Annotated in this window: 54 protein-coding genes, 1 pseudogene and 1 riboswitch (1 of these 56 running past the window's edge); of the genes and pseudogenes, 34 read left to right on the forward strand and 21 right to left on the reverse strand. The window is 67.5% G+C overall.

Annotated features, from left to right (window positions below; genetic code table 11):
* The first annotated feature begins 87 nt into the window (after positions 1-87).
* The gene (locus BJQ90_RS04785) at positions 88-732 is read left to right on the forward strand and encodes a DNA alkylation repair protein (RefSeq protein WP_226759164.1); all 645 of its coding nucleotides are present in this window, start codon (positions 88-90) and stop codon (positions 730-732) included.
* A gap of 49 nt (positions 733-781) precedes the next feature.
* On the opposite strand, the gene BJQ90_RS04790 is transcribed toward BJQ90_RS04785, so the two are convergent.
* The gene (locus BJQ90_RS04790) at positions 782-1,066 is read right to left on the reverse strand and encodes a hypothetical protein (RefSeq protein WP_226759165.1); all 285 of its coding nucleotides are present in this window, start codon (positions 1,064-1,066) and stop codon (positions 782-784) included.
* A 183-nt stretch (positions 1,067-1,249) separates the two neighbouring features.
* Positions 1,250-1,451, forward strand: a riboswitch (cyclic di-AMP (ydaO/yuaA leader).
* Positions 1,452-1,455: 4 nt separating this feature from the next.
* On the opposite strand from BJQ90_RS04790, the gene BJQ90_RS04795 reads away from it, so the two are divergent.
* Positions 1,456-2,184 carry an NlpC/P60 family protein gene (locus BJQ90_RS04795; RefSeq protein ID WP_413463639.1) on the forward strand — a complete coding sequence of 243 codons (729 nt, stop codon included), beginning with the start codon at positions 1,456-1,458 and terminating at the stop codon, positions 2,182-2,184.
* 57 nt (positions 2,185-2,241) lie between these two features.
* Here the strand turns inward: BJQ90_RS04795 and BJQ90_RS04800 are convergent, their stop codons facing one another.
* Entirely contained in the window at positions 2,242-2,829 is a 588-nt protein-coding gene (locus tag BJQ90_RS04800; RefSeq protein WP_226759166.1) for a dihydrofolate reductase family protein, read from the reverse strand.
* A 265-nt stretch (positions 2,830-3,094) separates the two neighbouring features.
* Here BJQ90_RS04800 and BJQ90_RS04805 point away from each other — a divergent pair, with 265 nt between their 5' ends.
* The 4 genes from BJQ90_RS04805 to BJQ90_RS04820 all read left to right on the forward strand — a co-directional run bounded on the left by BJQ90_RS04805 (position 3,095) and on the right by BJQ90_RS04820 (position 5,954).
* The gene (locus tag BJQ90_RS04805; protein ID WP_226759167.1) at positions 3,095-3,292 is read left to right on the forward strand and encodes a helix-turn-helix transcriptional regulator; all 198 of its coding nucleotides are present in this window, start codon (positions 3,095-3,097) and stop codon (positions 3,290-3,292) included.
* Positions 3,292-4,485, forward strand: coding sequence for a type II toxin-antitoxin system HipA family toxin (locus BJQ90_RS04810; protein ID WP_226759168.1), 1,194 nt, complete (start codon positions 3,292-3,294; stop codon positions 4,483-4,485). Before BJQ90_RS04805 ends, BJQ90_RS04810 begins: the two co-directional genes overlap by 1 nt.
* A gap of 261 nt (positions 4,486-4,746) precedes the next feature.
* On the forward strand, positions 4,747-5,703 hold the full coding sequence (locus BJQ90_RS04815) for a serine hydrolase (protein ID WP_226759169.1): 957 nt from the start codon (positions 4,747-4,749) through the stop codon (positions 5,701-5,703).
* 59 nt (positions 5,704-5,762) lie between these two features.
* Entirely contained in the window at positions 5,763-5,954 is a 192-nt protein-coding gene (locus tag BJQ90_RS04820; RefSeq protein WP_226759170.1) for a DUF1918 domain-containing protein, read from the forward strand.
* Between the two features lie 5 nt (positions 5,955-5,959).
* Here the strand turns inward: BJQ90_RS04820 and BJQ90_RS04825 are convergent, their stop codons facing one another.
* Complete coding sequence (locus tag BJQ90_RS04825) at positions 5,960-7,417, reverse strand: DUF5129 domain-containing protein (RefSeq protein WP_226759171.1); 1,458 nt, start codon at positions 7,415-7,417, stop codon at positions 5,960-5,962.
* Positions 7,418-7,580: 163 nt separating this feature from the next.
* On the opposite strand from BJQ90_RS04825, the pseudogene BJQ90_RS04830 reads away from it, so the two are divergent.
* The 3 genes and pseudogenes from BJQ90_RS04830 to BJQ90_RS04840 all read left to right on the forward strand — a co-directional run bounded on the left by BJQ90_RS04830 (position 7,581) and on the right by BJQ90_RS04840 (position 10,332).
* A pseudogene (locus BJQ90_RS04830) lies at positions 7,581-8,002 on the forward strand (DedA family protein).
* A gap of 42 nt (positions 8,003-8,044) precedes the next feature.
* Complete coding sequence (locus BJQ90_RS04835) at positions 8,045-8,587, forward strand: hypothetical protein (protein ID WP_226759172.1); 543 nt, start codon at positions 8,045-8,047, stop codon at positions 8,585-8,587.
* Positions 8,587-10,332 carry a DUF5671 domain-containing protein gene (locus BJQ90_RS04840; protein ID WP_226759173.1) on the forward strand — a complete coding sequence of 582 codons (1,746 nt, stop codon included), beginning with the start codon at positions 8,587-8,589 and terminating at the stop codon, positions 10,330-10,332. Before BJQ90_RS04835 ends, BJQ90_RS04840 begins: the two co-directional genes overlap by 1 nt.
* Before the next feature lie 18 nt (positions 10,333-10,350).
* On the opposite strand, the gene BJQ90_RS04845 is transcribed toward BJQ90_RS04840, so the two are convergent.
* Together BJQ90_RS04845 and BJQ90_RS04850 are read right to left on the reverse strand one after the other, a co-directional pair.
* Positions 10,351-12,003 (reverse strand): SulP family inorganic anion transporter, encoded by a 1,653-nt coding sequence (locus BJQ90_RS04845; RefSeq protein ID WP_226759174.1) that lies wholly within the window; start codon positions 12,001-12,003, stop codon positions 10,351-10,353.
* A 53-nt stretch (positions 12,004-12,056) separates the two neighbouring features.
* Positions 12,057-12,767 carry an endonuclease/exonuclease/phosphatase family protein gene (locus BJQ90_RS04850; RefSeq protein WP_226759212.1) on the reverse strand — a complete coding sequence of 237 codons (711 nt, stop codon included), beginning with the start codon at positions 12,765-12,767 and terminating at the stop codon, positions 12,057-12,059.
* A 201-nt stretch (positions 12,768-12,968) separates the two neighbouring features.
* Here BJQ90_RS04850 and BJQ90_RS04855 point away from each other — a divergent pair, with 201 nt between their 5' ends.
* Both BJQ90_RS04855 and BJQ90_RS04860 read left to right on the forward strand, forming a co-directional pair.
* Complete coding sequence (locus tag BJQ90_RS04855) at positions 12,969-13,253, forward strand: DUF427 domain-containing protein (RefSeq protein ID WP_226759175.1); 285 nt, start codon at positions 12,969-12,971, stop codon at positions 13,251-13,253.
* A 72-nt stretch (positions 13,254-13,325) separates the two neighbouring features.
* Positions 13,326-14,129 (forward strand): thioesterase family protein, encoded by an 804-nt coding sequence (locus tag BJQ90_RS04860; protein ID WP_226759176.1) that lies wholly within the window; start codon positions 13,326-13,328, stop codon positions 14,127-14,129.
* Between the two features lie 69 nt (positions 14,130-14,198).
* On the opposite strand, the gene BJQ90_RS04865 is transcribed toward BJQ90_RS04860, so the two are convergent.
* The gene (locus BJQ90_RS04865; RefSeq protein ID WP_226759177.1) at positions 14,199-14,582 is read right to left on the reverse strand and encodes a DUF2177 family protein; all 384 of its coding nucleotides are present in this window, start codon (positions 14,580-14,582) and stop codon (positions 14,199-14,201) included.
* Positions 14,583-14,598: 16 nt separating this feature from the next.
* Between BJQ90_RS04865 and BJQ90_RS04870 the strand changes: the two genes are divergently transcribed.
* Positions 14,599-15,348 (forward strand): biotin/lipoate A/B protein ligase family protein, encoded by a 750-nt coding sequence (locus tag BJQ90_RS04870; protein WP_226759213.1) that lies wholly within the window; start codon positions 14,599-14,601, stop codon positions 15,346-15,348.
* Between the two features lie 77 nt (positions 15,349-15,425).
* Here BJQ90_RS04870 and BJQ90_RS04875 read toward each other — a convergent pair whose 3' ends face one another.
* The 4 genes from BJQ90_RS04875 to BJQ90_RS04890 all read right to left on the reverse strand — a co-directional run bounded on the left by BJQ90_RS04875 (position 15,426) and on the right by BJQ90_RS04890 (position 18,161).
* Complete coding sequence (locus BJQ90_RS04875; protein ID WP_226759178.1) at positions 15,426-16,070, reverse strand: MBL fold metallo-hydrolase; 645 nt, start codon at positions 16,068-16,070, stop codon at positions 15,426-15,428.
* Positions 16,067-17,152 (reverse strand): S-(hydroxymethyl)mycothiol dehydrogenase, encoded by a 1,086-nt coding sequence (locus BJQ90_RS04880; RefSeq protein ID WP_226759179.1) that lies wholly within the window; start codon positions 17,150-17,152, stop codon positions 16,067-16,069. The genes BJQ90_RS04875 and BJQ90_RS04880 overlap by 4 nt, the downstream gene beginning before the upstream one ends.
* Positions 17,153-17,297: 145 nt before the next feature.
* The gene (locus BJQ90_RS04885) at positions 17,298-17,555 is read right to left on the reverse strand and encodes a mycoredoxin (RefSeq protein WP_024367105.1); all 258 of its coding nucleotides are present in this window, start codon (positions 17,553-17,555) and stop codon (positions 17,298-17,300) included.
* 120 nt (positions 17,556-17,675) lie between these two features.
* The gene (locus BJQ90_RS04890) at positions 17,676-18,161 is read right to left on the reverse strand and encodes an AAA family ATPase (protein ID WP_226759180.1); all 486 of its coding nucleotides are present in this window, start codon (positions 18,159-18,161) and stop codon (positions 17,676-17,678) included.
* Between the two features lie 272 nt (positions 18,162-18,433).
* On the opposite strand from BJQ90_RS04890, the gene BJQ90_RS04895 reads away from it, so the two are divergent.
* The gene (locus tag BJQ90_RS04895) at positions 18,434-19,117 is read left to right on the forward strand and encodes a DedA family protein (RefSeq protein ID WP_226759181.1); all 684 of its coding nucleotides are present in this window, start codon (positions 18,434-18,436) and stop codon (positions 19,115-19,117) included.
* Between the two features lie 45 nt (positions 19,118-19,162).
* A complete protein-coding gene (locus BJQ90_RS04900) occupies positions 19,163-19,909 on the forward strand; it encodes an SOS response-associated peptidase (protein WP_226759182.1) in 747 nt (248 codons plus the stop codon).
* 525 nt (positions 19,910-20,434) lie between these two features.
* On the opposite strand, the gene BJQ90_RS04905 is transcribed toward BJQ90_RS04900, so the two are convergent.
* Positions 20,435-20,857, reverse strand: coding sequence for a VOC family protein (locus tag BJQ90_RS04905; protein ID WP_226759183.1), 423 nt, complete (start codon positions 20,855-20,857; stop codon positions 20,435-20,437).
* Positions 20,858-20,871: 14 nt separating this feature from the next.
* Here BJQ90_RS04905 and BJQ90_RS04910 point away from each other — a divergent pair, with 14 nt between their 5' ends.
* Positions 20,872-21,198 carry a chorismate mutase gene (locus BJQ90_RS04910; RefSeq protein ID WP_226759214.1) on the forward strand — a complete coding sequence of 109 codons (327 nt, stop codon included), beginning with the start codon at positions 20,872-20,874 and terminating at the stop codon, positions 21,196-21,198.
* Between the two features lie 10 nt (positions 21,199-21,208).
* Here the strand turns inward: BJQ90_RS04910 and BJQ90_RS04915 are convergent, their stop codons facing one another.
* On the reverse strand, positions 21,209-21,595 hold the full coding sequence (locus BJQ90_RS04915) for a hypothetical protein (RefSeq protein ID WP_226759184.1): 387 nt from the start codon (positions 21,593-21,595) through the stop codon (positions 21,209-21,211).
* Positions 21,596-21,752: 157 nt separating this feature from the next.
* On the opposite strand from BJQ90_RS04915, the gene BJQ90_RS04920 reads away from it, so the two are divergent.
* The 6 genes from BJQ90_RS04920 (at position 21,753) to pdxS (ending at position 30,068) form a co-directional block, all read left to right on the forward strand.
* Complete coding sequence (locus BJQ90_RS04920) at positions 21,753-22,088, forward strand: DUF6504 family protein (RefSeq protein WP_226759185.1); 336 nt, start codon at positions 21,753-21,755, stop codon at positions 22,086-22,088.
* On the forward strand, positions 22,085-25,585 hold the full coding sequence (locus BJQ90_RS04925; RefSeq protein WP_226759186.1) for a DNA polymerase III subunit alpha: 3,501 nt from the start codon (positions 22,085-22,087) through the stop codon (positions 25,583-25,585). The genes BJQ90_RS04920 and BJQ90_RS04925 overlap by 4 nt, the downstream gene beginning before the upstream one ends.
* A gap of 106 nt (positions 25,586-25,691) precedes the next feature.
* The gene (gene thrS, locus BJQ90_RS04930) at positions 25,692-27,698 is read left to right on the forward strand and encodes a threonine--tRNA ligase (RefSeq protein ID WP_226759187.1); all 2,007 of its coding nucleotides are present in this window, start codon (positions 25,692-25,694) and stop codon (positions 27,696-27,698) included.
* Between the two features lie 20 nt (positions 27,699-27,718).
* Complete coding sequence (locus BJQ90_RS04935) at positions 27,719-28,342, forward strand: HIT family protein (RefSeq protein WP_226759188.1); 624 nt, start codon at positions 27,719-27,721, stop codon at positions 28,340-28,342.
* Positions 28,332-28,970, forward strand: a complete 639-nt coding sequence (gene pgsA, locus BJQ90_RS04940) for a phosphatidylinositol phosphate synthase (protein WP_226759189.1) — start codon at positions 28,332-28,334, stop codon at positions 28,968-28,970. Before BJQ90_RS04935 ends, pgsA begins: the two co-directional genes overlap by 11 nt.
* Positions 28,971-29,141: 171 nt before the next feature.
* Positions 29,142-30,068 carry a pyridoxal 5'-phosphate synthase lyase subunit PdxS gene (pdxS, locus tag BJQ90_RS04945; protein WP_226759190.1) on the forward strand — a complete coding sequence of 309 codons (927 nt, stop codon included), beginning with the start codon at positions 29,142-29,144 and terminating at the stop codon, positions 30,066-30,068.
* A gap of 205 nt (positions 30,069-30,273) precedes the next feature.
* Here the strand turns inward: pdxS and BJQ90_RS04950 are convergent, their stop codons facing one another.
* Positions 30,274-32,286 (reverse strand): M3 family metallopeptidase, encoded by a 2,013-nt coding sequence (locus tag BJQ90_RS04950; RefSeq protein ID WP_226759191.1) that lies wholly within the window; start codon positions 32,284-32,286, stop codon positions 30,274-30,276.
* Positions 32,287-32,368: 82 nt separating this feature from the next.
* Here BJQ90_RS04950 and BJQ90_RS04955 point away from each other — a divergent pair, with 82 nt between their 5' ends.
* Positions 32,369-33,661, forward strand: a complete 1,293-nt coding sequence (locus tag BJQ90_RS04955; protein ID WP_226759192.1) for a CapA family protein — start codon at positions 32,369-32,371, stop codon at positions 33,659-33,661.
* Positions 33,662-33,804: 143 nt separating this feature from the next.
* Positions 33,805-34,641 carry an alpha/beta fold hydrolase gene (locus BJQ90_RS04960; protein WP_226759193.1) on the forward strand — a complete coding sequence of 279 codons (837 nt, stop codon included), beginning with the start codon at positions 33,805-33,807 and terminating at the stop codon, positions 34,639-34,641.
* Between the two features lie 12 nt (positions 34,642-34,653).
* Here the strand turns inward: BJQ90_RS04960 and BJQ90_RS04965 are convergent, their stop codons facing one another.
* The 4 genes from BJQ90_RS04965 to BJQ90_RS04980 form a co-directional block, all read right to left on the reverse strand.
* On the reverse strand, positions 34,654-35,490 hold the full coding sequence (locus BJQ90_RS04965) for a class I SAM-dependent methyltransferase (RefSeq protein WP_226759194.1): 837 nt from the start codon (positions 35,488-35,490) through the stop codon (positions 34,654-34,656).
* On the reverse strand, positions 35,487-36,587 hold the full coding sequence (locus tag BJQ90_RS04970) for a glycosyltransferase family 4 protein (RefSeq protein WP_226759195.1): 1,101 nt from the start codon (positions 36,585-36,587) through the stop codon (positions 35,487-35,489). The genes BJQ90_RS04965 and BJQ90_RS04970 overlap by 4 nt, the downstream gene beginning before the upstream one ends.
* Positions 36,588-36,683: 96 nt before the next feature.
* Positions 36,684-37,508, reverse strand: coding sequence for a type 1 glutamine amidotransferase (locus BJQ90_RS04975; protein WP_226759196.1), 825 nt, complete (start codon positions 37,506-37,508; stop codon positions 36,684-36,686).
* Entirely contained in the window at positions 37,505-38,809 is a 1,305-nt protein-coding gene (locus BJQ90_RS04980; RefSeq protein WP_226759197.1) for a Mur ligase family protein, read from the reverse strand. The genes BJQ90_RS04975 and BJQ90_RS04980 overlap by 4 nt, the downstream gene beginning before the upstream one ends.
* A 92-nt stretch (positions 38,810-38,901) precedes the next feature.
* On the opposite strand from BJQ90_RS04980, the gene pdxT reads away from it, so the two are divergent.
* From pdxT to BJQ90_RS05025, 9 genes are all read left to right on the forward strand, one after another.
* Positions 38,902-39,603 carry a pyridoxal 5'-phosphate synthase glutaminase subunit PdxT gene (pdxT, locus tag BJQ90_RS04985; RefSeq protein WP_226759198.1) on the forward strand — a complete coding sequence of 234 codons (702 nt, stop codon included), beginning with the start codon at positions 38,902-38,904 and terminating at the stop codon, positions 39,601-39,603.
* A gap of 3 nt (positions 39,604-39,606) precedes the next feature.
* Positions 39,607-40,362 (forward strand): YebC/PmpR family DNA-binding transcriptional regulator, encoded by a 756-nt coding sequence (locus BJQ90_RS04990; RefSeq protein WP_226759199.1) that lies wholly within the window; start codon positions 39,607-39,609, stop codon positions 40,360-40,362.
* Complete coding sequence (gene ruvC / locus BJQ90_RS04995) at positions 40,359-40,937, forward strand: crossover junction endodeoxyribonuclease RuvC (RefSeq protein WP_226759200.1); 579 nt, start codon at positions 40,359-40,361, stop codon at positions 40,935-40,937. The genes BJQ90_RS04990 and ruvC overlap by 4 nt, the downstream gene beginning before the upstream one ends.
* 107 nt (positions 40,938-41,044) lie before the next feature.
* Positions 41,045-41,692: a Holliday junction branch migration protein RuvA gene (gene ruvA, locus BJQ90_RS05000; protein WP_226759201.1), complete on the forward strand. Its 648-nt coding sequence runs from the start codon at positions 41,045-41,047 to the stop codon at positions 41,690-41,692.
* Complete coding sequence (ruvB, locus tag BJQ90_RS05005) at positions 41,685-42,797, forward strand: Holliday junction branch migration DNA helicase RuvB (protein WP_226759202.1); 1,113 nt, start codon at positions 41,685-41,687, stop codon at positions 42,795-42,797. Before ruvA ends, ruvB begins: the two co-directional genes overlap by 8 nt.
* A 239-nt stretch (positions 42,798-43,036) precedes the next feature.
* On the forward strand, positions 43,037-43,444 hold the full coding sequence (yajC, locus tag BJQ90_RS05010; RefSeq protein ID WP_226759215.1) for a preprotein translocase subunit YajC: 408 nt from the start codon (positions 43,037-43,039) through the stop codon (positions 43,442-43,444).
* A 106-nt stretch (positions 43,445-43,550) separates the two neighbouring features.
* A complete protein-coding gene (secD, locus tag BJQ90_RS05015; protein WP_226759203.1) occupies positions 43,551-45,317 on the forward strand; it encodes a protein translocase subunit SecD in 1,767 nt (588 codons plus the stop codon).
* On the forward strand, positions 45,318-46,340 hold the full coding sequence (secF, locus tag BJQ90_RS05020; protein WP_226759204.1) for a protein translocase subunit SecF: 1,023 nt from the start codon (positions 45,318-45,320) through the stop codon (positions 46,338-46,340).
* 173 nt (positions 46,341-46,513) lie between these two features.
* Positions 46,514-48,907 carry a RelA/SpoT family protein gene (locus BJQ90_RS05025; protein WP_413463640.1) on the forward strand — a complete coding sequence of 798 codons (2,394 nt, stop codon included), beginning with the start codon at positions 46,514-46,516 and terminating at the stop codon, positions 48,905-48,907.
* 36 nt (positions 48,908-48,943) lie between these two features.
* Here BJQ90_RS05025 and BJQ90_RS05030 read toward each other — a convergent pair whose 3' ends face one another.
* From BJQ90_RS05030 to BJQ90_RS05040, 3 genes are all read right to left on the reverse strand, one after another.
* Positions 48,944-49,549: a hypothetical protein gene (locus BJQ90_RS05030; protein ID WP_226759205.1), complete on the reverse strand. Its 606-nt coding sequence runs from the start codon at positions 49,547-49,549 to the stop codon at positions 48,944-48,946.
* A gap of 107 nt (positions 49,550-49,656) precedes the next feature.
* Positions 49,657-51,300, reverse strand: coding sequence for a DUF349 domain-containing protein (locus tag BJQ90_RS05035; RefSeq protein WP_226759206.1), 1,644 nt, complete (start codon positions 51,298-51,300; stop codon positions 49,657-49,659).
* A gap of 61 nt (positions 51,301-51,361) precedes the next feature.
* Positions 51,362-52,174 carry a peptidylprolyl isomerase gene (locus tag BJQ90_RS05040; protein WP_226759207.1) on the reverse strand — a complete coding sequence of 271 codons (813 nt, stop codon included), beginning with the start codon at positions 52,172-52,174 and terminating at the stop codon, positions 51,362-51,364.
* 257 nt (positions 52,175-52,431) lie between these two features.
* On the opposite strand from BJQ90_RS05040, the gene hisS reads away from it, so the two are divergent.
* The gene (gene hisS / locus BJQ90_RS05045; RefSeq protein ID WP_226759208.1) at positions 52,432-53,802 is read left to right on the forward strand and encodes a histidine--tRNA ligase; all 1,371 of its coding nucleotides are present in this window, start codon (positions 52,432-52,434) and stop codon (positions 53,800-53,802) included.
* Here the strand turns inward: hisS and BJQ90_RS05050 are convergent.
* Complete coding sequence (locus BJQ90_RS05050; RefSeq protein WP_226759209.1) at positions 53,799-55,091, reverse strand: APC family permease; 1,293 nt, start codon at positions 55,089-55,091, stop codon at positions 53,799-53,801. The genes hisS and BJQ90_RS05050 overlap by 4 nt on opposite strands.
* A gap of 107 nt (positions 55,092-55,198) precedes the next feature.
* On the opposite strand from BJQ90_RS05050, the gene aspS reads away from it, so the two are divergent.
* Positions 55,199-55,313 carry the beginning of an aspartate--tRNA ligase gene (aspS, locus tag BJQ90_RS05055; RefSeq protein ID WP_226759210.1) on the forward strand. The gene runs 1,703 nt beyond the window's last position, so only the first 115 of its 1,818 coding nucleotides appear in the window; its start codon is at positions 55,199-55,201; the stop codon falls past the right edge of the window.

Raw genomic sequence — 55,313 nt, forward strand, 5'->3', positions numbered from 1 at the left:
CGGGCCCCTGCTTGCCGTCCATGGAATCAGACTATCGGGCACCTGCGACATTAAAAGCGGCCGCGGAACATGCGAAAGAATAGCCCAATGAGCGAAGCCGGTGAATTCATAGACGTGGCACTCCAACGTGAGTCGTCTTGGAGCCGCGCCGAGGAAGCCGAGGCGAGGCACGGGAGCGATCAGCGTTTCTACGGGGCATCCGTCGGCGCCGTGCGCGGAACGGTCCGCGATGCCCTCCGCCGCCATCCTGGACTGACGCACGATGAGATCGCTGCCCTTAGCTCCGAGTTGTGGGAGGTGCCCGTCTTCGAACGCCGCCTCGCCGCGGTCGTCCTCCTCCAATCCAGGGTCGGTCTGCTGACCAACACGGACCTGACCCGGATCGAAGGCTTCGTGCGGAGCGCGCGGATGGGCGCGCTGGTCGATCCGCTCGCCATCGACGTCGTCGGCCCCCTGATCGCAGGACTCGACGTCGTCGGCAGGGTCCGCGCTGACAGCGTCCTGGACCGTTGGGTTCGGGATCCCGATGGCTGGCTGCGCCGCGCAGCCCTGCTGTCGCCGCTGTGCGGGCTTCGCGCCGGCGCGGGGGATTGGTCCCGGTTCGTGCGCCACGCCCGCTCGGTGCTGGCTGAGCCGAACCTGACGGAGGACGGCGGTGCCGCGGTTGCCGCCGACGCGGTCACGCTCGTGCTTGCCGAGATGGCCAGGCGCCGGCCGGAGCTGGAATTCTGACCGGGCGGCCCTGATCAGCGGGCATTCTCCTGGTGCGGCAGCCCCCTGATCAGCGGGTATTCTCCTGGTGCGGCACCCGCCGCTCCACGACGGCGTAGGCCTTTTCGTCGAAGAACTCCCAATCGGTGATCACCATAAAGCCGAGGGCGTCCACCCGGTCGTTCAGGACGTGCACGTCGAAGCCACCGTCGCGGGGCTCGGCGTCCCACGTGGACACGTGAACCTCCCCGGTTTCCAGCACCAGCAGTTCGGTGTTGACGTTGAAGTCCTCCTGCGGCTGATTGCTCAGCTGACAAATTGCGACACAGTGCCTGGTGCCTTCGGGGCTGTTCATGGTCGGGCCTCCGCTTCGGGGGAACGGTGATGGCATCATCCTATGCCCGGGGCCGATAAATCAGCCCCCGTCCGGCAGGGGCGCTGTGCCCCGCGAAACCCACCCGGCGTTATCCCAATGTGACTTGTCGTAATCATTCCGTTACCGTTGTTAGGTGCCTGTTGTTTCCGAGACAGGCTCTCCCCTGCCGATTGCCTAACTCTGCCGCGGCGTGGGGATAACTCGCAGCAACGTCCGGCAGAGACGGGGAAACCACTTTTGACCCGCTGTTCTCCAGGGGTCTTGGGGTGAAGCCGCACGGCCCCGTCATGATCGGGCCAGCGTGCGGCCGGGTGCCTCCCATCCGAATCCGACAGCTCACCTCGCAGGCATTGGGAGAGGCTCCTTTAATGACTTTCAGTAATACCCGTGCGCCCAAACGCGCCGACCTTCGCAGCAAACGCCGTACCGCTGGCACCATCGGCCGCCAGGCCGCAGTCCTCGTCGCCGCATCCGGAATGGTGCTCAGCGGCGCCATGGCCGCCAATGCAGCCGACGCACCGGCCGAACGTGACTCCGCGCCGGCGTCGTCCGTTGACGTCCAGGGCCTGGTCTCCGCGCCGGTCATGGCAGATTCCGCCGTCCAGATCACTTTCGAGCGCCCGGCCGTTGAGACTGCCCCGGCTCCCGTGGTCGAGGCGCCCAAGCCCGTAGCCGCTCCGACGGTCCCCGCCGCACCGGCCCCGGCAGCCCCTGCCGCCGCCAAGGCGACCGTGAAGGTCCAGGCCGCGCCCGCCCCCGCCGCTGCCCCGGCAGCCGGCGGAGTCAACGCCACCCTGCTGTCCATGGCGTACGGCCAGATCGGCATCACGCAGGACTGCACCGCCATGGTGGAGAAAGCCCTGAATGCTGCCGGCATCCCGGTCGGGGACATCGGACCGCAGGCCTTCCTGAAGTACGGCAAGGTAGTCGCTGACCCCCAGCCCGGCGACATCATCGTTCAGTCCGGCCACGTCGCCATCTACGCCGGCAACGGCCAGGCCATCAGCGGCGGCATGAACGGGGTCAACGCCACCATGGCGCACCCGCTGTCCTGGCTCACCGCCACCGGACCCGTGACGTTCGTCCGCGCCGGCTAGCAGCACCGCCAACAGCGCACAGCAGGCCGGTCGATCGGTTGCCTTGGGGGCATCGGATCACCGGCCTTCTGCGCGCCCGGTGTCCGGCTCCACCGCGTACCGCAGCAGCACCACGCCGTTGCCGAAGGCCCGGCTCTCCAACAGCCGGAGCGGCGTCAGCGCCTCCGCCTCCTGGAACAGGGGCTTGCCCCGGCCCACAAGGACCGGATGCACATAGATCCGGTACTCATCAATCAGCCCGAGCCGCCGGAAAGCCGCCGCGAGATCGGCCCCGCCCAGCGCAAGGTCACCGCCGGGCTGCTCCTTGAGCCTGGCAACGTCCTCGGCAACGACGTCGCGCACCACCTCGGTGTTCCAGCCCGCCTTCGCCAGGGTCCTGGAGTAGACGATCTTCGGCATGTCCCGCCAGATCCCCGCGAACTCGGCTATCGGCGCGGGGGCCGACGAGTCCCGGTCCGCCGTCGGCCAGTATCCGGCCATCAGCTCATAGGTGACACGGCCGTCCAGGAAGCCGCCCATGGCGCGGAGCTCGTCGTTGAAGTGCCTGTGCAGTTCCTCGTCGACCCGGTGCCAGCCCAAGTCCCGCCCGGGGCCCTCCATATATCCGTCCAGGGACACCTGCATCATCACGATGATCTTGCGCACGCGGGGCTCCTTCGCTGGGCTGCCGGGGTTCCAGCGTACGCCGCGCACCACGGCTGTGGCAGGGGAAGGAAGGCCCGACCTCGGGCGGCAGCATCTTGCCGGAACGCACCTCCCAGCGGCGCCAAAGTAGCGCACTAAGCGAGACCGGCAGCATCTTGCCGAAACTGTGGAATCGCGGCACGATGGGAGTACTGGATGCCTCAACCGGCAGCATCCTGCCGACTGGAGCCGATCACTATGGAGCCGACCATTATGGAGGCGATAGATGGGTGATATGGGGTCCATTGGGGCCAGCATCCGGAGCGCCCGCAAGGATGCCGGGATCACGCAGGAGGACCTTGCCCACCTCGCCGGGGTTTCGGTGCGCACCGTGCGGGCGATCGAGACCGGGACCGGCAACCCCTCGCTTCAGGCCGTGGCGGCCGTAAGCGGCGTCCTGGGCCTGCGGCTGACAGCGCGCTGATGCCGGCTGAACTGCAGGACCTGAAGTTCGTTCGTGCTGCGGACGTCTGCAAAGGCGGCACTCTGGCCGGGCACCTCAGCAGGACCGGCTTCGGCGGGGTCCGGTTCAGCTACACCATGGACTACCTTGCCGGCGGCGGCCCGGCCGTGGCGGTGTCCCTCCCACTGTCCGGGGCTGCCGTGGAGACTCCAGGGGGTGCGCTTCCGGCGTTCTTCGCCGGGCTGCTTCCGGAGGGTCACCGGCTCACGGTTCTGAAGAATGCGACCAAGACCAGTTTTGACGATGAACTGACCCTGCTGCTGGCCGTGGGCGCCGATGTCCCCGGCGACGTCCAGGTGGTCCCGGCCGGCGAGCTCCCGGTGGAACCGCCCACCCTTGCCGATACCTCGAGGCCCGAGACGCTGGACTTCTCCGTCCTGGTCAACACCGTGGATCTCCACGGGCTCCCGGGAGTCCAGCGCAAGGCCAGTGCCTCGATGCTGACCACCCCACTGGCAGTGAGGGGCCACCGCTACCTGCTCAAACTGGACCCGCCGGAGCATCCCCACCTCGTGGAGAACGAGGCGGTTCACCTGCACGCTGCAAAGGCGCTGAAGATTCCGGTGGCCAAGTGTTCTGTCATCCAAGACCGGAACGGCCTGCGTGGGCTGCTGGTGGAACGGTTCGACCGGGTCAAAGGCCCTGCCGGGACATGGGTCCGGCTGCCGCTGGAGGACGGGACCCAGGTTCTGGGCCTGCCTCCCGCTTCCAAGTACGGTGTGAGCTCCGAGGACGTGGCCGCGGCGCTGGCGGCCACGTGCACTGCCCCCTTGCTTGCCGGCCGCAACCTGTACCTGCAGTTCGTCTTTGCCTGGCTGACCGGCAACGGAGACCTGCACGCCAAGAACCTTGCGGTGCTGGGCAGCCCGCGGGGGTTCGTGATGGCCCCCGTGTTCGATGTCCCGTGCACCCTGCTGTACGGGGACGAAACCCTGGCGCTGCCGGTCTCCGGCAAGACGCGTCACCTTAAGGCCAGGCACTGGGCGGAGTTTGCCGGTTCACTGGGTCTTCCGCAGCGGGCCGCCGCCGCGGCAAACCGGACGGCGCTCGCCGCGGCCGCCGCGGTCCGGCTTGAGGACCTGCCCTTCTCGGGTTCCCCGCTGCACGGGGCGCAGCAGGAACTCCGCTTCCGGCGGCGGGAGTTGGCGGGCTGAGCCACGCTCCAGCGGGCGCGGCCCCTTGCGCTGGGACCGTGTCCGGGGCAGAATGGCCGGATTTGAAGCCGCACCGCGGTTCCTCAGCTGAGAAGGACAAGCATGCCTGCGAACCTGACTGCGACATCAACCGATACTGCGCCTCCGTCGATGCCCGGGCGATGAGACCTGATGGATTCCTGGGGGCCCGGCCGGCATTACAGCAGCGGCCGACATACTCGTAAGTCAACCCGGGGCGCTGGTTGGCGCCTGCTGGGACTCATGGGCGGGATCCGCCCGCAGTTCCTGATCGTGCTGGTCGCCGTCCTGGGCCTGGTCTCGACGGCGACCGTCTACGCCGCCATCCAGGCCCGGGTTCCGGTCGATGCTGCTGCTCCGCCGGCAACGCCGGCGTCCGCGTCGGCGTCCCCCTATGCATCAGCGGACGCAGGAGCAGCCGGCCCGCTGGCAGCCGCCGCAGCAACGCCGTCGGCACTACCCAGCGCCCCGGCGCCCACCCCGGCACCCGTCCTGGCTCCTCCGGCGCCGGCTATCGGACCCGCACTCGACGCCGAAATCAATGCGGTCCTCACCGCCAACAGCGGGTACCGGGTGGGTGTCGCCCTGATCGACGTGCGTGACGGGGCGGTGCATGAGTACGGGGTGAAGACCAAGTTTGTGGCGGCCAGTACCGGAAAGATCCTCGCCGCTGCCGCCTACTACCATCTTGTGGAAACCGGCAAGGCCTCGCTGGCAGCCAGGATGGGGGCATCCACTGCAGGCCAACAGATCCGGCAGATGGTCCAGCAAAGCAACAACGAGTCGTGGGCGTTGATTTTGAACGCCGTTGGTTACAACGGCCTGACCGACTATGCCGCCTCGCTCGGCATCCCCTATGACCGGACAGTGAACAGCCTGACTCCCGCTGAGATGGCGAAGATACTGGCTGAGCTGTACAGCGGCCGGCTGCTCAACCCCGCGAACACCGCCCAGCTGCTGTCCTACATGCAGAAAACCAACTACGAAAGGCTCATCCCGGCCGCGGTACCAGCGGGGGTCAGCGTCTTCCACAAGTACGGGCTGCTCAACGGCTACCTCCACGATGCCAGCATCCTGGTCCAGGGCGAGCGGGCCTTCGTTTTTGTGGTCTACACCCTGGGCTGGGACGGCCCGGAGGGGGCCGCCCGGAGGAACGTCTTCCACGAGCTCACCGGCAAGGTCACCGCCGGGCTCTTCTGACAGGCATCTGTTCCCCAAACGGACACGGAACCGTACGCTGAGGCATGGAGGTGAATGCCATGAAAGCAGCCCAGGGAGACCGCATCATCATCCGTGGCACCACGGTCGAGTCATCTGACCGACACGGGGAAATCCTGGAGGTCAAGGGGGCAGACGGCGCCCCGCCGTATCACGTCAGGTTCGACGACGGCCACGAGACCATACTGTTCCCCGGCGGCGATTTCGTCGTCGAACACAGCAAGACCGCCTGATCCCGCTAGAAGCTCGATGAACTGCCCGAGCCGGAGAAGCTGCCGCCGCTGGCGCCGTAGCCGGTGCTGCTGCCGCCTCCGCCGCGGGCACTGCTGACACTGCTGACGCCGGTGTTGAAGCCGGAATTGAAGGTGGGCACGGAGAAGAAGTAGTAGGCGGGGTAGACCGTGCCCAGAATGCTGGGCTCGTAGGTGCGCCCGTACTTGGACTTGCTTCCGGCCTGCGCGCTCTCCATTTCCTGGCGCATCAGCGAGGCTTCCTTCTCGTTCTTGGCGTATCCGTCGATGACCGTATCGGCGTGGTTCTTGAGCAGCTCGGACAGGTGGGTGCGGGCGTCGCGCAGCCGGTCAAGGGCGGTCTCCGGCGTGATCGTGCCGTCCGAGAGTTCCGCGGTCCACCGTTCGAGGTCCCGATGGCTCTGGTCACGGAAAGAGCGCAGTGCCGCCGCGGTCGCCGAATCGCCCTGGGCGTTGCGCTTGCTGAGCATCTGCTCGATCGCGGCCAGGTCGGCGCGGAACGGGGCCAGCTGCCGGTCCCAGGCAGGCGCCCACGCGGAGCCCCGGTTGAGCAGGGCGTTGGTGTCCGCGATGACGTCGTCGAGGGCATCAAGCTCGGCGGCGGCGTCCGCGTAGCTCCTGACCAGCTTCAGGTTCGGGCGCCTGCTGAGGTTCCGGGCGGAAAGTGCATGGACCTGGTTGGAGAGGCCGGTCGCGGTGTTGTACTTCGCCAGGAAGCTCCGGTGCTTCTCCAGCACAGTGCTTCCGTAGCGGGAGGCATCCGGGATGGTGCTGGCATTGAGCTCAGTGACCTGGAGGTCCAGGCTGACGTTGGAGTAGCTGGCGTCGCCGCGGGCGAGTTCCTTGCGGCTGCTGACCCGGGTCCGCCAGCGCACGATCAGCCACGCCCCGGCGCCTGCGACGGCGGCCGCCACCGTGGTCCATGCCGTGACGAGGAAGGCAGTGGACCGGTACCACGGCTGGTTAATCAGTTCGGCGCCGCGCTGGATTCCGGCGATGGTGCCATCCGTCCACTGCGCATCGCGAAGGAGGTCCTTGGATGCGTTCTGGATTTCCTCGCGTTGTTGCAGCGAGACTTTCCGGTCTTCACCCATATACGTCCCGACATGTCGGCCCACGGGGTCCAGGGCGAAGATGAAGAGCCCGTTCGCCCACTTTTGCCCGTCCTCGCTGATCCACTCCGGATGTTCGGCCCGGGCGAAGCGCAGGACCTCCTCGTTGAGGTTGTCCGAGGCCGAGCCGTTGTAGGTGTAAACGGCCACCTTGGTGGGCTGGTAGAAGTCCATCGCCCGCACGGCCGGCAGGAGCTTGTTCTGGTCCAGCACCCCGGCCCGGTCCGCCACGACGACGTCGACCGGCGTGACGGCAACTGCCGCCGGCCCCGAGCCCACCAGCCCGATGGCCACCAGCAGGAGGAGGCCTAGGATTTTCCGCACGAATCTCATTTCCCGAGCGTAATGCCTGCCGGGGGCAGCGTCGACGGACCCGCGCCGCCCGGGCAGGCTGTTTTCGGCTAGGCTGGCCACCACCGGCGGGGAAGGGAGCAACAGTGTCCGAGGATCCTGTACGGCTCCGGCAGCCGTGACATCCGCCACCCCGCTCGACGGTATGGGCGGCCTGGTCGGTTTCGCCGCGCGGGGCGTCGACGCGCTCGGCGAGTGGGGTGTGGGGCTGTTCACCCTGGCGGAGACGCTCTTCCCGCCTCTTCCCAGCGAGGTCATCCTTCCCCTGGCCGGATTCCTCACACAGCAGGGGACCATGACGATGGCCCTTGTGCTGCTCACCAGCACCTTGGGTGCCTATCTGGGCGAGCTGCTGCTCTATTGGCTCGGAGCCCGGCTGGGGCTGGAGCGAACGGCCTGCTGATCGGATTGGGGGCCCTGCTCGGGGCGCAGTACCGGCTCATCGACGAATACTCCCGGGTTCTGAACTTTGCCGTCTATGCCACCCTGGCCCTCGTCGTCGGATCGCTCATTGTCCGGGGCGTCCGGCGGCGGAGAAACCGCAGGTCAGCGGGGAATGGGGCCTAAAGACACCATGACGGCGCGCCCTGCCTGCCACATACTGACCTCATGAGTCCAGTGTCGCAGGAACCCGAGCCGAACGAACCAAAGCCGGCAACAGGACCGGCCGGACCGCGGGCCGCAGAACCGGCCGCGGCTCAGCACCGGCCGGACCGGACGCTGCTCGCCATCCTCGCAGCCATCGCCGCCCTGGTGATCGTCGCCCTGATTGTCGTGTTCACCCGGGGCGAGCCGGCCCCCTTGGACGCGGCGACCCCGGCCGGTGTCGTCCAGCGCTATTCCGCCGCCGTGATTGCCGGAGACGAGAGTGCCGCGGCCGCCTACCTGACGGATGCAGCCAAGACCCGCTGCAGCTCCGGCATGCCACAGGCGGGAGCGGACAGCCTCCGCGTCACGCTCGTCTCAACGACCGAGCGACCGGAGTCCGCGGACGTCAGGGTGCTGATGACCGTCTCCGAGGGCGGCGGCCCGTTTGGCAGCGCCGAGTATCAGATGGATGACTCCTTTGACCTGGTCAAGACGGGGGACAAGTGGCTGATCGACAGAGCCCCGTGGCAGCTCACGGTGTGCCAGAACACGGCGGTGAAGTGATGAGCACGGCATCCGCCGCGGGCTCGGCCCAGCGGACCGTCCGCCGCCTGATCACCTACCTGCTGCTGTTCGCCCTCGTGGTGATCGCAGCCATCGGTCTCAGCGGACTCCTGGAACGGCTTCTGGTGGCGGGCACCACGCTGGCAACGGGGGATATTGCCGGGCTGGCGCGCTCGCTGGCCTTCACGCTGATTGGCGGACCCCTCGCGGCGGTCCTCTGGTGGGTTGTCTGGCGGCGCCTGGGTGATGAAACGGAACGGGCGTCGGTCGGCTGGGGCCTGTATATGACCGGGGTTTACGTGCTCTCCCTGATCCTGGCGACAACCAACCTGCTGAGTACCCTGACCACCCTGATCGGCGGTCGGTCGCTGCAGTGGCGCCCCTCCCTGGCCACGGGCCTGGTGTGGGCGGCCGTCTGGGTCTGGCACCGCTGGATGTGGCGCCATCCCCGGAAGCGGCCCCTGGATCTGACGGACGTCCCCACGGTTCTCGGCAGTTACATCGGGCTCGTGATGGGGGTCAGCGGCACCGTCACAGCCTTGTCCATCCTGCTGGATGCCGCCATCCGGGGGGCTATGGCCGCCGGTATCGTGGGGAAGCCCTGGTGGATTTCCGCGCTGCAGTCCCTCGTCTGGGCCGTAGGTGGCGCCCTGGTCTGGTGGTGGCACTGGAAGCACGACGGCGGCCGGCTGCTGCGCACCGATCTCGCCAGCGTTGGCCTGATGCTCGTCGGCGTCCTCGGCGCCGGGGTGCTGACACTCGGCGGAGCCGGAGTGACGGTGTTCACGCTGCTGCGGCTCGCTTTCGACCGCACCGAACCGACGGAGCAGCTGCTTGAGCCGCTGGCGACGGCGGTTGCCGCCGCCGCCATCGGTTCACTCGTCTGGGCTTACCACCGCGGGCTGGCCCGCGGAAGTTCCGAAGGCGTCCGGCAGGGAAGCCGGCTGATCACCTCCGGTGTCGCACTGGTCGCCGCTGCGTCTGGAATCGGCGTGATCGTCAATGCCGTCCTCGCCATGGCGGCCACCCCGTTCGTGGGATCCGGGATTCGCACGCTCCTGCTCGGCGGCATCAGCTCGCTCCTGGTCGGAGGTCCTGTCTGGTGGGTTGCGTGGAAGCCGCTCCGACGGACGCCCGCGGCGAAGCCTGGCGCTGCCGGCGATTCCGGGCGCTGGCAGAACGCCCGGCGGGTTTACCTGGTGGTGGTGTTCGGCCTCAGCGCCGTGGTTGCCGTCATCACCCTCCTGGTCATCGGCTACCGGGTGTTCGAGTTCTTCCTGGGCGACCTCTCGGGCGGCAGCGTGGTGGAGAGGATCCGGGCCCCGCTCGGATTGCTCGTTGCCACCGGGCTCGTGGCCGGCTACCACTTTGCGGTGTGGCGCGACGAGCGTGCCGCCGGCGCGGCGGGACCAGCCCGGAAGCGGACCATCGGGCACGTCGTGCTGGTGACCGGCTCCGATCCGGCGCCGCTGCACCGGGTCATCGAGGACGTCACCGGGGCCGGTGTGACCGTCTGGCGGCGGGCCGACGTCGGGGCTCTTCCTGTTCCTGTCACCGTCCCGGGCCCCGGGCCAGCGCCAGCGCCCGGGGCAGCGCCCGGGCCGGGGCTGGCCCCTGGCCCCGGTGACGACACCGGACAGCTGGCCGGCCGGCTGGCGGCGGAGCTCGAGGGTGTGACCGGAGCGCGGGTGCTCGTGACGGTCAGCCCGGACGGCAGGATCGATGTGATTCCGCTGCTGGGCTAAGGAGCCCGGCGTCCGCCCCTACTCGAGGTCGAAGGTGCCCTTGTAGTTCCGTACCGCGTTGGTGACCGTGGGGAAGAAATGATCCGGGCCAAAGCGGCTGCTGACCCCAAACCGGATCAGGCGGTCCTTGATGGGGCCTTTCATTTCGGCGAAGACGAGGCTGATTCCGCGTTTCGCCAACTCGTCGTCGAGCGCCACGAGATCGTCCAGCGCGGTGGTGTCCAGGCCGGTGATGGCCTCCGATGCCACGATCACCCACCGCACCGGTTCAGGGGCGCTGGCCACGAGGTTCCTGATGTGTTCGGTGAAGACGGCGCCGTTGGCGAAGAACAGCGGCGCGTCGAAACGGGCGATCACGAGTCCCGGGACGCGCTGGCCCTCGGGGTGCCGGCTCAGGTCGTGGTAGCCGGGGACGTCCCCCACACTGCCCAGTTCGGTGCGGTAGGGGTCCAGGGCGCGGCTCACGAAGGCGATCAGGGACAGGCCGATGGCGACCACAATGCCTTCAAGCACGCCGACAAACGCGACGCCCAGGAAGGTGGCCACCAGCAAAGCGGCCTCGATCCGGCTCATCCTGAGCAGCCGGAGAAGCGTCTTCAGGTCAAGGATCGACGTCGCGGCAACAATCACGACACCGGCCAGCACACTGGACGGCAGGAAGGTCGTCACCCCGGGCGCGATCAGCATAAAGGCCACCACGAGGACGGCGGCAACGACTCCGCCCAGCGGGCTCTTGGCGCCGGCCTCGAGGGCGATAGGCGTGCGCGAGGTACTGCCGGAAATCGGAAATCCGCTGAAGAGTCCGCTGGCCACGTTCGCAACCCCAAGGGCCCCCATTTCCTGGTTCCCGTCCACCTGCCCACCTCTCCGGGCGGCGAGGCTCTTGGAGAGCACGGAGGTATCCGCGAAGGCAATCAGGGCGATGCCGGCCGCCGGGCCGAGCAGGGCGAGGACATCGTCGAGGCTGACTCCGCCGAGGGCGGGCACCGGCAGGCCGCGGGGCAAGGCGCCCACGGTGGGAAGCGCCGTCGTCAGGTCCAGGGCGGCGGTCAGCGCCGTGGCTGCCACGACGGCGATCAGCACGCCGGGAAGTTTCCACGGCAGGAAACGGCAGATGACGATGACGGCGATGGTGCCCGCGCCGAACAGCAAGGCGAGGGGATTGGTGGCCCCCTGGGCCACAGCCCGTGCGGTGGCGGTCGCGCTGTCGACGAGTGAGCCGCCGGCTGCCGGAATGCCGAGCAGTTTGGGCAGCTGGCTGAGCATGATGGCGACGGCGATGCCGTTGAGGTAGCCGACACGGATGGGTTTGGACAGCAGCCCGGTGACGAAACCCAGTTTGAAGACCCTGCCGGCCAGGAGCAGTCCGCCGATCAGCAGCGCCAGGACGCCGGCGAGGGCCACCGCATGGTCCGGATCCTTGCCGGCAAGGGGCAGGATGGCGGCGGCAATCATCGGTGCCAGGCTGGAGTCCGGGCCGATGATCAGGACCCGGGAGGGCCCGAAGACGGCGTAGGCGAGCAGGGGGATGACCGAGGCGTAGAGGCCCGTAACGGCCGGCAGCCCTGCGGCTTCGGCGTAGGCCATGCCGGCCGGAATGAGGAACGCGCTGAGGGCCGCGCCGGCGGTCAGATCAGATTTAAGCCAGGGACGTTGGTAGTCCCGCACCATGCGCAGACCCGGCGGGACTTTTAGTCCCCACGTTCCGCGCACGGTGGCCCTCGCTACGCAGCAGGGGACGCGGAACCGCCGGCCGCCGGAGCGTCCTGACCGTACTCCGCCGAAATGAGGATGGGGAGGTGGTCGGAGGCGCCACGCGGGAGGGTTTCGACACTCTCGATGTTGAGGCCCTGAGAGGTGGCGAAGTCGAAGTGGCCTTTGAAGACCTTGTACCGCGTATAGGTCCGGCGGTCGCTGAGCGTCAGGTCGTAGCCTGCGCCCTTCATCTCTTCGGTGAGGTACTTGGTGAAGAACGGATAGTTGAAGTCACCGACCATCAGTGACATGAGGCCGCCGCCCATGCTCAGCAGTTCCGCGTGCGCGGCGTGGATCTGGTTCCGGCGCAATGAATTTGACGCCGTGAGGGGGGCCGCGTGGAAGGAGGCGATGACCAGGTCGTGGTCCGTCTCATTGTCGATCACCCGGGTGCCAATGAGCCGCTCGTGGGCGGGGGACAGGACGCGGTCATGCAGGGATTTCTTCAGCGCAAAGGTCTTCGTTTCGTACGCCGTGAAGCGGTCCTTGCGGTAGTAGATCGCCAGGCCCAGCCGGTTGCCCTTGGTGGAATTGGCCAGGTGCAGATCGCCAATGGTGTCCGGGATGTCGTTGGTGTCGCACTCCTGGAGGCACAAGGCATCAATGTCAAAATCGCGGACCAGATCAACCAGCTCACCGCTGGCATGGTGCTTACGCAGGTTGTAGCTGATGACTCGAATCAGGGGAGCACCTCTTCGGTGGGTAGTCGCGGAAAGTCTCATTCCGAGTCTACCCAGTCTGGCGAAGCCGGTGGGAACTGAGACCGCGCGCCCGCCCCGGAAGAGCGGAATCATTGGGCTGGCCCGGACGTTGATCCAGTAACGCGCGGCTGCGGCCGCCCTTTTGTATGCACTTCCCGGCAACGAGCAGGAGACACCACCATGGCAAAGGCAATGTGGAACGGCGCGGTCATCGCGGAGAGCGACAACACGGTCATGGTGGAGGGAAACCATTACTTCCCCCGCTCCTCGGTCAACGCCGAGTACCTGGAGGACAGCAGCCACAGCAGTGTCTGCCCCTGGAAAGGCCGGGCCGGCTATTACAGTCTCGTGGTCGACGGCCAGCGGAACCAGGATGCGGCCTGGTTCTACGCCGAGCCGAAGTCCGACGCCGGGCACATCACGGACCACCTGGCCTTCTGGCGCGGAGTCCGCGTGGAAGCCTGAACGCAGGCACCTTAGGGCTCCGGGGAAGCGATAGTGTGTTCTGGAATCACCAGCCACGCGAAAGGGCAAACCTTGACTGCTGTACTACCGGTGCTTGCCGAAGGCGATTACTACTACGAGGTGCTGGGCAACGGGCGTTTCCGCTCCACCATCCACGCCCAGGGAGCCTGGAATGTGCACGAGCAGCATATGGCCCCCGCCTCCGGCATCATGGCCGACTGCCTGGCCCGGCACGAGCCGCGCGACGACATGCGGATGGCGCGCCTGAGCTATGAGATCCTTGGCCTGATTCCCGGCGGAGAGTTCGAGGTCGTCACCACCACCCTGCGCGCCGGCCGGACGATCGAACTGGTGCAGGCCGAGCTGACCGCCGGCGGCCGCACCGCGCTCCGCGCCACGGCGTGGCGGATGATCACCTCCGATACCTCGGCCATCGCGGCCTTTGAGGATCCGGTGATTCCCGCGCCGGAGCAGTGCGAACCGTACGACGCCGCGAGTGTGTGGCCGGGCGGTTACATCGCGTCACTGACAATGAAGATTGCCGACGGGCACCGGGCCGGTTCGGGCACGGTCTGGCTGCACACCGAACACCCGCTGACGGACCGGGACGACAGTAGCGACCTGGCCAGGCTGGTCGGTCTGGTGGACACCGCCAACGGGATCGCCGCCCGCGTCCCGCCGGGCAAAGGCAGCTACTCCTTCCCCAACCTGGACCTCCAGATCCACATGTACCGGAAGCCCGCGGGGGAGTGGCTTGGGCTGGACAACGAGGTCTCCTTCGGCACGGACGGGATCGGCCTGACCTCGACCGTGCTGCACGACCTCAACGGCCCGTTCGGCCGGGCCGAACAGATCCTGACGCTCCGGAAGTCCTAGGGGCCGGCAGGTCCGGCGGCGGAACCGCCGGCGGGGCCGGTGGAAGTCGGGCCGCTGGTGGGCGAGGGGCTAATGGAAGACAAGCCAGCCCACCACGGTGGCCAGGCCGGTCAGCACCGCGCCCCAGGCGATGTCCGCCACCACGATGACGAGCGGCCAGTTCTTCAGCGTGGCGGCGTTGGTGAGGTCGTAGGTGGCGTAGGCGAAGGTGCCCAGCGCGGCGCCGTAACCGAGCGCCGTGAGCCAACTGCCCCCGTGGAGCGCGGGCTGGAGGGCGAAGAAAACGATCCCGGCGATGTACAGGACGTAGAAGGCGACGGCGTACCCTAGATTGGGTTTGTCCGCCATGAGGTGCCCCAGATGGCTCCGGTAAAACTTGCTCATCGACTTGAGCCAGACGGAATCGATAACGGCGAACGCGGCGGCTACGACGAGGAACTGCAAGATGACCATAAGGGAGCATAACAAGATGCCGGAGGCCGCGGGCGCACCCCGGACGCTGACGATATTCCAGCAGGAGGCATCCCTTGGCGCCGCCGCGGACCTGGACCTCGCCCTCGAGCTGCTGCGGAAGGTCAAAACCGGCGGGGTGGGCCCCATGCTCCGGCTCTACCGTCCGGCGCCCACCGTGGCCTTCGGGCAGCGCGACACGCACCTGCCGGGCTTCGACGCCGCAGCGCAGGCCTGCCGCGGGCTCGGCTTCGAACCGCTGATCCGCAAGGCCGGGGGACGCGCCGCGGCCTACCACGAGGGGACCCTCGTGATCGATCACCTGGAACCGGACCCGGATGCGATCGCCGGGGCCAAGCGGCGCTTCTCCTTCTTCGGCGAACTGCTGGCCCACGCGCTGCGGAGCGCCGGCGTTGACGCCGCGGTGGGGGAGATCCCGGGAGAGTACTGCCCCGGCGAATTCAGCGTCCACGGCCAGGATCCTGAGTTTCCGCAGCACCGGCTCAAACTCATCGGCACCGCCCAGCGGGTGGTGGCCGGCGGCTGGCTGTTCAGCTCGGTCATCGTGGTGGAGAACTCGGCCCCGATCCGCGCGGTGCTGGAGGCCAGCTATGCCGCCCTGGGCCTGGACTGGGACCCGGCCACGGCAGGCGCCGTCAACGACCTGGTCCCGCACCTGGACGTGGACGCCATCGAGGCGGCAGTAATCGGCAGCTACGCCCGCTACGCCGCCCTGAACTTCGGGGACTTCGGCAGCCTGCTCTGCTGAGACCGGAGCAGGCGTGAAGAAGGCCGGGAACCAGCGGTTCCCGGCCTTCTTCACGGATTGGCTGTGCAGCCTGCTGCCTAGTGGCCCCGGACGATCCATTCCTGAAGCTGCGGCGCCTCGGCGCCGACCGTCGTCGGATCCCCGTGACCGGTGCGCACCACGGTGTCCCCCGGGAGCGTCAGCAGCCGGGTTTTGATGGACTCGATGATGGTGGGGAAGTCACTGTAGGACCGTCCGGTGGCGCCCGGACCGCCCTGGAACAGGGTGTCGCCGCTGAAGACGGTGCCCTCGCCCGCCAGCGAGAAGCACATGGAGCCGGGCGAATGCCCCGGCGTGTGCAGCGCCACGAGCCGTGCGCCGGCGACGTCGAACGTGTCCCCGTCCTCGATCGCGTGGTCCGGCTCGGTGCCCGGGAACACGCGCTCCCAGAGCATCCAGTCCTCGCGGTTCAGGTACACCGGGGCATTGACGCGGCTGCGGAACTCGCCGACGGCCGCGATGTGGTCGTCGTGGCCGTGGGTCAGCAGGATCGCCTTCACTGTCCGGCCGGCGACAGCGGCCTCGACCGCGGCGGCGTCGTGCGCCGGATCAATCACGATGCATTCCGCGTCGTTGCCCACGATCCAGACATTGTTCTCGACGTCCCAGGTGCCGCCGTCGAGCGAGAACGTGCCCGAGGTGACCAGCCGGTCGATCCGCAGACCGTTCACGGGGCCGCTCACAGTTCCACAACCGAGCGCAGCAAGGCGCCGGAGTGCATCTTGTCGAAGGCTTCCTCGATCTGGTCGATCGTGATCCGCTCCGTGACGAAGGCGTCCAGGTCCAGTTTGCCCTGCCGGTAGAGGTCGATCAGCATCGGGAAGTCGCGCGAGGGCAGGCAGTCGCCGTACCACGAGGACTTGAGCGAGCCGCCGCGGCCGAACACGTCCAGCAGCGGCAGTTCCAGGGTCATCTCGGGGCTGGGAACGCCGACCAGGACCACGGTGCCGGCGAGGTCGCGGGCGTAGAACGCCTGCTTGTACGTTTCCGGGCGCCCGACGGCGTCGATCACGACGTCGGCGCCGAAGCCGCCGGTCAGCTCGCGGATGGTCTCGACGGGGTCGACGGCGGAGGAGTCGACGGTGTGGGTGGCGCCGAGGTCCTTGGCGCGTTCGAGCTTTTTCGGGTCAATGTCGACGGCGATCACGGTGGTGGCACCGGCGAGCGCGGCACCGGCCACGGCAGCCACCCCCACGCCGCCGCAGCCGATGACGGCGACGGAATCGCCGCGCTTGACGTTTCCGGTGTTGATGGCCGCGCCGATGCCGGCCATCACACCGCAGCCAAGCAGGCCGACGGCGGCGGGATCGGCGTCGGGGTCCACCTTGGTGCACTGTCCGGCGGCGACGAGGGTCTTCTCGGCGAACGCGCCGATGCCCAGGGCGGCCGTGAGTTCGGTGCCGTCCTCCAGCGTCATCTTCTGGGCGGCGTTGTGGGTGTTGAAGCAGTACTGCGGCTGGCCCTTGGCGCAGGCACGGCACTCGCCGCAGACAGCGCGCCAGTTCAGCACCACACGGTCGCCGGGGGCCACCTGCGTGACGTCCGGACCCACTGCGCTGACGACGCCGGTGGCCTCGTGTCCGAGCAGGAACGGGAAGTCGTCGTTGATGGCGCCCTGTTTGTAGTGCAGGTCGGTGTGGCAGACGCCGCAGGTGAGGATGTCCACCAGGGCCTCGCCGGGCCCGGGATCCGGGACCAGAATGGTCTCCAGGGTGACGGGTGCTCCCTTGGAGCGGACTACTGCGCCTTTGACTTTATGGACCATGGAAATAGCTCCTCTGCTCTTGTCGCGGCTTCAGCCGCAAAACTCGTTGTCACAAACTTCTCAGGCAAACTTCTCTCGCACAACGCAACACGGCGCGGCCACCGGGGTGGCCGCGCCGTCGTCGTCATCGGGAAAAGGAACTGCCTTAGGCCGCGAGACGGCTCTTGACCTCTGCCGCGGAGGGATTGGTGGCCGCGGTGCCGTCCGGGAACAGCACGGTGGGCACGGTGCGGTTTCCTCCGTTGAGCTTCTCCACGAGATCTGCGGTGCCTTCAACTTCTTCGATGTTGATCTCGGTGTACCCGATGCCCTGGGCGTCCAGCTGCTTCTTCAGGCGGTTGCAGTAGCCGCACCACGTCGTCGAAAACATGGTGATGGTGCCGGATTCGGGGGTGAAATCCACGAAGTTCTCCTTCAAGCTGTTTGACGGCGCTGGGTGGCAGCGCCGGTTGCCGACAAAAAGTCGTACGTCATTTCCAACAACCGTAACCCGCAGGCCTCTATTCCCGCACAACGGGTGGGGTTACGCTCGGACGATGGTCTCGCCCTCATCCGCAGGGGCTTCGAAGCCGGCTAGAAACTTGTCCAGGTAATCCGGTCCGACCGGCGCTGAGTTCGGCCCCGGGTCACGCCGACGCAGCGCAAGACGCCGGAGCAGTTCGTGCCGGGGCACGTCCAGGTACACGAGTTGCCACGTGGCGCCGTGGGCGGTGATGAGCGCCTTGTATTCCTCGCGCCGCTGGCGCGACCAGAAGGAAAGATCAACAACGACGTCACGGCGCGATGCCATTAAGTCCACGAGCCGGGCCCGCACCTGCCGTTCCACCGCGACCGTGAATTCGAAGTACTCCGGGGTGCCGAAGCTCGCCGCCAGCTCCTGGTCCAGACGCCACATCTCCTCGTCAACGGAGAGACGGACGTACCCGGTCCGTTCGAGCTTCTTCGCATAGCTGGTCTTGCCCGAGCCCGGCACTCCACACATCAGCACCACGGTCACTGTCTTTGCCATGCCCGGAGTCTATGCGGCCGGCGAATTCGGCGAGTGCACACGCAGGAATCTCAATGTTGTTGTCAACGGTGGCGCGCCTGTGGGGGTGTCCCGGCCGGTGGCGGCGCCGGGCCGGGACCTGACCGCGGCGTGCTCTTGACGCGGTCCGGGCCACACGGGTAAACAGGGGCCATCCCGGTGTCGTCGCGGGGGTCACGACCGCAGAACAAACGCGGGCAGCGCGGGGACCGTCATTCTGAACCATGGCGGAGCAGCGGAGTGGGGTGTGAGCGATGACCGGATTAGTAGCCCTCCGCTTCGTGGCGCTCGGCTGGGCAGGCTTCGCCGCCGCGGAAGCAGGGATTGCGGACGAGTGGGGGTACTACTTCGGGGTCTTCGTGATTGTGCTGGCCCAGTGCGCCGGTGTTCCGCTTCCCGCCGTGGCCGTCCTGCTTGGGGCCTACGCCTCGGCGCGCCACGGAGATCTGAACCTTGCTGCGGTTATCGCGGTCGGCAGCCTGGGCGCCATGCTCGGGAGCACCGTTGGCTACGTATTGGGGCGGGTGGGAGGCCGTCCGTTGCTGCTGCGACTTGCACAGCGCTTCCACGCCGACGAGAAACGCATCGCCCAACTGGAGTCGTTCTTCGATCGGCACGGCGGCGCAGCGTTGTTCTTCGGCCGCTGGGTCATTGTCGTCCGGCTCTGGGGCGCCATTGCCGCGGGGGCTGCCAGGATGCCGTGGCCCAAGTTCCTGCTGTGGAACATCACAGGGTCCATTGCCTGGGTCGCGAGCCTCAGCGTTCTCGCCTACCTGGCCGGGGCGCTGGCCCAAGCCATCGGTGACGCGCTCGACATCGGCGGCTGGGTGCTGGTCCCCGTCGTCGTGCTTGGCCTGGTGGTCCTCTGGCGCCGGCGCAGACGCCGGAAGCTCAAGTCAGCGGAAGGCTCAGGGGACGGTGTGCCCGGCGCCGAATGAAGCCCGCCGGATGACAGGGGTTGGGCACGGTGGCATGCTGGTGCCATGTGTGGACGCTACGTGATGGCCCGGGCCGTCGGGGACCTGCTGGCCGAGTTTGACGCCGAACTCGAGGACGAGGTTGCGATTCCGCTGTCGTGGAACGTGGCTCCGACGGCGGATGTGCCGATCCTGCTGGAACGGCTGGTGGACGGGGAACCGGTCCGCCAGCTCCATATTGCCCGGTGGGGCCTGGTGCCCTCCTGGGCCAAGGATCCGGGAATCGGTTCGAAGATGATCAATGCCCGCAGCGAGAGTGTGCTGGAGAAGCCGGCGTTCCGGAAGGCCACCCGTTCCCGGCGCTGCGCCGTCCCGGCCGATGGCTATTACGAGTGGAAGGGTGAAGGCCGCGGCAAACAGCCCTATTACGTGCACCCAAGGAACGGCCACCCGATGGTCTTCGCCGGACTCTACGAATGGTGGAAGGACCCGTCCAAGGCCGAGGGCGACCCGGAGCGCTGGCTGCTCTCGACGTCGATCATGACCACCGACTCGCCGCCGGAGGGTTACGCCGGGGGAATGCTGGCCGAACTCACGGCCCTGCACGACAGGGTGCCGCTCCCGATGGACCGCGGGACGATGCAGGCGTGGCTGGACCCGCAGGCCGACGATGCCGCCGGACTCGTGGACCTGGTCCGGGCCGGGGCGCATGATGTAGCGGAGGGCTGGACGATCGACGCCGTCGGCACCGCCGTCGGGAACGTCAGAAACGACTCCCCGGAGCTCATCCAGCCGGTGGGGAGCCTGTTTTAGCCTGGTGCCCATCGCGCCGGGCGGCAGCGCCGCGTTGAGGGTGAACGGATGTAACGGGCGGTAACCCTTGGTGGTACGGGAGTCCTCGGCCGCGCCATCGCCGCGGGCCCCGCGTCGCTGCGGATCGGACCCTGCGGGAATGTTCGTACGTTGTTGCGGATGCTGCGTGGTGCCGCCGACAGACGCCGGCACCACCGCTGCTTCCTGGCACACCGGCTCGAATAGGCGTGCCGCCGTGTACTCCAGTCACGTTAGCCGCGCGAACGGGAACCTCAACAGGGTCGTTGTGCCCTAGGTCACACCGGGTGCGGCATTGTTGGGTGACGGCGATGGGGCTGAGCTGATCAGCGGAGAGCGCGGGAGCCGAGCAAGCCGCAAACCTACGCTTCCCCGAGCACGGCCCCGAGTTGGGCACGCCGGCCGTGCAGATAATCTTCAATGTCCACGATCCTATGGAGTTCGATCGTCTCGGGCTCCACGACGCCAGTATGGCAAACCCCTGGGGCCGGACACGCCGACCGCTGGTCAGAGCGTGACTTTGCCGCCGCCGTCGACCGCCCAGCTGGGATTGAAGGCAATTTCCCAGCGGTAGCCGTCCGGGTCGGCGAAATACCCGGTGTAGCCGCCCCAGGGCTGTGTCTTCGGCGCGGCGACAATGGCGGCTCCGGCGGAACCGGCCTCGGCCATCACCGAGTCGACTTCCGCAGCGCTGCCCAGGTTGTGGCTCAGCGTGATGGACGGACTGGCGGTAGGGGGATCGGTGGCGGCTTCGGCCTGCATCTGCCCGGTGTCCCAGAGCGAGAGGATGAGGCCGTGATTGGCCTGAATAAAGAGGACCTCGCCCCGGACTTCACGTTGGACGGGCCAGCCCAGGCCATCGACGTAGAAACGGCGCGAGGCATCGACGCTGTGGACACCCAGTGAAATTAGATCGACTCGTGGCTGCATCTTTCGATACTGTCATGGACATGTCCTCAAATCACCAAGACGAAAAAGCTGCCAAAGCCGACCGGGAACAGCTCGCCGCCGTGCGAATTGCTGTTGACGAGGTGGACGAGCAGATCGTGTCGCTGATCGGCCGCCGCGAGCGCCTGATCCGGATCGCCGGAACCCTGAAAGCGGACAGCGCCGAGGTGCGGGCCCCCGGGCGCGTGGAGCGCGTTATCGAACACGTCCGCGCCACCGCGGAACAGAAGGACATCGACGTCGACCTCGTTGAGAAGACCTACCGGGCAATGATCGACGCGTTCATCACGCTCGAGCTGGAAGTCTACAAAGCCAGCTCGTAGGGCCGGAGGCCTAGAGGGCTTCCTCTACCGGGACGTTGGCCTGGTAGTCGCGGCCGTCGCAGTCGCTGAACGCCGTCATGAGGTGGCCCTTGGCCAGGCCCATGACCGTGCTGAGCGGAAAGTTCCCGGTAATGGTGCTGCCGGAGTGCTCCACACCCTTGAGGTCAAAATTCTCCTCCGTGCCGTCGTGGCTGAAGCAGTAGAAGGACACGGCCTCCCCGTTCATGAACTCGATCCCCATTCGTCGCTGGTGGGAATGATCCGGGGTTGCTGCCAACAGCCCCACCACGTAGGCGCCCTGGCCGGGGATATTTCCGTCTATATCGAACTTCGCCACCAAGGACGTGTCCTCGGCGGCGATGCTTACGTGCTTGAGAAGTGCGTTATGGGAGCTCATGGCTCAATCCTGCTACCTGTGCCTGCGTCCGTCCACCCCTGATCTAGGTTTTGCCCCGGCACCGTCGTAGACTGGAGTTGTTCGAATATGTGTTCGAATACTTGCCTGCTGTTTTGGTACAGCGGGTTATTTCAGATGGTGTGGTCCGGGAGGCACGATGGGCATGTTCAGCGAGTCGGTGGACGTCGCCTGCACACCTGCCGGCCAGCCGCTGGAGCTCGACTGGGCCGGCCGCCGTTACACCGTCTGCGCGGAACCGGTGCGCTGGTACGAGCGGCGCCAATGGTGGGCGGAAGAACAGCGGGCGCCGCTGGGCAGCGGCCCTGGGCTGGTGGACCATGAGATCTGGCGGGTCCAGGTGCGCCCGGCGGATTCCGCCAACACGGAAAGTCCCCTCACCCTTGATCTCACCCGGCATGTGGGCAGCGGGCGCTGGCGGCTGCTGCGGATCCATGACGCCCTGCTACCAGTCCGGAAGCCCGAATCAGCATGAGCTTCACACATCTCCATGTCTCCACCGCCTTCAGCGCCCACTACGGGGTCTCCTGGCCGGAGGAGCTGGCGGCCGCCGCGGCCGCGGACGGGGCGACGGCGCTCGCCTGCACGGACCGCGACGGTCTCTACGGCACGGTCAAGCACCTGAAGGCCTGCATGGCCGCGGGGCTGGACCCCGTCGTCGGGGTGGACCTAGCGGTCTTTGACGACGACGGCGACCTCCGCACCCAGGTGGGGGGACGCGTCGTCGTGCTGGCCCACGGGCACAACAACGGCGCAGGCTACCGGGCGCTGTGCCGGTTGATCTCCGATGCGCATGCCCGCACCACGGGCAAGGCCGGGGGAGCGGTGCCCGTGGCCGTGACCCGGGCCGAGCTGGCCTCCCGTACCCTGCACCCGGAAACCCTCAAACCGGTGCTGACCGTCCTGGTCGGGCCGGACTCCGACGTTGGACGGGCCATGGGCGGACGTCGCTACCTGCGCCCCCGCACCCTGTTCAAACGCTGGCTCGACACCATGCCGCCCGGAACCATCGCCGCCGAGGTGGTCAGCCAGCTCAGCCCGCCCGGGGAACCGCTCAGCACCGCCCACGCGGTGCGGATGCTCAAGCTCGCCGCCGAACACGGGGTTCCGGCAGTGCTGAGCAATGCCGTGCGGTATGTCGCCGAGGACGGGGCCGCCACCGCGGACGTGCTGGATTCCGCCCGCACCCTGAAATCGCTCCCCGAGCTCTCCGCCGCCCCGCTGCTCCAGCCCAACGGGCAGGGCTGGCTCAAATCCGCGGCGCTGATGCTCCAGCTGGGCAAGGAGATCATGCATTCCGCCGGGTACGGCGCCGCCGACCTCAAAAGCCTGATGGCGCAGACCGAGGCGCTCGCGGACCGTTGCCGGGTCGATCCGGTGACGGACATGGGCTGGAAACAGCCCGTAGTGCCGGAAGCCTCGGTGATCGGCATCGCCGGGGACGCCCTCGTTGAACTCACGCAGCGCTGCGAAGCTGGCATCAGCAGGCGGTTCCCGGGGATCATCGGAAAGCCCGCCGAGGAGCTGCGCTCGCGGCTGGACCACGAGTTGCGGATCATCGACAGCCTGGGCTTCGCCGCGTACTTCCTGACCGTGGCGGAAGTTTCCCGGATGATCCTGGACATGGGGGTAAGGGCGGCGGCCCGCGGCTCGGGGGCCTCCAGCCTGGTCAACTACCTGATCGACGTCAGCCAGGTGAACCCGCTGCAGCACGACCTCATCTTCGAGCGCTTCCTCTCCCGGGACCGCGCCACCCTGCCGGACATCGACATCGACGTCGAAAGCGCCGAACGGCACAACGTATACCGGAAGATCTTTGAGCGCTTCGGCTCCGAGCGCGTCACGCTGATGAGCATGCAAAACGGCTACCGCGCTCGCGGTGCCGTACGGGACGCCGGCCTGGCGCTCGGCATGGAGGAAGCCGAAATCGGGGACATCGCCAAGCAGCTGTGGCGTTTCTCGGCCCGGAACTTCCGCGAGGCACTCGAGGAAAAGCCCGAGCTGAAGGAGTTCGCCGGACGGGTGGGGCAGCGTGGTTTCAGTGAAAACCAGCAGCTGGACCTGCTGGTGGACCTGACCGAACGGTTGGACCGGCTGCCGCGGCATATCTCCATGCACCCCTGCGGGGTCATCCTGGGGGACGCCACCCTGCTGGATCGTACCCCCGTGCAGCCCAGCGGCCTGGGCCTGCCGATGAGCCAGTTCGACAAACACGACATGGACCCGATGGGCATGCTCAAACTCGATGTCCTCGGCGTCCGGATGCAAAGCGCCATGGCTTTCGCCGTCCGCGAGGTGATCCGCCTGCATCCCTCCAAAGCCGAGGTCGTGGCAGCGGGTGCCCACCCGGTGGGGCCGGACGGCGCGGGGCCGGACTACATCGCCGAGAACGGCCTGATCGACCTCAACGCCGTACCGCTCGACGACGAACCCACCTATGAGCTGATCCGCAGCACCCACACCCTGGGCTGCTTCCAGATCGAATCCCCCGGGCAGCGCGAGCTCATCGGCAAACTCGCCCCCCGGGAGTTCAACGACCTCATCATCGACATTTCCCTTTTCCGGCCGGGCCCGATGAAATCGGACATGGTCCGGCCCTTCCTGGAGCACCGGCACGGCTTCGCCCCGGAGGCCTACCCGCACCCGGACCTCAAACCCGTGCTCAAGGAAACGCACGGCGTCACCGTCTTCCATGAACAGATCCTGAAGACCTTCGACGTCATGACCGGATGCGGGCTGGCACGGGCCGACGAATTCCGCCGCGCCCTCGGCCACGAGGTGCTGGAAGGAAAGGTGGAGGAATTCTTCCGCAAGGAGTCCAGGGCCCGTCGCTTCAGCCCCGCAGTGGTGGACAAGGTCTGGGGGACGCTTAAGGCCTTCGGCAGCTTCGGGTTCTGCAAAGCCCACGGCGCCGCCTTTGCCGTGCCCACCTACCAGTCGGCCTGGCTCAAGACCCACCACCCGGAGGCCTTCCTCGCCGGGCTGTGGGAACACGATCCGGGCATGTATCCCAAGCGGCTCCTGGTCGCCGAGGCCCGGCGGCTCGGCATCCCGATCCTGCCGCTGGACATCAACCGGAGCCACGCCGAGTACCGGGTGGAACGTGTGGACACCGGCCCGGACCGCGGCAAGCTGGGCATCCGGCTGAGCCTGAACGGCATCTACGGTCTCTCCGGAACCGAGCTGAAAAGGATCGTGGCGGGACAGCCCTATGACTCGCTCGCGGACCTGCGGGCCAGGTCCCGGCTGAGCAAACCGAGCATCCAGCGGCTGGCCCAGCTCGGCGCCTTCGACTCCCTGCACCGGGCCGCCGGCGGGACCGCCAACCGTGCCGACCTTGTGCATCACCTGCAGACCCTGCAAAGCCGGCCGCAGCGCAAAGGCCTCGACGTGATCGAGGGGCAGCTGTCGCTGCCGCTGGGCGACGTTGAACTGAAGAACCTCAAGGCGGGGCTGCCCGAACCCACCCTGGTGGACACCGTCCGGGCCGAGCTGGACCTGATGGCCGTGGATGTCAGCGACCACCTGATGGCCAGCCACCGGCCGCTGCTGGACCGGCTCGGTGTCACCACCGCGGACAAGCTGCTGGGGTTGCGCAACGGCACCGAAGTGCTGGTCGCCGGAGTCCGGGTCGCCACCCAGACGCCACCCATGCGGGGAGGCCGCCGCGTGGTGTTCATCAGCATCGACGACGGCACCGGCTGTGTGGACTCGGTGTTCTTCCATGAGGCCCAGGAGCTGGCCGGACCGCTGCTGTTCGGCACCCGGCTGCTGCTGATCCGGGGGACCACCCGGCGGACGGGGCCGCGGGGGATCAGCATCAGCGCCAGCATGGCCTGGGACCTGAGCTGCACCGGAACCCTGCCGTTCCCGGTCCCGGCCTCCGGGATCCCGGAAGACCGGGAACAGGATCCGCCGGGCCCGCTGGACGGCATCAGCCGCAACCTCGCCATCACCGGGCTGGGCGGCTGAACGGCGCGTTGGTTGGCCCCTGCAGAAACCGATAGCATGGACGAGGCTGGCTGTGGTCCCCGTACGCCACAAGCTACGAAGCCTTAACCTTGAATAGGAGACACCCGTGTCAGATGCCCAGCAGATCACCCTTCTCGTCGATGGCGAAGAGACCAAGGTGGCTACCGGGACCACCGGCGCGGAACTCTTTTTTGAGCGCCGCGACGTCGTAGTGGCCCGGGTCAACGGCGAGCTGAAGGATTTGGACCAGCCGCTGCCTGAGGACGCCACGATCGAGGGCGTCACCATCGATACCCCTGACGGCCTCAACGTCCTGCGCCACTCCGCCGCCCACGTCATGGCCCAGGCCGTGCAGCAGCTGCGCCCCGACGCCAAGCTCGGCATTGGCCCGTACATCACCGACGGCTTCTACTTCGATTTCGACGTCGAGGAGCCGTTCACGCCGGAAGACCTGAAGGCCCTGGAAAAGATGATGCAAAAGATCATCAACCAGAACCAGAAGTTTGTCCGCCGCGTGGTCACCGAGGACGAGGCCCGCGAGGCGATGAAGGACGAGCCGTACAAGCTCGAACTGATCGGCCTCAAAGGCGCCGGCTCCGACGCCGACGGCTCCAGCGTTGAGGTGGGCGGCGGCGAGCTGAGCATCTACGACAACGTGGAGCGCAAGGAAGGCACAACCGTCTGGTGCGACCTGTGCCGCGGCCCGCACCTGCCCAACACCAAGCTGATCTCCAACGCTTTCGCGCTCACCCGCTCCTCCGCGGCGTACTGGCGCGGCAGCGAGAAAAACAAGCAGCTGCAGCGCATCTACGGCACCGCCTGGCCCACCAAGGAAGCCCTCAAGGCCTACCAGGAGCGGATTGCCGAGGCCGAGCGCCGCGACCACCGCAAGCTTGGCGCGGAACTGGACCTGTTCTCCTTCCCGGACGAGCTGGGCTCCGGGCTCCCGGTCTTCCACCCCAAGGGCGGCATCATCCGCAAGGCGATGGAGGACTACTCCCGCCAGCGGCACGTCGAGGCCGGCTACGAATTCGTCTACACCCCGCACATCACCAAGGGCCACCTCTACGAGGTCTCCGGCCACCTGGACTGGTACCGGGAGGGCATGTTCCCCCCGATGCACATCGACGCGGAGCTCAACGAGGACGGCACCGTCCGCAAGCCCGGCCAGGACTATTACCTGAAGCCGATGAACTGCCCGATGCACAACCTCATTTTCCGCTCCCGAGGCCGGTCCTACCGCGAACTGCCGCTGCGGCTGTTCGAATTCGGTTCCGTCTACCGCTATGAGAAGTCCGGCGTCGTGCACGGCCTCACCCGGGTGCGCGGCATGACCCAGGATGATGCCCATATCTACTGCACCCGCGATCAGATGAAGGGCGAGCTCACCAAGACGCTCAACTTTGTGCTCGCACTGCTCAAGGACTACGGCCTGAACGACTTCTACCTGGAGCTCTCCACCAAGGACCCGGAAAAGTCCGTGGGCTCGGACGAGATCTGGGAGGAAGCCACCCAGACCCTCGCCGAGGTCGCCGAGGAATCCGGCCTGGACCTGGTCCCGGATCCGGGCGGCGCCGCGTTCTACGGTCCGAAGATCTCGGTGCAGGCCCGCGACGCGATCGGCCGGACCTGGCAGATGTCCACCATCCAGCTGGACTTCAACCTGCCCGAGCGCTTCGAACTCGAGTTCCAGGCCGCGGACGGGACCCGCCAGCGCCCGGTCATGATCCACCGTGCCCTGTTCGGATCGATCGAACGCTTCATGGGCGTCCTGACGGAGCACTACGCCGGCGCTTTCCCGGCCTGGCTGGCTCCGGTCCAGGTGGTCGGCGTACCGGTGGCGGAGGCGTTCAACGACTACATGTTCGACGTCGTCGGTCAGCTCAAGGCCGCAGGCATCCGCGCCGAGGTGGACATTTCCTCGGACCGTTTCCCGAAGAAGATCCGCACCGCGAGCAAGGACAAAATCCCCTTCGTGCTGATTGCCGGGGGCGACGACGCCGAAGCCGGCGCCGTGTCGTTCCGCTTCCGTGACGGCAGCCAGGACAACGGCGTACCGGTGGCCGAGGCCGTCCAGCGTATCGTGGACGCCGTCCGTAACCGGACCAGCTAGCGGACAGGGAAGAACCAGGCATGCAGGAAACCACAGGGGCCGTTCCGGAGTATCCGGGGGACGACGGCGTGACCGACGACTTTGGCCTGGCCGGGGTGCCGGACGCGTTCCAGCGCCTGTGGACCCCGCACCGGATGGCCTACATCAAGGGCGGGCAACACCAGTTCAAGAACGTGGACGACTGTCCGTTCTGCGTGGCGCCGGAACGCGAGGACGACGATTCACTGATCGTCTACCGCGGACGGACCAGCTACGTGGTGCTGAACCTGTTCCCGTACAACCCGGGCCACCTGCTGGTCTGCCCGTACCGGCACATCCCTGACTACACGGACCTCACCGTGGAGGAAACGGCCGAATTCGCCGAGCTGACCCAGACGGCGATGCGGGTGCTGCGCAAGGTCGCCAACCCGACCGGCTTCAACCTCGGGATGAACCAGGGCGTGACCGGCGGCGCCGGGATCGCCGGGCACCTGCACCAGCACGTCGTGCCGCGCTGGGGCGGGGACGGGAACTTCTTCCCGATCATCGCCCAGACCAAGGCCATCACGCAGACGCTGGGCGAGGTCCGCCAGCAGGTGGCGGACGCCTGGCCCCAGGCGAACGACTCGGGGCAGGCGACCGCCGGGGCGACGGATGCTGAATAGGCACGCGCGCGGTTTCTTCACCGCACTGTTCACCCCCCTTGCCCGGTGGCTGCTGCGGATCGGTGTCTCCCCGGATGCCGTGACCATCGTCGGGACGCTCGGTGTTGTGGTCGGGGCCCTGGTGTTCTACCCGCTGGGCCAGCTCTGGTGGGGAACCCTCTTCATCACCGCGTTCATCTTCTCCGACGTCATCGACGGCATCATGGCACGGATGCAAAAGGGCGGCGGCCGCTGGGGCAACTTCCTCGATTCCACCCTGGACCGGGTGGCCGACGGCGCATTGTTCGCCGGCGTCGCGGTCTGGTTCTTCACCGGAGGGGCGAACACCGCCATCGCGATCGCCGCCGTGGTCTGCCTGGTCCTGGGCATGGTGGTGTCCTACGCCCGTGCCAAGGCCGAGGCGCTGGGCTTCGAAGCAAACGTGGGCATCGCCGAGCGCGCCGAACGGCTCGTGTCAGTGCTGGTGGTCACCGGCTTCACCGGACTGGGGCTGCCCACGGTGGTGCTTTTCGTGACGCTGGGCCTCCTTGCGGCTGCGAGCCTCGTGACCGTCATTCAGCGCATCATAACGGTGCGCCGCCAGTCGCTCGAGGAGACCGAGGGCACGGCCACTGAACAGGCCGCCTGAGCGGGCAGCTTCGCCGGGTCCCACGCCTGTAACCGGAATTCAGCCCGGCCGCGGCGGGGGACTAGTATTAGCTTTACCGGCCAATGGATCCGGTAATCCGGTGTGCGCGAAGCGGCATTTGTCTGCCGTCCGCGCTCCGGCGAGGTCATCTATCTACCCATAGGGGTTTTTGTGTCTACACCTGATGTAAGCAGCGAAGCCGGCGCGTCCGCGAAAAGCGTTACGGGCAGCAACCGCGTCAAGCGCGGCATGGCGGAGATGCTCAAGGGCGGCGTCATCATGGACGTCGTCAACGTCGAGCAGGCCCTCATTGCCGAGGATGCCGGCGCCGTGGCAGTCATGGCGCTGGAACGCGTTCCCGCCGACATTCGCGCCCAGGGCGGCGTGTCCCGGATGTCGGATCCGGACATGATCGAAGCGATCATCGCCGCCGTGTCCATCCCGGTCATGGCGAAGGTCCGGATCGGCCACTTCGTCGAGGCCCAGGTCATCCAGACCCTTGGGGTGGACTACATCGACGAGTCCGAGGTCCTGACCCCGGCCGACTACGCCAACCACATCGACAAGTGGAACTTCACGATTCCCTTCGTCTGCGGCGCCACGAACCTTGGTGAGGCCCTGCGCCGCATCAACGAGGGCGCGGCCATGATCCGCTCCAAGGGCGAGGCCGGCACGGGCGACGTCTCCAACGCCACCACGCACATGCGCCAGATCCGTGCGGAGATCAAGCGGCTCGCCGGCATGGCCGAGGATGAGCTCTACGTCGCCGCCAAGGAGCTGCAGGCACCGTACGAACTGGTCAAGGAAGTTGCCATCACCGGCAAGCTCCCGGTCGTGCTGTTCACCGCCGGCGGCATCGCCACCCCGGCCGACGCCGCCATGATGATGCAGCTCGGCGCCGACGGTGTCTTCGTCGGCTCCGGCATCTTCAAGTCCGGCAACCCGGCCCAGCGTGCCAAGGCCGTCGTGAAGGCGACCACCTTCTTCGACGACCCGGACGAGATCGCCAAGGCCTCCCGCGGCCTGGGCGAGGCCATGGTCGGCATCAACGTGGACGAAATCCCGCAGCCGCACCGCCTCGCCGAGCGCGGCTGGTAACTCGCGCTCTAGGGGCGCCAAACGGCGTGATCCTCTGCGTGCTATTCCCCGCGCCCGCTATGGCCGCTTCGCGGCGAGCGGGGGCGCGGGGCCCCTTTTACGCACGCTGCCGGATCACACCGCCCGGCGCCTTGCGCTTTTAATTGAACGAGTCCGGCCCGCCACCTCTCCAGGTGGCGGGCCGGCGTCGTTTCTTTAACAGCTGTTAGTTCAGGCCGCGGCGCTTGAGCAGGGGTTCGAGTTCGGCGTCGCGGCCGCGGAAGGCACGGAAGGAATCCAGCGGGTCGCGGCTGTTGCCCCGGGAGAGCAGTTCGGCGCGGAAGAAGTCGCCGTTGGCCCGGGTGAGGCCGCCGTTCTCCTTGAACCATCCCACTGTCTCGGCGTCGAGCACTTCACTCCAGATGTAGGAGTAGTAGCCCGCGGCGTAGCCGGCGCCGGCAAAGATGTGCTGGAAGTAGCCGGTGCGGTAGCGTGGCGGGATCAGGTGGTGGGCCACACCGGCCGCGGCCAGCGCTTTGGCCTCGAACTCCAGGACATCCTCAGGCACTTCGGTGCTGTCCAGCACATGCCAGGCGAGGTCCAGCAGGGCAGCGCCCAGGTATTCGGTGGTGCCGAAGCCCTCGCCCCAGAGCTGGGCGGCGTCGAGTTTGTCCACGACCTCCTGCGGCAGCGCCTCGCCGGTGGCGTGGTGGCGGGCGTAGTTGGCGAGGACCTCCGGCCACATGATCCACATTTCGTTCACCTGCGAGGGGTACTCCACGAAGTCCCGCGGCACGGCGGTGCCGGAGAAGCGCGGGTACGTGACCGCGGAGAACAGGCCGTGCAGGGCATGGCCGAATTCGTGGAACGTGGTGCGGAGCTCATCGAGGGTCAGGAGCGTGGGTTCCCCGGCCGGAGGCTTGGAGATGTTGAGGTTGTTGATCACTACAGGCCGGGTGTTGAGCAGTCCGGACTGTTCCACGAGGGAGTTCATCCAGGCCCCGCCGCGTTTGGATTCGCGGGTGTAGTAGTCGCCCAGGAACAGGCCCAGTTCGGTCCCGTCGGCGTTGCGGACCTCCCAGACGCGCACGTCCGGGTGGTAGCCGGTGAGGTCGGTGCGTTCGTGGAACGTGATGCCGTAGAGCGCGTTCGCGGCGAAGAACACGCCGTCGTTGAGGACGCGGTCCAGCTCGAAGTAGGGGCGCAGGGCCTGCTCGTCCACGGCGTAGCGTTCGCGTTTGACCTTGGCCGAGTAGAAGGCCCAGTCCCAGGCCTCGAGGGGATGCCCGGCAATTTCGGCCAGTGCTTCGGCCTCGGCGTCGGCATTGCGGACCGCTGCCGGCGCGAGCCGGTTCATCATGGTCTGCACGGCCGCGAAGTCCGGGGCGGTCTGCTGGTCCACGGTGAGTTCGGCGTAGTTGGCGAAGCCCAGCAGCGTGGCTTTCCCGGCGCGGAGCCGGACCATGTCCTTGACCAGGTCCAGGACGTCGAGGCCGCTGCCGTCGCTGCCGCGGCCGATGGACGCCTCGTACAGGCGGCGGCGCACGTCCCGGTTTTCCAGGGCGGCGAGGGCGGGCTGGTTGCTGGGCTGGATCAGGGTGAGCAGGAACTTGCCCTCGTGGCCGGCGGTGCGGGCGGCTTCCGCGGCGCTGGCAACATCATCCGCGGGCAGCCCGGCGAGCTCGGCGGCGTCGTCGAGAAGCAGTGCAGCGGATTTCATGGCTTCCTTGACCCGCTGGCCGAACTCCGTTCCGAGCCGGGAGAGCTCGGCGTTGACGGCCTTGAGCCGTTCCTGGCCGGCGCCGTCGAGCTGGATTCCGGACTGGCGGAACTCCTTGAGGTACTCGTCCACGAGACGGGCGGATTCGGCGTCGAGCCGGTCGGTGTTGATCGCGGCGAACCGCTCGAACAGCCGCCGGTTGAGGTAGACGGCGTCCTGATGGGCGGAGAAGCGCGGGGACAGTGTGGTTTCGAGGTCGCGGATGGGATCCGAGGCGTCGGCCGAGACCAGGGTGAAGAAGGAAGCGGCCGCGCGCTGCAGGAGCTGTCCGGACGTCTCCATGGCCAGCGCGGTGTTTTCGAACGAGGCCGGCTCCGGCGTGTCCACGATTGCCTGGATTTCAGCGAGGTGCTCGGCGAGGCCGGCGTCCACGGCTTCGGCGTAATGCCCGTCGGTGATGTCCGCGAACGGCGGCAGGCCGAAAGGCAGGGGGCTGGGGCTCATCAGGGGATTGGTCATGAAATAACTCTTTCATGTAACGGGATGAGTCTCAATGGTCTGCTGGGCGTGTTGTGACCGCTGCCACCGTAGGATGGGCGCCATGCCTACGATCACCCCCACGTTGCGCGGCCGTCTGTTCGCCGCCGCCGCAGCGCTCTTCCTCGTGGCCACCACGGCTTCCTGCGGCGCCGGCGCCCGCCCGGAAACCGGCGCCCCGGCGGCGCCGGCAGACACCGGGAGCAGCCCCGGGACGGCAGCGGCGCAGAGTCCGGGAACGACGGCGGCAGCGTCGCCGTCGGGCACCCCGTCGCCGTCGCCGACCGCTTCGCCGACACCGGGGAAGGGTCCGGCCTGCGCGGCCGTCCGCTGCACCTCGGTACTGGTCACCGGGGACATGCTGGTCAATGCCCAGCTCTGGGAGCAGGCCCGCACCGACGCCATGGCCGCCGGCGCCAAGGGCCTGGACTTCGGCCCGATCCTCGAGGGCCAGCGCCGGTACATCGACAAGAGCGACCTCGCGGTCTGCCATCTGGAAACGCCCGTGGCGGTTCCAGGCGGCCCCTTTTCCGCCTATCCTTCGTTCAACGTTCCGCCGCAGATCACCACGGCTGTCCAGCAGGTCGGCTACCAGGCCTGCACCACCGCGAGCAACCACACCGTTGACCGCGGCACTGCAGGGCTGCTCCGCACCCTGGACGCGCTCGACGCCGCCGGGCTGCAGCACACCGGCTCCTACCGGAGCGAGGAGGATGCCCGGGGCATCATGATCCTGCCGACCGCCGGGGCGAAAATTGCCGTGATCGATGCGACCTACGGGCTGAACGGGCAGCTCCCCGAGGCGGCCTGGCAGGTGGACATGCTCGACCCGGAGGTCATGATCGCCAAGGCCAAAAAAGCCCGCGCCCTGGGCGCGGACATCGTACTCGGCGCCATGCACGCCGGGGACGAGTACTCCAGCGCGCCCAACGCCGAGCAGGAAAGCGCCGCCCACGCTCTCGCGGACAGCGGCCAGTTCACCATGATCTACGGCCACCACACGCACTCGGTGCTCCCGATCGAGCAGTACAAAGGGACCTGGATCGCCTATGGCCTGGGCAACGGAATCACCGAACTCTCGCCGGACTATGTGGTGAACAACGAGGGCCTGCTGCTCAGGGCCCAGTTCAGCCAGGACGCCGCCGGGAAGTGGGCCGCGTCCGACCTGGCCTGGGCGCCGTCGGTGATGGTCCGCGGACCCTACCGCTGGTGTTCCGTGGCAGCAGACGCCCCGCAGGGCCCCTGCGCCGGCGCAGCAGCCGACGCGGCCACCCGCCAGCGCACCCGGACCGTGGTCGAGTCGATGGGGGCCGCGGCTGCGGGCGCCCACGAGTTGCTCATCACCAGGGAACGCTAGGGTTTGCCGGAAGGACGCCGGAGATCCGGCCAGCATCTTTGAGGACCTGCGGATCTTGCCCTGACAACAACCGGCGCATACCGTGGTGATGACGCGAGGGGCCTGAGGGGCCGGCTCCTGTCACCACCGGACCGGAGGCTTTCGTGGGCAGACTATCGACGGCGGACCTGGAAACCCGGAGCGGGACCTTCCCGAACGGCATGGACTACCTGAGCCTGGGCAACGGCGCGAAAAACCTCCTCTTCATCCAGGGCGGCCCCGGGAGCACCGTTCCCCAGGGGATGCTGCGCCGGATGCTCCGGCGGCAGTTCACCCCCCTTTTCCAGGCCGGCTACTCCGTCTGGATTGTCACCCGGCGCCGGGGGATGCCGCCGGGGCACAGAGTCGCCGACATGGCGGATGACTATGCGCAGCTGATCGCCGATGAGTTCGGCGGGCGCGTGGACATTGTCGTGGCGGAGTCGTTCGGCGGCATGATCGGCCAGTATCTGGCCGCGCGGCATCCCGAATCCTTCGACCACATGGCCATGGTGGTCACCGCTGCGGAGCTGAGCGACTGGGGCAAGGACGTCGATTCCCGGATGGCGCAGGCCCTCGCCGACGGGGACACGGACGGGGCCGGAATGGTCTTCGCCGAGTATCTGATCCCGAATGAGCGGCTGCGCTGGCTCCGGGGGCTGCTCGGACCGGTGATCAGCCGCCTGCTGCTGACCGGGGGCGGCTATCCGCTGGAGGACGTTTTGACCGAAGTCGAGGCAGAGGTCGGATTTAATTCCCGGACGGTGCTCCCGCTCATCCGGCGGCCTGTGCTGCTGCTGTGCGGGGGGTCGGATCAGTTCTTTCCGCAGGACGTTGCACGTGAGACCGCCGGGCTCATCCCGGACTGCACCCTCATCTGGTACGAGGGGAAGGGCCATGTCCGGGCAGCCTCAAGCAGCCGCATAGCCCGGGACGTCCTCGCGTTCATAGGTCCTGGCTGAACGGCGCCGTGGCTAGGGCGTGGCGAAAATGTCGGTGTGGCCGATTGCGGCCTGGCCCGGCTCCCGGCGGGCGGCCAGCCAGCCGTCGACTTCTTCCGGTGTCAGCTCCTGTGTCTCCAAAGCGGCTGCGGCGATGCCGGTGGCGAGTTCGTGCCGGAGATCCGGATCATCCGGTCCGAGCAGCCAGGGCGAGCCGGCGGTGTGCACGGCGTAACCGCGCGCCTCGAGCAGCCCGGACAGCACAGCCGCGGCGCGCGGGCCGGTAGCCGGACCGAAGCCTTTGTCCCACTGCTGGTGGCTGTTGAACGCGCGAAGCACACGCCCGTCCTGCGGGTGGGGTGGCTGCCATTCCTGCCGGCCGTCGTAGCTCAGGACGGTGTAGAGCGGCAGCCCGGCCGCGCCGAGGGCGGCCGTGAAAAGCTCCAGCCACGGCTCCGAAACCAGGTCGAACAGTGCGGCGGCCGTGACAAGATCAGGCGCCGGCGTCAGCACTTGCGCCAGCTCACGGGTGAGGTCAGCCTCGACGAAGCTGACGTTGACGTGCTTGTGGTCCTTGCGCAGCCGGAGGAGGGCGCCCTCGGTCCGGCTGTCGTCAGCCCACTCGACCAGGCGGTGCCGGGCCAAAGTCAGCAGCTGCGCGTCGTAGTCCACCAGCCGCCAGGACTGGTGGTCCGGCAGGAACTTCGCGGTGCCCCGCAGATTGGACCCGGAACCGCAGCCCAGATCCACCACGCTGACGTGACTGCGTGCCGCGAAGTGGGCAGCCATCTGCTGTTCCAGATCCGCATCCCGGGCCCGGTGGTCGGCCGGTTCGCGCAGTGCCAGCCACTCCGGGCTGAAAGCGCTCATGCCGCGTGCTCCGGGAGCAACCGGGCAACGGCGCGCACGGCGCCAGCGACCCGGCTGGCCGTGTCGGACCAGAGCGGAAGAGTCTGCCCGGCCGCCCAGGAGCGCTCCCCGAGGATGGCGAGTTGCTGCGGACCGGTCATGAGCAGACGGAGCGCGGTGCCGAGGGCGAGCGGGTCACCGGGCGGGACCTTGACGGCCGCTTCGTCCGGCACCGTCTCGGCGGCGGCCCCGCCGGTGGTGCAGATAATCGGCAGGCCGTGGGACATGGCCTCGGCCAATGCCATGCCGTAGCCCTCATAGAGGGAGGGCATGACGAAGAGGTCGCTGGAATGGTAGGCGGCGTCGAGTTCATCTGCCGTCAGGACACCGGCAAATGTGACCCGCTCGGCAAGGCCGTGGGTCTCGACGAGGGCTGCCACGCGGGTGTGCTCGACCGGGTTCCGGTGCGTCTCACCGGCGATGGTGAGGTGCCAGTCCAGATCAGTCAGCTGGGAAAGTGCCGAGGCAAGGACGCCATAGGCCTTGCGCGGGGAGACTGATCCGACGCAGAACAGTTCCGCCCCGCGCGTGCGGCCGGAACCTTCTGCGCGGCGCGCTGGGAGTGTCCCCGGACGGGCGACCGTGATCTTTCCGGCCGGGACGCCGTAGTCGCGGGTCAGCGTCCGGGCTGTCATTGCGCTGGTGGCAATCACGTGCGCTGCACATGCCAGGGCGTGGCGCTCGGTTGTCTCAAGCAACCGGCGTTCGTCTTCCTGGAGCCCGGATTCCAGTGCCAGTGGGTGGTGGACGAGGGCCACGATCCGATGGCCGGTCCCTTGTCGCAACCTCTCGAGCAGCGTGTCCGGGAACGCGCCGAACGCGAGTCCGTCCACCAGGACGGTGGCCCGGTCGTGAAGCGACCCGAGGAGGCCCCTGGTGTGTTCAACGTCAGCTGCGGTGGGAGTCGGCCACGAGCCCGGGAGCTGAAGGTGCTGCACCCGGATGCCGGAGCCAGGCAGGTGCGCCAGGAGGCTGCGATCGTAGGCGTAGCCGCCGGTGGGCGCTGAGAGGTCGCCCGGGATGGCGAAAACCAGTTCGGGATCTGGATCGGCAACCATGGCGGACTCCATTTCGAGCGACGGTTATGCGACAGACCGCGGGGCGCGGCGCGCGAGACCCATGCTACCCGGATACCTCACACCGCGCCTTGGCCCTCAGCGCGGGCGGCGGGCGGCGTGTTCCCGGGCGAGGATCGCGTAGGAGTCGTCCGGGGCCCCGGGGGAAAAGCTGCCGTATTTGCGTTCGACGGCGGTCCGGATCAGGAAGTCCGCCAGCGCCGGGTTCTTGGGCAGCAGGGAACCGTGCAGGTAGCTCGCCACGATGTTGCGGTAGCGGGCGCCTTCCTGGCCGTCGTTGCTGTTGTTGCCGGTGCCCTTGGCGGCGGTGCCCAAGGCGGAAACGCCGGGACCGAGAGTGGTCTGGCCGCTGTGGTTCTCGTAGCCGAGGACGGTGCCGAACTCGGGGGAGGATACGGACACGTTGCCGATCAGCCGCTGGTCGGTGCCGTGCGTCTCCACATCCAGGATGCCGATCCCGGGGATGACGGACCCCGTGCGGGTCTTGAAGAACTTCCCGAACAGCTGGTACAGGCCGCAGATCACCAGCATGGGCGTGCCATTCTCGGCCAGCTCCTTCAGGACGGACTCACGCGACAGCAGGTCATCCTGGATCACCAGCTGTCCGCTGTCCTGTCCGCCGCCGCCAACGATCAGGTCGACCTTCGCCGGGAACTCGTCGCCGACGTTGTATTCGAGCAGCTCCGGGGTGTAGCCATGCCAGCGCAGCCGCTGTGCCAGCACCAGGGCGTTGCCCCAGTCGCCGTAGATGTTCATGTCCCGCGGGTACAGCTGCACGACCCGGATGGTTCCCTTGCTGGGCGCGGGGGAGTCCTCCGGCGGAAGCTCGTGCCCGAAGGAGAGCGGCGGGTGCCCGGCGTCGTTGGACGGCACGGACGCGCCGGCCGGGGACTGGGGGGTCATGAGACCACCTCCACTGTGGTGATTTTGGACAGCTCGCGGCGGATGGCCAGCATCGCTGTGTAGGTGCAGAAGACCCGCTTGGGTTTGTCCTTGGCGGCGCTGATGAAGGCGGCCAGTGCGGGCGCAATCTCGGTGTTCACCGCGCCGATCGGGACGTCGTCATACTGCAGGCGCAGCGCCATGTCGTAGGCGCGGGAGCCGCTCAGCTGGTCCACGCCGCCCTCGCGGAGGGTGTCGAATTCGACGTCCCACAGCCAGGACATGTCCCGGCCGTCGGCGTAATTGTCGTTGATCGCGATCATCGTGGCGTAACCCGCGGCGGGAAAGGACTTCAGCCCGAGGCGGAAGCCGCTGGGGTTTTTCACCAGCACCAGGTCCAGCGGCAGGCCGTCAACGACGAGGCTTTCACCGCGTCCGAACGCCGGCGCCACCTGGGACAATGCCTTCAGCAGGCCCTCGTTGTCCGCAACGGCGCTTTCTCCCGGGACAGAGTCCCTCACCGCGATGGCCCGGGCCAGTGTCAGCGCGGCCGCGGCGTTGAAGATGTTGTAGACGCCGCGGAGCTTCATCGCCGTGGTGGCCGTGACGCCGTCGTACTCAAAGTCCGCGTCCGCGGCACCCACCCGGCGCAGCACGACGTCGGCGTGCGGCCTGGCGGGAGCCGGCGGTACCGGGCTGCCGGGGGCCGCCCGCAGCTCGTCGTCGTTCGGGAAGGTGCTGAGCAGGGAGTCGTCGAGCCCGAAGTAGAGGACGTCGGGACCGTGGACGGTTTCCGCGATCCGGGCGACGCGCGGGTCCTCGCGGTTCAGCACCACGGTCCCCGTGGTCTTGGAGGCGATGTGCTGCAGCAGCTGCGCCGTCTTGTCGATCTCGCCAAAGCGGTCCAGCTGGTCCCGCAGGACGTTGAGCAGGAGGCAGTAGCGCGGCGGAACCTGGTTGACGAAGTGCACCGCGTGGGCCTCGTCCAGCTCCAGCACGGCGACGTCCGCGGTCAACCGTCCCCGCCAGTCCACCTCGCCGAGCAGCGCCGCGGCCACGCCGCGGGTGAAGTTGCTGCCGGTGCGGTTGGTGAAGACCTTCAGCCCCTGGCTCTCGAGCAGTTCCACCACCATCTTGGTGGTGGTCGTCTTGCCGTTGGTGCCGCTGACGACGGCGACCCCGTGCGGCAGCGTCGACAGTGTCCTGCGCATAAAGCCAGGGTCGATCTTTTCGACGACGAGCCCGGGAAGGGCCGAGCCTCCGCCCCTAAGCCGGGAGACCCGGCGGACGAGCTTGCCGAGCGGAACGCTGAAGTAAAACATGCTTTGTAATATATCCCAGCGGCGGCATGGAAGCCCGCCGTGAAGCGGCACCGCGTGCCCGGTCGAACGGAACCGCGCATTATGCTGTTCGGATGACCAACCCCTCTACTGTGCCTCCTTCCCGCGTGGGAACAGGTCTCCGGATCGGCGTCCTCGCCCTCCAGGGCGACTTCCGGGAGCACCTGCACGCGATGGAAGCAGCCGGCGCCGCGGGCGTCAGCGTCCGCCGGCCGGCCGAACTCGACGGCCTCGACGGCCTCATCATTCCCGGCGGCGAATCGACCACCATCGACAAGCTGTCCAGGGCGTTCGGGCTCCGCGACCCGCTGCGCCAGCGCATCCGCGACGGGCTGCCCGTCTACGGCTCCTGCGCAGGGATGATCCTCCTCGCCGATGAGATCGCCGACCCCGCGAAGGACCTCGCCGGCAACCCGCAGCAGACGTTCGGCGGGCTGGACATCACGGTGCGCCGGAATGCCTTCGGCCGGCAGCGTGAGTCGTTCGAGACGGATCTCGATTTCAAGGGCCTCGACTTCAGCGCCACCGCGGACGGGGTGGCCCCGGTCCATGCCGTCTTCATCCGCGGACCCTGGGTGGAACGCGTCGGCGGCGGCGTGGAGGTCCTCGCCACGGTGGAACCATCCAGGGCGTCCCACCCCGAGGCCCTGGCCGGGACGGCTAGAATTGTAGCTGTGCGTTCCGGCAAGCTGCTTGCCACCTCCTTCCACCCGGAAGTGACGGGGGAGAAGCGCGTGCATGAATTGTTTATTCGAATGATCAGAGGAGAAGCGTAAAGCATGTCAGGCCACTCCAAATGGGCGACGACCAAGCACAAGAAGGCCATCCTCGACAGCCGCAGGGCCAAGTCGTTCGCCAAGCTGATCAAGAACATCGAAGTTGCCGCGCGCATGGGCGGCCCGGACCTTGCCGGCAACCCGGGCCTGGAACTTGCCGTCACCAAGGCCAAGAAGACCTCGGTTCCCGCTGACAACATCGACCGCGCCATCAAACGCGGTGCCGGCCTCACCGGCGAAGTCGTGGACTACACCGAGATCATGTACGAATGCCGCGGGCCGCAGGGCTCCGCGCTGCTGATCGAATGCCTCACGGACAACAAGAACCGTGCAGCCTCCGAGGTCCGGCTCGCCATCTCCCGCAACGGCGGCACCATCGCCGACCCCGGATCGGTCAGCTACCTCTTCTCCCGCAAGGGCGTTGTCTCGCTGCCGAAAAACGGCCTGACCGAGGACGACGTCCTGATGGCCGTCCTCGACGCCGGCGCCGAGGAGGTCAAGGACAACGGCGACAGCTTCGAGATCCACTCCGAGCCGACCGACCTCCAGGCCATCCGCGATGCGCTCAAGGACGCCGGCATGGAGTATGACACCGACGAGGCTGAGTTTGTGCCCTCCATGCAGGTGCCGCTGGATCTCGACGCCGCCAAGAAGTTCATGAAGCTCGTGGACGCCCTCGAGGAACTCGACGACGTCCAGAACGTCTACAGCAACGCCGACCTCAGCGACGAAGTGCAGGCCGCCCTGGAAGCCGAGTGACCCTTCGCGTCCTCGGCGTCGATCCGGGCCTCACCCGCTGCGGGATCGGCGTCGTGGACGTCGAAAAGAACCGCCGCGCCACCATGGTGGCGTTCGGCGTCGTCGGAACATCACCCGAGGAAAGCCTGGACCAGCGCCTGCTGGTCATCGCCACCTCGATCGATGACTGGCTGGACCGGTACGAGCCCCACGTCCTCGCGGTCGAACGCGTGTTCTCCCAGCTCAACGTCAGCACCGTGATGGGCGTTGCCCAGGCCTCCGGCGTCGTGATCGCCGCCGCAGCCCGCCGCGGCATCCCGGTGGCGCTGCACACCCCGTCCGAGGTCAAGGCCGCCGTCACCGGCAGCGGAACGTCCAACAAGGATGCCGTCACCAAGCTGGTGACCAAGATCCTCCGGCTCGACGCCCCGCCACGGCCGGCCGACGCCGCCGACGCCCTCGCGCTGGCCATCACCCACGCCTGGCGGGCCGGGAGCGGCGCCGCCGTAGCGACGACAGGCCCGGGGAGCCTGTCCCTGACCCCGGCGCAGCGGGCGTGGGCCGATGCCGAGGCAAAAGCGCGCCGTACACGCTGAATGTCCGGCTGTCCCACAGTAGAACTTGGTAGGGTATTCGTAGATATGTTCGGATAGCCGGGTCTTTCCCGGTTCTATCTTTCAGCTGAATTTTCAGGAGCCCGGCTTTGATCAGTTTTCTCCGCGGAACCGTAGCGCACGTCGGCCTGTCCTCCGCCGTGATCGACCTCAACGGCGCCGGCATGAGCGTCAACGCCACGCCGCAGACCCTCAGCAGGCTCCGCACCGGCGAGGAGGGGAAACTCTTCACTTCCCTGATCGTGCGCGAGGACTCCCTGACCCTGTTCGGTTTCGGCAGCGACGACGAACGCGAAGTCTTCGATGTCCTGCTCAGCGTCAGCGGCGTCGGACCCCGGCTGGCGCTGGCTGTCCTGGCCGTGCACGAGCCCGAAGCGATCCGCGTGGCGGCGCACTCCGGCGACGGCAAGGCCTTCACCAAGGTGCCGGGCATCGGCCCCAAGGTCGCCGGCCGGATCGTGCTCGAACTGGCCGGAAAGCTGGTGCCGCACGGCACCGGCGCCGGCTCCCCGGCGCCGGCAGCATCCTCCGAAGCGGTCTGGAAGCCGCAGGTCGTTGCGGCCATGACGAGCCTCGGCTGGTCCGAGAAGGACGCCACATCCAGCATCGAGAAGTCACTTGCTGATTCACCCGAACTGGCCGAGAAGGGCAACGTCGCCGAGATCCTGCGCGCCACCCTCCGCTGGCTGGGCCAGGATGGCGCCCGCGCCGGGAACCGGGTAGGCGCCCGTGGCTGAGCCGTCGATTGTCGCCGGGGGTGAGGAACCGGAGGAGCGGGTTATTGAGGCCGCCCTCAGGCCCAAGAACCTGCACGACTTCGTCGGCCAGCACCGGGTCCGCAAACAGCTCTCTCTCGTCCTGGAGGCCTCGCGCATGCGCGGCCGCAGCGCCGACCACGTCCTGCTCTCGGGCCCTCCCGGTCTGGGCAAGACCACACTGTCGATGATCATCGCGGCCGAGATGAACGCCCCGCTGCGGATCAGCAGCGGACCTGCCATCCAGCACGCCGGGGACCTGGCGGCGATCCTGTCCTCGCTCTCCGAAGGGGAAGTGCTCTTCCTCGACGAGATCCACCGGATGTCCCGGCCTGCCGAGGAAATGCTTTACATGGCGATGGAGGACTTCCGGGTCGACATTGTCGTCGGCAAGGGTGCCGGTGCCACCGCGATCCCGCTGGAACTCCCGCCGTTCACCCTGGTGGGTGCCACCACCCGCGCCGGGCTCCTGCCCGGGCCGCTCCGGGACCGTTTCGGTTTCACCGGCCACCTCGAGTTCTACTCCGTGGCCGAACTGGAACTCGTGCTCCGGCGGTCCGCCGGGCTCCTGGACCTCAAGGTCAATTCTGCCGGGTTCAGCGAGATCGCGGGGCGTTCGCGCGGCACGCCCCGTATCGCCAACCGGCTCCTGCGCCGGGTCCGCGACTGGGCGCTGGTGCACGGGATCGAGCAGATCGATGCCCGGGCCGCCTCCGCGGCGCTGGACATGTACGAAGTCGACAAACGCGGCCTGGACCGGCTCGACCGTGCCGTCCTCGAGGCCCTCATCATGAAGTTCGGCGGAGGGCCGGTGGGACTGTCCACCCTGGCCATCGCGGTCGGTGAAGAGACCGAAACTGTGGAAACCGTCGCCGAGCCGTACCTCGTCCGTGAGGGGCTGCTGGGACGCACCCCGCGGGGGAGGATCGCACTCCCGCCTGCCTGGACACACCTGGGCTTCGCAGTGCCGCCCGGAATCTTCGCGCAGGACCCGCTGGAACTCTTCCGGGTCGACGACGAGGTCACGGATCCGGAGGGCGGGCTGGGCCAGGACGCTGATCCGGAATGGATCCGTAACAGTCAATAGCACCGCGCCGTAACCTTTTCCCTTTAGACTGGTATGACGCTCGGCACGTTCGGGTCTTTGTTTCTATGGGCGGGCCAGCACCTGGCCGCCGTCGGCTCGGCATGAATCCCTGCCAGCCGGCCCGGAGCGAAACCGACGTTGCTGTAAAACCAGCTACGCAAGTACAGAACGGAATTATCCCTGTGTTCGGACTTATTTCTGCCCAGACCCAGCCGCAGGCCGGCGGCGGTATCGACATCATGACCATCCTGTTGTTCGCCATGCTTGGCGTCTTCGTCTTCATGATGTTCCGCCGCAATAAGAAGACCCAGCAGCAGCAGTCGCAGCTCCAGTCGAAGTTCGCACCCGGTGTTGAGGTCATGACGAGCTTTGGCCTGTACGGCCGCATCGTCGAAATCGACGAGGACGAGAACAAGGTCCTGCTGGAACTCTCCCCGGGCAACACCGCCACCGTGCACCGCCAGGCAGTCACGAAGATCGTCGAGCCGGTTGTCGCGGCCGAGGAGCCCACGGTCGTTCCCGACGACGCCTCCTCGCTCACCATCGACAAGGCCGGCAGCGACGCTCCGGTCAGCGAAGCCCCGCGCGTTGAGACGCCCGAAGAAACCCTGCGCCGCCTCAACAACGAAGGCAAGAAAGACAGCTAGTCTGCCTGTTTGAGCTGTCCCGCGAAGTAACGGCTGCGGGCAACCGCCGGAGCGGGCCCGCCAGGGCCGCCCGGCGGTTCCTCCGTAATTAATAGAAAGATCGACAATGGCACGAACTGGCCCCAAAAACTCAGCCCTCAGGGTGCTGGTTTGGCTCGGCGTTATCCTCGCCGTCCTGACCGCCGCCCTGGCAGGCGGCAACATGGCCGGCCAGGCGAGCTGGTCTCCCAAGCTCGCCCTGGACCTTGAAGGCGGCACCCAGATGATCCTGGCGCCCAAGGTTGAGGGCGGTTCGGACATCAACGAAGACCAGCTCAACCAGGCCGTGGCGATCATCCGCCAGCGCGTGGACGGTTCCGGCGTTGCGGAAGCTGAAATCAGCACGCAGTCCGGACGGAACGTCGTTGTCAGCCTCCCGGGCACACCGTCTAAGGAAACCCGTGCACTGATCCAGGCGTCCGCCGACATGAATTTCCGGCCGGTCCTGCAGGCCGGGCCCGGCGCAGCCGTCCCCGCGGAGTCCCTGACCCCGGAAGACCAGCTGCCCAAGCCCACCGCGGAGCCCACCAACGGCAGCGACATCAACTGGGTTACCCCCGAGATCTACAAGAAGTTCGAGACGCTTGACTGCGACAACCCCTCGCAGGACAAGCAGGAACGCTCCGACCCGGCCAAGCCGCTGGTCACCTGCGAACCGGCCTCCGCCAACTCCCCGGCGATCAAATACATCCTTGGCCCGGTTGAGGTCAAGGGCTCGATGATTTCGGGGTCCACCTTCCAGCTGCAGCGCGGCGCCCAGGGCGCGGTGACCAACGAGTGGGCTGTGAACATCCAGTTCAACGCGGAAGGCACCGCCAAGTTCAAGGAAGTCACCGAGCGGCTGTACCAGTTCTACGCCGCCGGCGGCGCCCAGGGCGGTTCGGATCCGAAGTCCCAGTTCGCGATCGTCCTTGACGACCAGGTCATCTCCGCTCCGCGGTCCCTCGCCGTCATCACGGACGGCCGTCCGCAGATCACCGGCGGGTTCACCGAGAAGTCGGCCAAGGCCCTCTCGGACCAGCTGCGCTTCGGCGCCCTGCCGATCAGCTTCGAGATCCAGAGCGAACAGCAGATTTCGGCGACCCTCGGGGGGGAGCAGCTCCGGATGGGTATGCTCGCCGGCCTGATCGGCCTGCTGCTTGTGGTGGTGTACTCGCTGTTCCAGTACCGGGCGCTGGGTCTGGTCACCGTCGCCTCCCTCGTGGTGGCCGGCGCGCTGACGTACCTGGCCATCTGTATCCTGGGCTGGACTGAGAACTACCGGTTGTCCCTCGCCGGCGTCGCAGGCATCATTGTGGCCATCGGCCAGACCGCTGACTCGTTCATCGTCTACTTCGAACGCATCCGTGATGAGCTCCGTGAAGGACGCGGCCTCGTGTCGGCAGTCGAGAACGGCTGGAAGCGAGCCAAGCGCACCGTCCTGGCGTCCAAGGCCGTCAACCTCCTGGCCGCCCTGGTGCTGTACTTCGTGGCAGTGGGCAACGTCCGCGGCTTCGCCTTCACCCTCGGCCTGACGGCCATCGCCGACCTCATCGTCGTCTTTATGTTCACCCACCCGACCCTGCAGATGCTGGCCAAGACCAGATTCTTCGGGGAGGGCCACCGGTTCTCGGGACTGGATCCGAAGAGCCTCGGCGCCGTTCCCCTGTACCGGGGCGCGGGCCGGCTCCGCACTCCTGCGGACAAGCCGGCAGCTGCTGCCGCGCTCCGCGCCAAGAACACCGGCGCCACGGCTGAGGCCGAACGCCGGATGACCATTGCAGAACGACGCCTCGCGGAACGACAGGAACAGCTTGCTGGTTCCTCCAAGAGCACGTCCAAGGAGGGCAACTAAATGGCCAGCGGCTTCGCCAAATTCGGCAATGAACTCTACACGGGCAAGCGCTCGTACGACTTCGTGGAATCCAAGAAGATCTGGTTCCTGATCGCAGCCGTCCTCGTTGCGCTGTCGATCCTGCTGCCCGTCGCCAAAGGCGGGTTCAACCTCGGCATCGAATTCCGTGGCGGCTCGGAGTTCACCGTCTCCAACGTGAAAACCACCGACGCTGCCATCGGCGAGAAAGCCGTCACGGACGTCGTTCCCGGCAGCATTCCGCGGGTGGCCAACGTCGCCGGCAACACCATGCGCATCCAGACGGACAAGCTCTCCGACGATGAGACGCTGCAGATCAAGGAAGGCCTCACCAACGCCTACGGCGTGACCGAGAACGAGGTGACGTCCACGTTCGTCGGCCCCACCTGGGGTGCTGACGTCACCAAGCAGGCACTGCTGGGCCTGGCGATCTTCGTCGGACTCGCCGCCGTGTTGATGGCGCTGTACTTCCGGACCTGGAAGATGTCCCTCTCGGCACTCGTGGGAATGCTCGTGACGATGTTCATCACGGCCGGCGTGTACGCCCTCAGCGATTTCGAAGTCACGCCCTCGGCCATCATCGGCTTCCTGACCGTGCTGAGCTATTCGCTGTACGACACCGTGGTGGTCTTCGACAAGATCCGCGAGAACACCTCGGACCTGCAGGCCTCCACCCGGCGGACCTTCGGCGAGGAAGTCAACCTCGCTGTCAACCAGACCCTGGTCCGCTCCATCAACACCATGATGGTGGCCATCCTCCCGGTGGGTGCCATCCTGTTCATTGGCGCCGGGCTGCTGGGCGCCGGAACGCTGCGGGACCTCTCGCTGGCCTTGTTTGTGGGGATCCTGATCGGCACAGCGGCCACGATCTTCATCGCTGCACCGCTCTACGCCTGGCTGCGGCAGGGCGAGCCGGAACTGGTCAAGCAGGCCCAGCGTGTGCACCAGCGCCGGACCCAGGCTGCCGCCAGGACCGACGCTGCGGCGGCGTCCGCCACGGCCTAGCCGCAGCGGTCCAGCCGGACAGCTCAGCGCCGGGATGCCACCCGGCGGCCCCAACGGGCCGGAGAACGTCATTCCTGACGCTCTCCGGCCCGTCGCCGTATCGCCGCCGGTTATCGATGTATCCTGCCGCGGGAATACACTGGAAGAATTAACGGGTTCGGAGAGGTGCTCCATTGGAAGAACGTTCGACGCCGGTGCCAGCAGCGCCGGTGGATAAGGCCGCAGGCCAGGGTTCACAGACTGGTGTGGTGGCTCCGGGACGCGCCGAACCGCCGGTCCCCGTGGACAGCTCCGGAGCACGCCCGACTTTCCCCGGCCGGCGTGAGCGCACCCGCTCCCGGCTTGCCCGGCTGACCGGGCGCGGCGCCCCCGCGTATTCCCCCATTCTCGAGCCTCTGCTGCGCACCGTACGCGCCAACAACCCCAAAGAGGACTTCGACCTCATCCAGCGCGCCTTCGTTGTGGCGGAGACCTGCCACCGCGGCCAGAAGCGCAAGAGCGGCGATCCCTACATCACCCACCCGGTCGCGGTGGCCACCATCCTGGCCGAGCTGGGTCTCAGCGGGACCACCCTGGCCGCGGCGCTCCTGCACGACACCGTCGAGGACACTTCCTACACCCTGGATGACCTGAAGGCCGACTTCGGGCCGGAAGTCGCCATGCTGGTTGACGGGGTCACCAAACTGGACAAGGTCAGTTTCGGCGAGGCCGCGCAGTCGGAGACCGTGCGCAAGATGGTTGTTGCCATGGCCAAGGACATTCGGGTCCTCATGATCAAGCTGGCCGACCGGCTGCACAACGCCAGGACGTGGCGTTTCGTCTCGGCCGAGTCCTCGGCACGCAAGGCCCGGGAAACCCTGGAAATCTTCGCCCCGCTGGCGCACCGGCTCGGCATGAACACCATTAAGTGGGAACTGGAAGACCTCTCCTTCGCGGCCCTGTACCCGAAGGTTTACGAGGAAATCGTGCGGATGGTGGGGGACCGGACGCCCGAGCGCGAAAAGAACCTCTCCGTCATCCGCGACCAGATCACCGAGGACCTGCGCGCGGCCAAGATCAAGGCCACCATCACGGGCCGGCCAAAGCACTACTACTCCATCTACCAAAAAATGATCGTCCGGGACAAGGACTTCGACGACATCAACGACCTGATGGGCGTCCGGGTCCTGGTCGACTCCGTCCGGGACTGTTACGCGGCACTGGGCGCCATGCATTCGCGCTGGAACCCCCTCCCGGGGCGGTTCAAGGACTACATAGCGATGCCCAAATTCAACATGTACCAGTCCCTGCACACCACGGTGATCGGCCCGGGCGGCAAACCCGTGGAGATCCAGATCCGCACCCATGAGATGCACCGCCGCGCCGAATACGGCGTCGCCGCGCACTGGAAGTACAAGGACCAGCCGAACCGTACGGCGGCCGGCCCGGGAAGCCCGCGCGACGGCGACATGGGCTGGCTCCGGTCCCTGGTGGACTGGCAGCAGGAAACCTCGGACCCGGGTGAGTTCCTCGACTCGCTGCGCTTTGAAATCAACGCCCGCGAAGTCTTCGTCTTCACTCCGAAGGGCGAGGTCATGGCCCTTCCCGCCGGCTCCACGCCCGTGGACTTCGCCTATGCGGTCCACACCGAGGTGGGCCACCGGACCATCGGTGCGCGCGTCAACGGCAAGCTGGTCCCGCTCAACAGCGAACTGAACCACGGCGACTGGGTGGAGATCTTCACCTCCAAGGCTGAAGGTGCCGGCCCCAGCCAGGACTGGCAGCACTTCGTCAAGAGTGCCCGCGCCCGCAACAAGATCAGGCAATGGTTCAGTAAGGAACGCCGCGAGGAGTCGATCGACCGCGGCAAGGAGCTGCTGACCAAGGCGATGCGCAAGCAGAACCTCCCGCTGCAGCGCCTGATGACGCACGACGCCCTCGCCGCGATAGCCGAGGACTTCAAATACGTCGACATCTCCGGCCTCTACGCCGGCGTCGGTGACGGCCATACCTCCGCCCAGTCCGTCATGGAACGCCTTGTGGAGAGCCTGGGCGGCAATGACACCCCCGAGGACGACCTCAGCGAGGTCTCCATCCCGACCCAGGTCACCAAAACCCGGTACTCCGATTCCGGTGTCGTGGTGCGCGGCGTGGGCGACGTCTGGGTCAAGCTGGCCCGCTGCTGCACCCCGGTGCCGCCTGATCCGATCCTGGGCTTCGTCACCCGCGGCTCCGGCGTCTCCGTGCACCGGACGGACTGCACCAACGTCAGCGGACTGCGGGAGCAGCCGGACCGGATTGTCGAAGTCGAATGGGCACCCACCCAGTCGAGCGTGTTCCTGGTCGAAATCCAGGTCGAAGCACTCGACCGCAAGTCCCTGCTCTCGGACGTGACCCGGATCCTGTCGGAGAACCACGTGAACATTCTGGCGGCCAGTGTGCACACCTCCACGGACCGGGTGGCCATCTCCAAGTTCGCCTTCGAAATGGGCGACCCCAAGTACCTGAGCCACGTCCTGAGCGCTGTCCGCCGCATCGACGGGGTCTTCGACGTTTACCGCACCACCGGCAACCGGCGGCGCAGCTGACGTCAGCTGCCGCCGGGCCGTCCGCGGGGCCCGTCCTCAGGGTGCCGGGCCGGCCTGCACGCGTTCAAGTTTCGCCAGGGCTGCCCTCTTGTGCGGCATCCTTGGAGCAGCCTCCACAGCGAGCATAAGTAGCCGGAGGCGCAGGCCCAGTTCGGGCCTGGCCAGGAGGGACCGCAGCGCCGGCACGGCCCGTTCGGGGTCCACATGCAGGGCGATGTCCACTGAGGTCCGCAGCGGGCTGGAGACCATCAGCCCGCCCAGGCTCACGACATCGTACGGACCCAGGCGCACCTCGTGCAGGGTGCAGCCACGGGTGGACCTGAGACTGGAAATCCGCCGGCTGGCATCCACGAGCAGCGCGAGCCGGTCCGGTTCGGCGGCGCAGCCGTAGATCCAGGCCGCCGTCATCCTGCCCGCGACAACCCGCTGGCGGATGGCCGGACGAATGAGGATGGACGCTGCCCGGGCCCGGAGCTGCGGTGTGGGCCGTGTTCCGGGAGTCAGGTAGCCCTGCTGGGAGAGCTGCGTCAGCACGCCGTCGGACGCCATCGCCTGAAGCTCGGGCCAGGAGAAAAGTGCCCCGGGGGAGTACAGCTCTGGTGGCGGCGGGTCCGGCGCGGCGGGGCCTGGAACAATGACCATACGGCCATAGTGTCCGGTCCGTGGAAAAGCCAACAGGCCCCGTGCCGGTCATGTGGATAACCGGTACGGGGCCTGGGTCAAGCAGTTCGCTGCCTATTGGATGGCGGCTAGGAAAGCTCGCTCGCTGACTTCTCCAGCTGTTCCAGCCATGCCTCGCGGGCCTCGAGGGCTTCCTTGGCGGCCTTGATTTTGCGCTCGTCGCCGGCCTTCTCGGCCTTGGCGAGGTCATCCCGGAGCCCGGCGATGGCCGATTCCAGCTGCGTCAGCGCGCTGTTGGTGCGGGCTTTCGTCTCCGGGTTGGACCGCTTCCAGTTCTCGTCTTCGGCGTGGCGGACGGCGTCCTCGACCTTCCGCAGCCCGGCTTCAACCCGTGCCATGTCAGCGCGGGGAACCTTGCCGGCCTCTTCCCAGCGGTCGCGGATGGACTGGAGCGCCTTCTTGGTGGCGGCGAGGTCCTTGATCGGGAGGAGCTCGCTGGCTTCCGCCAGCAGGGCTTCCTTCACCACGAGGTTGGCGCCGTATTCCTGGTCGATTTCGTCGTTGGCTGCCTGCCGGTGGGTGAAGAAGACGTCCTGGGCGGCACGGAACCGTGCCCAGAGGGCGTCGTCGTCCTTGCGGCTGGCGCGCGGTGAGGCCTTCCACTCGTCCATCAGGCGGCGGTATTCGCCGGCGGCAAAACCCCAGTCGGTCGAGGAGGACAGTTCTTCCGCCTCGGCGATCAGCTTCTCCTTGACAGCCTTGGCTGCCGAGTTGGTGCTGTCCAGCTGGGAGAAGTACGCGCGGCGGTGGCGGTCAAAGACCGTACGGGCGGCACGGAAGCGCTTCCAGAGGGCGTCCTCGTTGCTGCGGCCGAGCCGGACGCCGCTCTTCTGCGCGGTCTTCCAGCTCTCGAACAGTTCGTTCATCCGGGCGCTGGAGGTCTTCCACTGGATCTGGGCCGGGTCGTGGCCTGCGATCTCCTCGGCCTCGGCGACGATGGCCTCGCGGGCGGCCAGCTCGGCAGCGCGGACTGCGTCGTGTTCGGCCTTCTCGGCCTTTTCGAGATCGGAGATCTGCGTCGCGAGAGTGTCCAGGCGGGCCTCGGCGGAGCGGATGTCGCCCACCATGTTGCGCTCGGCCAGCTGCTCGCGCAGGTGCGTGACGGTCTTCTGCATGTCCGTGCTGGGTGCCTTGGAGCTGACGCGCTGTTCCAGCAGGAGAATCTGGGCGGTGACGTCGTCGTACTTCCGGGCGAAGTAGCCCAGGGCCTCGTCATCGCTGACACCCGGGTACTGGCCGACAGTGTGTTCCTCGGCATCGACGGTCAGGAACACGTGGCCGTCGCCTTCAACACGGCCCCAGCGTGCGGCTTCGGCCAGCGAGGCTGCGGAGGACACCGACGCCGGCGCGGCGGCCGGAGCTGCCGGTGAGGGCTTGGCCTTCGGCCGGGCAGCGAAGGCTGCCGGTGACGGCGCGGGGCGAGCGGCGGCGGGAGCCTCGGGTGCGGCCGGAGCCTCGGCGGCAGCCGCCGCTGCGGTCTCCTCGGCGGGAGCCTCGCTGCTGGCCCCGGCGTCGGCCGGAGCCTCCGCTGCGGTCTCGCCGGCGGGAGCCGCGGCATCGGCCGCAGTGGCCTCCGCGTCCGGCCCGGTTGCCGTCTCTGGCGCCGTGTTGGTGGGAGTGTCGGTCGCCTGCGCTGTCACCGAAGCCTCAGCTTCGGTTTCGTTGGCAGCTGCTGCTGACACTGTTTCGTCGGATTTCTGACTGTCTGTCACCGCTAGAAGTCTTTCGCTTGGAGGGAAATACCGGGGCCGTGGCCCAGAGGGCAACGGCTGGTTACTTCAGAGAGAACGAGTCTATCGTGACTGGTTCCGCGGGGGCGCCGTCTGTGGCGTTATCACCGGGTTTTAGTCCGGCGGCCGCAATATTTTCCACCACATCCAGGCCGGACGTCACCTTCCCCACCACGGTGTAGCCGCCTGCGGCATCGGCCGGAATGACGGTGTCCTTGTACACGATGAAGAACTGGGTGCCGTTGCCGTAGGCGTTTCCGCCGCTTCTGGCGACGGCGATGGTCCCGGCCGGGTACTTGTTGTCCGGGGGAGTGTTCTCCAGCGGGCCCCAGGTGTAGCTCGGATCGCTGCTGCCGTCGCCGGCCTTGGAGCCGCACTGCAGCACGCCGAACGCCTCGGCCGTGGTGAGCCGGTGGCAGTTCAGCCCGGCGTAGAAATTCTGGTCCGCAAGGGACTTGAAGACGGCGGCCGCCTGGGGTGCCTTGGTGCCGTCCAGTTCGACGCCGAGCGTGCCGCTGTTGAGCTTGAGCTCGCCGGTGAAGGTCTGGCCGGCGGCCGTTTCAGGCTTCGGGATGTTGTCGGCGTTGCTGGGGGAGGCCGACGGCGTGGCTTCCGGCGTGGCGGACGGGGTGGTGAGCCCGGCCTGGGCGGCAGCGTATTCGGCCTCGGTTGGATTGGAGGAGAAGACCGTCAGCTGCAGCACCAGCGCAACGGCGACCGCGGCCGTTCCGGCGCCAACGGCGAGGACGTTGTCACGCTTCCGGCGATGGTCCTGCTCCTTGCGCAGCTCGCGCTTAGCCTCCATTTGCTGGACGCGCCGCTTGGCTTCGCGGGCGCTCCGTGAACTGGCCGCCAAAAGTCCTCCTGGGTGTCGGGCCGAAACCGGGACAGCGCCAGGGCGTCGTCGCGGGTTCAGCGGTCAAGCTGCCGGCAATCCGGCCATACGCGCCCGCATTAGAAGATGCGGGCGCGGAAAGCATAAACTGACTGCCGCACACAGTTTATGCATGACCGGCCTGTCTGCAGCCCATCTGGTCCCGTTTCGGACGCCCCGGTTCGGCCCGACGCGGCGCAGGAGACTCCGGCCGGTTTTACCTGAGGAGAAAATCCACCATGGCACGCACCGCCTCCCTGTCCGGATTCCCCGAGTGGCTTCCCGAGGAGCGGCTGGTGGAGCTGCATGTGCTGGACACGCTGCGCCGGGTCTTCGAACTCCACGGCTTTTCCTCCATTGAGACCCGGGCCGTGGAGACAGTCGGGCAGCTGCTGCGCAAGGGTGAGATCGACAAAGAGGTCTACGGGCTGAGCCGGCTGCAGGACGACGACGGCGCCGGCGCCGCCGCGACAAACACGGAGAGCGCCGCGTCGCACAAGGGCGATCCGCACGCCCTGGCCCTGCACTTCGACCTCACCGTGCCGTTCGCCCGGTACGTCGTCGAAAACGCCGGGTATCTCGCCTTCCCGTTCCGCCGCTACCAGATCCAGAAAGTCTGGCGCGGCGAGCGTCCGCAGGAAGGCCGGGCCCGCGAGTTCACCCAGGCGGATATCGACATCGTGGGCGACGGCGAGCTGCCGTTCCGGTACGACGTCGAGATCGCGCTGGTCATCGCCGAGGCCCTCAGCGCCCTGCCGATTCCTGACTTCCTGCTTCGGATCAACAACCGCAAACTGGCCGAGGGTTTCTACAACGGCATCGGGCTCACCGACACCGCCGGAGTGCTGCGCAGCATCGACAAACTGGAGAAGATCGGCCCCGCCAAGGTGGCCGAACTGCTCAAATCCGAGCTCGGCGCCACCGAGGAGCAGGCGCAGTCCGCCCTTAAGCTCGCCTCGATCCGCACCCAGGACACCACCTTCGTGGCGCAGGTCCGCGCCCTGGGGGTCAGCAACGAGCTGCTCGAGGAGGGTTTGACCGAACTGGAGCAGGTCATCGCGGCCGCCGTCCAGCGGGCACCGGGCAAGGTCGTCGCGGACCTCAGCATCGCGCGCGGGCTGGACTACTACACGGGCACCGTGGTGGAAACCGTCCTGGTCGGGCACGAACAGCTCGGCTCCATCTGCTCCGGCGGCCGCTACGACGCCCTCGCCAGCAAGGGCAACCGCAAGTTCCCGGGGGTCGGCCTCTCCATCGGTGTGACCCGGCTCGTCTCCAGGATCCTCAGCCAGGACCTCGCCACGGCAACCCGGTCCGTGCCGACAGCCGTGCTGGTCGCGCTCAACAGCGACGACAGCTGGGGCGCGGCGCAGGACGTCGCCGCGGGGCTGCGCAGCCGCGGGATCGCCACCGAGGTCGCGGCAAAGGCCGAGAAATTCGGCAAGCAGATCAAATTCGCCGACCGCCGCGGCATCCCGTTTGTCTGGTTCACTGACGACGACGGCAAGCACCAGGTCAAGGACATCCGCTCCGGCGAGCAGGTCGACGCCGATCCGGCCACCTGGGCTCCGGCAGCGGAGGACCTGCACGTCCGGGTCCTGAAGGCCTAAGCGGCGGCTTTCCGCAGCCGCCGCCGCAGCACAAGGAACCGTCCGGCCAGGCCCACGGCCAGCACCGCCGCCATGCCCAGCACCGAGGCGGGCGGCAGGGTGACGGCCAGGAGCAGGCAGCCGAGGAATCCCAGCACATTGAGCCAGCGGGGCGCATGCCGGGGACGCGTGGGCAGGGTGAAGGCAGCGGCGTTGGTCACGGAGTAATAGATCAGCACGCCGAAGCTGGAAAAGCCCACGACCGTCAGCACGTTGGTGGTCAGCAGCAGCACGATCACGGCGGCGGCGACGGCCAGTTCGGCAAGGTACGGAACGGTGTGGGCGCCGCCCACCCTGGCCAGCGGGGACGGCAGGTCCCGTTCCCGCGCCATCGCCATGGCAGTCCGGCCCACTCCCGTGATCAGCGCCAGCAGGGCGCCCAGACACGCGGCAGCAGCGCCGGCCTGGACGAACGGGGCGCCGGCACTGAGCTCCGAGCTGGCGACGGCGTCGAGCAACGGCGCCGTCGACCCGGCCAGTTGCTGCGCCGGGAGCTGCCACTGCAGCAGCAGCGCCAGCCCGAGGTAGATCACGAAGGCGGCGGCCAGCGCCGCGAAAATGGCCCGCGGGATGGTGCGCGTGGGGTCCTTGACCTCCTCGCCCAGGGTGGCGATCCGGGCGTAGCCGGCAAAGGCAAAGAACATCAGCCCGGCTGCGGGAAGCACGCCCCAGCCGCCCGCCGCCGCGCCGGCGCCACCGTCAGATGGAGCATGTGGCCCCAGAACCGCGGCGGCGGCCACAAAGGCCAGGGTGGCGAGGACCACACCCAGCAGGATGCGGGTGAGCAGTGCCGTCCGGGTGATCCCGAGCAGGTTCACCCCGGTCAGGACCACAACGGCGGCCACCGCCAGCGGCGTCGCGAACTGCGGCGCCACATAATGGCCGAACGTCAGCGCCATCGCCGCGCAGGACGCCGTCTTGCCGGTCACGAACCCCCAGCCCGCAATGAAGCCCGGCCATTCGCCCAGCGTGTTCCGCCCGTAGACGTAGGTTCCGCCGCTGGAGGGGTAGATGGCGGCCAGCTGCGCGGAGGCCACCGCGTTGCAGTACGCGATCACCCCGGCCAGGGCCACCGCGACGGCCAGCAGGGATCCCGCCAGCGCAGCGGCTGGCGCGAAGACCACAAAGACGCCGGCGCCCAGCATGGAGCCGAGCCCGATCGCGGTCGAATCGAGAACGCCCAGCCGGCGCTGCAGCCGCTGGGGGGTGGACCGGTCAGGGGACGGCGTGCTCTGGGGCCGGCTTGCCATGGCGGGAGGTGCCTTTCCAACGGGTAAACTCGAACGGGATCGTTCCTGTAGCGATCCTATTGAACATGAGTTTTGATTTCCCTCTGTCTTCTTCAGAAAGGCGTGCTGTGCTGCGCACACATGACCTCGGATCCCTTCGTTCCGAGCACATTGGACAAACCGTAACCCTCGCCGGCTGGGTCGGCCGGCGTCGCGACCACGGTGGTGTCGCCTTCGTTGACC

It is taken from the genome of Arthrobacter sp. SO3, from assembly GCF_020532825.1.
GTDB lineage: Bacteria > Actinomycetota > Actinomycetes > Actinomycetales > Micrococcaceae > Arthrobacter.

Bases quoted from the DNA above. Each gene is read 5' to 3' on its own strand.
- BJQ90_RS04785 (WP_226759164.1), top strand. From the start codon at position 88: ATGAGCGAAGCCGGTGAATTCATAGACGTGGCACTCCAACGTGAGTCG.
- BJQ90_RS04790 (WP_226759165.1), bottom strand. From the start codon at position 1,066: ATGAACAGCCCCGAAGGCACCAGGCACTGTGTCGCAATTTGTCAGCTG.
- BJQ90_RS04795 (WP_413463639.1), top strand. From the start codon at position 1,456: ATGACTTTCAGTAATACCCGTGCGCCCAAACGCGCCGACCTTCGCAGC.
- BJQ90_RS04805 (WP_226759167.1), top strand. From the start codon at position 3,095: ATGGGTGATATGGGGTCCATTGGGGCCAGCATCCGGAGCGCCCGCAAG.
- BJQ90_RS04810 (WP_226759168.1), top strand. From the start codon at position 3,292: ATGCCGGCTGAACTGCAGGACCTGAAGTTCGTTCGTGCTGCGGACGTC.
- BJQ90_RS04815 (WP_226759169.1), top strand. From the start codon at position 4,747: ATGGGCGGGATCCGCCCGCAGTTCCTGATCGTGCTGGTCGCCGTCCTG.
- BJQ90_RS04820 (WP_226759170.1), top strand. From the start codon at position 5,763: ATGAAAGCAGCCCAGGGAGACCGCATCATCATCCGTGGCACCACGGTC.
- BJQ90_RS04825 (WP_226759171.1), bottom strand. From the start codon at position 7,417: ATGAGATTCGTGCGGAAAATCCTAGGCCTCCTCCTGCTGGTGGCCATC.
- BJQ90_RS04835 (WP_226759172.1), top strand. From the start codon at position 8,045: ATGAGTCCAGTGTCGCAGGAACCCGAGCCGAACGAACCAAAGCCGGCA.
- BJQ90_RS04840 (WP_226759173.1), top strand. From the start codon at position 8,587: ATGAGCACGGCATCCGCCGCGGGCTCGGCCCAGCGGACCGTCCGCCGC.
- BJQ90_RS04845 (WP_226759174.1), bottom strand. From the start codon at position 12,003: ATGGTGCGGGACTACCAACGTCCCTGGCTTAAATCTGATCTGACCGCC.
- BJQ90_RS04855 (WP_226759175.1), top strand. From the start codon at position 12,969: ATGGCAAAGGCAATGTGGAACGGCGCGGTCATCGCGGAGAGCGACAAC.
- BJQ90_RS04865 (WP_226759177.1), bottom strand. From the start codon at position 14,582: ATGGTCATCTTGCAGTTCCTCGTCGTAGCCGCCGCGTTCGCCGTTATC.
- BJQ90_RS04870 (WP_226759213.1), top strand. From the start codon at position 14,599: ATGCCGGAGGCCGCGGGCGCACCCCGGACGCTGACGATATTCCAGCAG.
- BJQ90_RS04880 (WP_226759179.1), bottom strand. From the start codon at position 17,152: ATGGTCCATAAAGTCAAAGGCGCAGTAGTCCGCTCCAAGGGAGCACCC.
- BJQ90_RS04890 (WP_226759180.1), bottom strand. From the start codon at position 18,161: ATGGCAAAGACAGTGACCGTGGTGCTGATGTGTGGAGTGCCGGGCTCG.
- BJQ90_RS04895 (WP_226759181.1), top strand. From the start codon at position 18,434: ATGACCGGATTAGTAGCCCTCCGCTTCGTGGCGCTCGGCTGGGCAGGC.
- BJQ90_RS04900 (WP_226759182.1), top strand. From the start codon at position 19,163: ATGTGTGGACGCTACGTGATGGCCCGGGCCGTCGGGGACCTGCTGGCC.
- BJQ90_RS04905 (WP_226759183.1), bottom strand. From the start codon at position 20,857: ATGCAGCCACGAGTCGATCTAATTTCACTGGGTGTCCACAGCGTCGAT.
- BJQ90_RS04910 (WP_226759214.1), top strand. From the start codon at position 20,872: ATGGACATGTCCTCAAATCACCAAGACGAAAAAGCTGCCAAAGCCGAC.
- BJQ90_RS04915 (WP_226759184.1), bottom strand. From the start codon at position 21,595: ATGAGCTCCCATAACGCACTTCTCAAGCACGTAAGCATCGCCGCCGAG.
- BJQ90_RS04920 (WP_226759185.1), top strand. From the start codon at position 21,753: ATGGGCATGTTCAGCGAGTCGGTGGACGTCGCCTGCACACCTGCCGGC.
- BJQ90_RS04925 (WP_226759186.1), top strand. From the start codon at position 22,085: ATGAGCTTCACACATCTCCATGTCTCCACCGCCTTCAGCGCCCACTAC.
- BJQ90_RS04935 (WP_226759188.1), top strand. From the start codon at position 27,719: ATGCAGGAAACCACAGGGGCCGTTCCGGAGTATCCGGGGGACGACGGC.
- pgsA (WP_226759189.1), top strand. From the start codon at position 28,332: ATGCTGAATAGGCACGCGCGCGGTTTCTTCACCGCACTGTTCACCCCC.
- BJQ90_RS04950 (WP_226759191.1), bottom strand. From the start codon at position 32,286: ATGACCAATCCCCTGATGAGCCCCAGCCCCCTGCCTTTCGGCCTGCCG.
- BJQ90_RS04955 (WP_226759192.1), top strand. From the start codon at position 32,369: ATGCCTACGATCACCCCCACGTTGCGCGGCCGTCTGTTCGCCGCCGCC.
- BJQ90_RS04965 (WP_226759194.1), bottom strand. From the start codon at position 35,490: ATGAGCGCTTTCAGCCCGGAGTGGCTGGCACTGCGCGAACCGGCCGAC.
- BJQ90_RS04970 (WP_226759195.1), bottom strand. From the start codon at position 36,587: ATGGTTGCCGATCCAGATCCCGAACTGGTTTTCGCCATCCCGGGCGAC.
- BJQ90_RS04975 (WP_226759196.1), bottom strand. From the start codon at position 37,508: ATGACCCCCCAGTCCCCGGCCGGCGCGTCCGTGCCGTCCAACGACGCC.
- BJQ90_RS04980 (WP_226759197.1), bottom strand. From the start codon at position 38,809: ATGTTTTACTTCAGCGTTCCGCTCGGCAAGCTCGTCCGCCGGGTCTCC.
- pdxT (WP_226759198.1), top strand. From the start codon at position 38,902: ATGACCAACCCCTCTACTGTGCCTCCTTCCCGCGTGGGAACAGGTCTC.
- BJQ90_RS04990 (WP_226759199.1), top strand. From the start codon at position 39,607: ATGTCAGGCCACTCCAAATGGGCGACGACCAAGCACAAGAAGGCCATC.
- yajC (WP_226759215.1), top strand. From the start codon at position 43,037: ATGACCATCCTGTTGTTCGCCATGCTTGGCGTCTTCGTCTTCATGATG.
- secD (WP_226759203.1), top strand. From the start codon at position 43,551: ATGGCACGAACTGGCCCCAAAAACTCAGCCCTCAGGGTGCTGGTTTGG.
- secF (WP_226759204.1), top strand. From the start codon at position 45,318: ATGGCCAGCGGCTTCGCCAAATTCGGCAATGAACTCTACACGGGCAAG.
- BJQ90_RS05030 (WP_226759205.1), bottom strand. From the start codon at position 49,549: ATGGTCATTGTTCCAGGCCCCGCCGCGCCGGACCCGCCGCCACCAGAG.
- hisS (WP_226759208.1), top strand. From the start codon at position 52,432: ATGGCACGCACCGCCTCCCTGTCCGGATTCCCCGAGTGGCTTCCCGAG.
- BJQ90_RS05050 (WP_226759209.1), bottom strand. From the start codon at position 55,091: ATGGCAAGCCGGCCCCAGAGCACGCCGTCCCCTGACCGGTCCACCCCC.